46 protein-coding genes and 15 pseudogenes are annotated in these 54,893 nt (G+C 57.9%); 39 read left to right on the plus strand and 22 right to left on the minus strand.

Annotated features, from left to right (window positions below; translation table 11 throughout):
* From LC343_RS23085 to LC343_RS23110, 6 genes are all read right to left on the minus strand, one after another.
* Window positions 1-289: DUF411 domain-containing protein (locus LC343_RS23085; protein ID WP_274385137.1), on the minus strand; the 289-nt coding region annotated here is incomplete at its 3' end.
* 72 nt (window positions 290-361) lie between these two features.
* Window positions 362-946 (minus strand): SCO family protein, encoded by a 585-nt coding sequence (locus LC343_RS23090; protein WP_223479530.1) that lies wholly within the window; start codon window positions 944-946, stop codon window positions 362-364.
* 44 nt (window positions 947-990) lie between these two features.
* The gene (locus LC343_RS23095; protein WP_223479531.1) at window positions 991-1,458 is read right to left on the minus strand and encodes a copper chaperone PCu(A)C; all 468 of its coding nucleotides are present in this window, start codon (window positions 1,456-1,458) and stop codon (window positions 991-993) included.
* Window positions 1,459-1,481: 23 nt separating this feature from the next.
* Entirely contained in the window at window positions 1,482-2,141 is a 660-nt protein-coding gene (locus LC343_RS23100) for a DsbA family protein (protein WP_223479532.1), read from the minus strand.
* The gene (locus LC343_RS23105) at window positions 2,138-2,560 is read right to left on the minus strand and encodes a disulfide bond formation protein B (RefSeq protein ID WP_223479533.1); all 423 of its coding nucleotides are present in this window, start codon (window positions 2,558-2,560) and stop codon (window positions 2,138-2,140) included. Before LC343_RS23105 ends, LC343_RS23100 begins: the two co-directional genes overlap by 4 nt.
* A gap of 5 nt (window positions 2,561-2,565) precedes the next feature.
* Complete coding sequence (locus tag LC343_RS23110; RefSeq protein WP_223479534.1) at window positions 2,566-3,168, minus strand: SCO family protein; 603 nt, start codon at window positions 3,166-3,168, stop codon at window positions 2,566-2,568.
* Between the two features lie 292 nt (window positions 3,169-3,460).
* Here LC343_RS23110 and LC343_RS23115 point away from each other — a divergent pair, with 292 nt between their 5' ends.
* The 4 genes and pseudogenes from LC343_RS23115 to LC343_RS23130 all read left to right on the plus strand — a co-directional run bounded on the left by LC343_RS23115 (window position 3,461) and on the right by LC343_RS23130 (window position 5,319).
* Complete coding sequence (locus LC343_RS23115; protein ID WP_223479535.1) at window positions 3,461-3,673, plus strand: MerR family DNA-binding protein; 213 nt, start codon at window positions 3,461-3,463, stop codon at window positions 3,671-3,673.
* A pseudogene (locus tag LC343_RS23120) lies at window positions 3,595-3,774 on the plus strand (IS630 family transposase); the annotation flags it as partial. The gene LC343_RS23115 and the pseudogene LC343_RS23120, both read left to right, overlap by 79 nt.
* Window positions 3,775-4,019: 245 nt before the next feature.
* A complete protein-coding gene (locus tag LC343_RS23125) occupies window positions 4,020-4,976 on the plus strand; it encodes a cation diffusion facilitator family transporter (protein ID WP_223479536.1) in 957 nt (318 codons plus the stop codon).
* Complete coding sequence (locus LC343_RS23130) at window positions 4,957-5,319, plus strand: SpoIIAA family protein (RefSeq protein ID WP_223479537.1); 363 nt, start codon at window positions 4,957-4,959, stop codon at window positions 5,317-5,319. The genes LC343_RS23125 and LC343_RS23130 overlap by 20 nt, the downstream gene beginning before the upstream one ends.
* Before the next feature lie 289 nt (window positions 5,320-5,608).
* On the opposite strand, the gene LC343_RS23135 is transcribed toward LC343_RS23130, so the two are convergent.
* On the minus strand, window positions 5,609-6,370 hold the full coding sequence (locus LC343_RS23135; protein ID WP_223479538.1) for a cell wall hydrolase: 762 nt from the start codon (window positions 6,368-6,370) through the stop codon (window positions 5,609-5,611).
* 564 nt (window positions 6,371-6,934) lie between these two features.
* Here LC343_RS23135 and LC343_RS23140 point away from each other — a divergent pair.
* The 3 pseudogenes from LC343_RS23140 to LC343_RS23150 form a co-directional block, all read left to right on the plus strand.
* Window positions 6,935-7,546, plus strand: a pseudogene (locus LC343_RS23140) (transglutaminase-like cysteine peptidase).
* 109 nt (window positions 7,547-7,655) lie between these two features.
* Window positions 7,656-7,918 (plus strand): annotated as a pseudogene (locus tag LC343_RS23145) (transposase); the annotation flags it as partial.
* 304 nt (window positions 7,919-8,222) lie between these two features.
* Window positions 8,223-8,438 (plus strand): annotated as a pseudogene (locus LC343_RS23150) (IS3 family transposase); the annotation flags it as partial.
* 62 nt (window positions 8,439-8,500) lie between these two features.
* Here the strand turns inward: LC343_RS23150 and LC343_RS23155 are convergent.
* Window positions 8,501-8,757, minus strand: a pseudogene (locus tag LC343_RS23155) (Mu transposase domain-containing protein); the annotation flags it as partial.
* Window positions 8,758-9,241: 484 nt separating this feature from the next.
* Here LC343_RS23155 and LC343_RS23165 point away from each other — a divergent pair.
* Entirely contained in the window at window positions 9,242-9,655 is a 414-nt protein-coding gene (locus tag LC343_RS23165; RefSeq protein WP_223479569.1) for a MerR family transcriptional regulator, read from the plus strand.
* A gap of 271 nt (window positions 9,656-9,926) precedes the next feature.
* Here the strand turns inward: LC343_RS23165 and LC343_RS23170 are convergent.
* A pseudogene (locus LC343_RS23170) lies at window positions 9,927-10,139 on the minus strand (integrase core domain-containing protein); the annotation flags it as partial.
* 244 nt (window positions 10,140-10,383) lie between these two features.
* On the opposite strand from LC343_RS23170, the pseudogene LC343_RS23175 reads away from it, so the two are divergent.
* Window positions 10,384-10,724, plus strand: a pseudogene (locus tag LC343_RS23175) (IS110 family transposase); the annotation flags it as partial.
* A 146-nt stretch (window positions 10,725-10,870) separates the two neighbouring features.
* Here LC343_RS23175 and LC343_RS23180 read toward each other — a convergent pair.
* Window positions 10,871-11,221: pseudogene (locus tag LC343_RS23180) on the minus strand (IS3 family transposase); the annotation flags it as partial.
* 257 nt (window positions 11,222-11,478) lie between these two features.
* Here LC343_RS23180 and LC343_RS23185 point away from each other — a divergent pair.
* The 13 genes and pseudogenes from LC343_RS23185 to tnpC form a co-directional block, all read left to right on the plus strand.
* The gene (locus tag LC343_RS23185; protein ID WP_223479539.1) at window positions 11,479-12,207 is read left to right on the plus strand and encodes a response regulator; all 729 of its coding nucleotides are present in this window, start codon (window positions 11,479-11,481) and stop codon (window positions 12,205-12,207) included.
* Complete coding sequence (locus tag LC343_RS23190) at window positions 12,204-13,661, plus strand: ATP-binding protein (RefSeq protein ID WP_223479540.1); 1,458 nt, start codon at window positions 12,204-12,206, stop codon at window positions 13,659-13,661. The genes LC343_RS23185 and LC343_RS23190 overlap by 4 nt, the downstream gene beginning before the upstream one ends.
* Window positions 13,662-13,990: 329 nt before the next feature.
* The gene (gene hflK / locus LC343_RS23195; RefSeq protein WP_223479541.1) at window positions 13,991-15,538 is read left to right on the plus strand and encodes an FtsH protease activity modulator HflK; all 1,548 of its coding nucleotides are present in this window, start codon (window positions 13,991-13,993) and stop codon (window positions 15,536-15,538) included.
* Window positions 15,539-15,561: 23 nt separating this feature from the next.
* On the plus strand, window positions 15,562-16,512 hold the full coding sequence (gene hflC / locus LC343_RS23200) for a protease modulator HflC (protein WP_223479542.1): 951 nt from the start codon (window positions 15,562-15,564) through the stop codon (window positions 16,510-16,512).
* A complete protein-coding gene (hflK, locus tag LC343_RS23205; protein ID WP_223479543.1) occupies window positions 16,509-17,636 on the plus strand; it encodes an FtsH protease activity modulator HflK in 1,128 nt (375 codons plus the stop codon). The genes hflC and hflK (LC343_RS23205) overlap by 4 nt, the downstream gene beginning before the upstream one ends.
* Window positions 17,637-17,638: 2 nt before the next feature.
* Window positions 17,639-19,810: a peptidylprolyl isomerase gene (locus LC343_RS23210; protein WP_223479544.1), complete on the plus strand. Its 2,172-nt coding sequence runs from the start codon at window positions 17,639-17,641 to the stop codon at window positions 19,808-19,810.
* Between the two features lie 87 nt (window positions 19,811-19,897).
* Entirely contained in the window at window positions 19,898-22,675 is a 2,778-nt protein-coding gene (locus LC343_RS23215; RefSeq protein ID WP_223479545.1) for a heavy metal translocating P-type ATPase, read from the plus strand.
* Window positions 22,676-22,764: 89 nt separating this feature from the next.
* Entirely contained in the window at window positions 22,765-23,271 is a 507-nt protein-coding gene (locus tag LC343_RS23220) for a copper chaperone PCu(A)C (protein WP_223479546.1), read from the plus strand.
* Entirely contained in the window at window positions 23,268-23,888 is a 621-nt protein-coding gene (locus tag LC343_RS23225) for an SCO family protein (RefSeq protein ID WP_223479547.1), read from the plus strand. The genes LC343_RS23220 and LC343_RS23225 overlap by 4 nt, the downstream gene beginning before the upstream one ends.
* A gap of 15 nt (window positions 23,889-23,903) precedes the next feature.
* Window positions 23,904-24,341: a disulfide bond formation protein B gene (locus LC343_RS23230; protein WP_223479548.1), complete on the plus strand. Its 438-nt coding sequence runs from the start codon at window positions 23,904-23,906 to the stop codon at window positions 24,339-24,341.
* On the plus strand, window positions 24,338-24,994 hold the full coding sequence (locus tag LC343_RS23235; RefSeq protein WP_223479549.1) for a DsbA family protein: 657 nt from the start codon (window positions 24,338-24,340) through the stop codon (window positions 24,992-24,994). The genes LC343_RS23230 and LC343_RS23235 overlap by 4 nt, the downstream gene beginning before the upstream one ends.
* 67 nt (window positions 24,995-25,061) lie before the next feature.
* Window positions 25,062-25,796 (plus strand): heparan-alpha-glucosaminide N-acetyltransferase, encoded by a 735-nt coding sequence (locus tag LC343_RS23240; RefSeq protein WP_223479550.1) that lies wholly within the window; start codon window positions 25,062-25,064, stop codon window positions 25,794-25,796.
* Window positions 25,797-26,482: 686 nt separating this feature from the next.
* A pseudogene (gene tnpC / locus LC343_RS23245) lies at window positions 26,483-27,280 on the plus strand (IS66 family transposase); the annotation flags it as partial.
* A gap of 445 nt (window positions 27,281-27,725) precedes the next feature.
* Here the strand turns inward: tnpC and LC343_RS23250 are convergent.
* Window positions 27,726-28,388, minus strand: a complete 663-nt coding sequence (locus tag LC343_RS23250; RefSeq protein WP_223479551.1) for a transglutaminase-like cysteine peptidase — start codon at window positions 28,386-28,388, stop codon at window positions 27,726-27,728.
* A 1,335-nt stretch (window positions 28,389-29,723) separates the two neighbouring features.
* Here LC343_RS23250 and LC343_RS23255 point away from each other — a divergent pair.
* The 8 genes from LC343_RS23255 (at window position 29,724) to LC343_RS23290 (ending at window position 36,523) form a co-directional block, all read left to right on the plus strand.
* Entirely contained in the window at window positions 29,724-30,374 is a 651-nt protein-coding gene (locus LC343_RS23255; protein ID WP_223479552.1) for a cytochrome c oxidase assembly protein, read from the plus strand.
* Window positions 30,375-30,378: 4 nt separating this feature from the next.
* Entirely contained in the window at window positions 30,379-30,891 is a 513-nt protein-coding gene (locus LC343_RS23260; RefSeq protein ID WP_223479553.1) for a copper chaperone PCu(A)C, read from the plus strand.
* A gap of 215 nt (window positions 30,892-31,106) precedes the next feature.
* Window positions 31,107-32,114, plus strand: a complete 1,008-nt coding sequence (locus LC343_RS23265; RefSeq protein ID WP_223479570.1) for a L,D-transpeptidase family protein — start codon at window positions 31,107-31,109, stop codon at window positions 32,112-32,114.
* Between the two features lie 451 nt (window positions 32,115-32,565).
* The gene (locus LC343_RS23270) at window positions 32,566-33,282 is read left to right on the plus strand and encodes a L,D-transpeptidase (protein ID WP_223479554.1); all 717 of its coding nucleotides are present in this window, start codon (window positions 32,566-32,568) and stop codon (window positions 33,280-33,282) included.
* A gap of 66 nt (window positions 33,283-33,348) precedes the next feature.
* Window positions 33,349-33,999: a DsbA family protein gene (locus LC343_RS23275; RefSeq protein ID WP_223479555.1), complete on the plus strand. Its 651-nt coding sequence runs from the start codon at window positions 33,349-33,351 to the stop codon at window positions 33,997-33,999.
* 49 nt (window positions 34,000-34,048) lie between these two features.
* Window positions 34,049-34,870, plus strand: a complete 822-nt coding sequence (locus LC343_RS23280) for a peptidylprolyl isomerase (RefSeq protein ID WP_223479556.1) — start codon at window positions 34,049-34,051, stop codon at window positions 34,868-34,870.
* A gap of 46 nt (window positions 34,871-34,916) precedes the next feature.
* Complete coding sequence (locus tag LC343_RS23285) at window positions 34,917-35,465, plus strand: L,D-transpeptidase (RefSeq protein ID WP_223479571.1); 549 nt, start codon at window positions 34,917-34,919, stop codon at window positions 35,463-35,465.
* Window positions 35,465-36,523 carry a flavin-containing monooxygenase gene (locus tag LC343_RS23290; protein ID WP_223479557.1) on the plus strand — a complete coding sequence of 353 codons (1,059 nt, stop codon included), beginning with the start codon at window positions 35,465-35,467 and terminating at the stop codon, window positions 36,521-36,523. The genes LC343_RS23285 and LC343_RS23290 overlap by 1 nt, the downstream gene beginning before the upstream one ends.
* 99 nt (window positions 36,524-36,622) lie before the next feature.
* On the opposite strand, the gene LC343_RS23295 is transcribed toward LC343_RS23290, so the two are convergent.
* The 5 genes and pseudogenes from LC343_RS23295 to LC343_RS23315 all read right to left on the minus strand — a co-directional run.
* Complete coding sequence (locus LC343_RS23295; RefSeq protein ID WP_223479558.1) at window positions 36,623-36,982, minus strand: pseudoazurin; 360 nt, start codon at window positions 36,980-36,982, stop codon at window positions 36,623-36,625.
* Window positions 36,983-37,986: 1,004 nt separating this feature from the next.
* On the minus strand, window positions 37,987-38,730 hold the full coding sequence (locus tag LC343_RS23300; protein ID WP_223479559.1) for a DsbA family protein: 744 nt from the start codon (window positions 38,728-38,730) through the stop codon (window positions 37,987-37,989).
* A gap of 21 nt (window positions 38,731-38,751) precedes the next feature.
* On the minus strand, window positions 38,752-39,111 hold the full coding sequence (locus tag LC343_RS23305; protein WP_223479560.1) for a TFIIB-type zinc ribbon-containing protein: 360 nt from the start codon (window positions 39,109-39,111) through the stop codon (window positions 38,752-38,754).
* Window positions 39,112-39,264: 153 nt separating this feature from the next.
* On the minus strand, window positions 39,265-39,624 hold the full coding sequence (locus LC343_RS23310) for a manganese efflux pump (RefSeq protein ID WP_223479572.1): 360 nt from the start codon (window positions 39,622-39,624) through the stop codon (window positions 39,265-39,267).
* A gap of 58 nt (window positions 39,625-39,682) precedes the next feature.
* A pseudogene (locus LC343_RS23315) lies at window positions 39,683-39,883 on the minus strand (integrase core domain-containing protein); the annotation flags it as partial.
* Between the two features lie 244 nt (window positions 39,884-40,127).
* On the opposite strand from LC343_RS23315, the gene LC343_RS23320 reads away from it, so the two are divergent.
* The 3 genes and pseudogenes from LC343_RS23320 to LC343_RS23330 form a co-directional block, all read left to right on the plus strand.
* Complete coding sequence (locus LC343_RS23320) at window positions 40,128-40,451, plus strand: hypothetical protein (RefSeq protein WP_428982656.1); 324 nt, start codon at window positions 40,128-40,130, stop codon at window positions 40,449-40,451.
* A complete protein-coding gene (locus LC343_RS23325) occupies window positions 40,420-41,640 on the plus strand; it encodes an IS256 family transposase (RefSeq protein WP_223479561.1) in 1,221 nt (406 codons plus the stop codon). The genes LC343_RS23320 and LC343_RS23325 overlap by 32 nt, the downstream gene beginning before the upstream one ends.
* Before the next feature lie 37 nt (window positions 41,641-41,677).
* Window positions 41,678-42,679 (plus strand): annotated as a pseudogene (locus tag LC343_RS23330) (IS110 family RNA-guided transposase); the annotation flags it as partial.
* Between the two features lie 13 nt (window positions 42,680-42,692).
* Here LC343_RS23330 and LC343_RS23335 read toward each other — a convergent pair.
* Both LC343_RS23335 and LC343_RS23340 read right to left on the minus strand, forming a co-directional pair.
* Window positions 42,693-43,577: pseudogene (locus tag LC343_RS23335) on the minus strand (IS3 family transposase); the annotation flags it as partial.
* Window positions 43,578-43,875: 298 nt separating this feature from the next.
* On the minus strand, window positions 43,876-45,027 hold the full coding sequence (locus LC343_RS23340; protein ID WP_223479562.1) for a cell wall hydrolase: 1,152 nt from the start codon (window positions 45,025-45,027) through the stop codon (window positions 43,876-43,878).
* 202 nt (window positions 45,028-45,229) lie between these two features.
* On the opposite strand from LC343_RS23340, the gene LC343_RS23345 reads away from it, so the two are divergent.
* Both LC343_RS23345 and lnt read left to right on the plus strand, forming a co-directional pair.
* A complete protein-coding gene (locus tag LC343_RS23345; protein ID WP_223479563.1) occupies window positions 45,230-45,958 on the plus strand; it encodes a cytochrome c biogenesis CcdA family protein in 729 nt (242 codons plus the stop codon).
* 91 nt (window positions 45,959-46,049) lie between these two features.
* On the plus strand, window positions 46,050-47,564 hold the full coding sequence (gene lnt, locus LC343_RS23350) for an apolipoprotein N-acyltransferase (RefSeq protein ID WP_223479564.1): 1,515 nt from the start codon (window positions 46,050-46,052) through the stop codon (window positions 47,562-47,564).
* Here lnt and LC343_RS23355 read toward each other — a convergent pair.
* Window positions 47,548-48,150 (minus strand): transglutaminase-like cysteine peptidase, encoded by a 603-nt coding sequence (locus LC343_RS23355; RefSeq protein ID WP_428982657.1) that lies wholly within the window; start codon window positions 48,148-48,150, stop codon window positions 47,548-47,550. The genes lnt and LC343_RS23355 overlap by 17 nt on opposite strands.
* A gap of 196 nt (window positions 48,151-48,346) precedes the next feature.
* On the opposite strand from LC343_RS23355, the gene lspA reads away from it, so the two are divergent.
* Window positions 48,347-48,850 (plus strand): signal peptidase II, encoded by a 504-nt coding sequence (gene lspA, locus LC343_RS23360; protein WP_223479565.1) that lies wholly within the window; start codon window positions 48,347-48,349, stop codon window positions 48,848-48,850.
* Window positions 48,851-48,942: 92 nt separating this feature from the next.
* Here lspA and LC343_RS23365 read toward each other — a convergent pair whose 3' ends face one another.
* Together LC343_RS23365 and LC343_RS23370 are read right to left on the minus strand one after the other, a co-directional pair.
* Window positions 48,943-49,557 carry a universal stress protein gene (locus tag LC343_RS23365; RefSeq protein WP_223479566.1) on the minus strand — a complete coding sequence of 205 codons (615 nt, stop codon included), beginning with the start codon at window positions 49,555-49,557 and terminating at the stop codon, window positions 48,943-48,945.
* A gap of 226 nt (window positions 49,558-49,783) precedes the next feature.
* Window positions 49,784-51,088, minus strand: coding sequence for a cytochrome b (locus tag LC343_RS23370; protein WP_223479567.1), 1,305 nt, complete (start codon window positions 51,086-51,088; stop codon window positions 49,784-49,786).
* 263 nt (window positions 51,089-51,351) lie between these two features.
* Here LC343_RS23370 and LC343_RS23375 point away from each other — a divergent pair.
* From LC343_RS23375 to LC343_RS23385, 3 genes and pseudogenes are all read left to right on the plus strand, one after another.
* Window positions 51,352-51,524 (plus strand): annotated as a pseudogene (locus LC343_RS23375) (transposase); the annotation flags it as partial.
* 858 nt (window positions 51,525-52,382) lie between these two features.
* Window positions 52,383-54,362 carry a M23 family metallopeptidase gene (locus tag LC343_RS23380; RefSeq protein ID WP_223479568.1) on the plus strand — a complete coding sequence of 660 codons (1,980 nt, stop codon included), beginning with the start codon at window positions 52,383-52,385 and terminating at the stop codon, window positions 54,360-54,362.
* Window positions 54,363-54,440: 78 nt separating this feature from the next.
* Window positions 54,441-54,700: pseudogene (locus LC343_RS23385) on the plus strand (transposase); the annotation flags it as partial.
* Here LC343_RS23385 and LC343_RS25400 read toward each other — a convergent pair.
* Window positions 54,611-54,814: pseudogene (locus tag LC343_RS25400) on the minus strand (hypothetical protein); the annotation flags it as partial. The pseudogenes LC343_RS23385 and LC343_RS25400 overlap by 90 nt on opposite strands.
* Between the last annotated feature and the right edge of the window lie 79 nt (window positions 54,815-54,893).

Here is a 54,893-nt window from a genome sequence, read left to right on the forward strand (position 1 = left end):
GGCGGATGTCGGCAGCCGGCACGTGGCCTTCGATCACGTAGCCATCGACGAGCGCGGTGTGACAAGAGACCATGCGCCGCGGCACGTCGTTATCGAGCTTAAACTGCGCTAGAGAGCCCATGAACATGTCTTCGCTTGTTGGTGTGAAGCCATTCTCTTCGAGGTGTTCCATCCAAAAGAGACAGCAGCCACAGCCGTTCGTCTTGTAGACCCCGATAGATGTTGTCTGTGCGTAGGCCTGCATCGCTGGAATTGCAGTGAGGGCCAGAACAGGGAGTAGCAATTTCATGGATTAGGACCTTTCGGTTGTCGTTCAAGCAATCTCGCTGCGATTTCGGTCTGCGAGAGTATGTACGCAGTGCTAGGACGTTTCAGGTTTTGCAATCTCCTTCAACGCCCGCTTTATCTTTGGCACGGCGAATTCACGCGGCTCGTGATAGTCGATCGTGGTGACGAACCGCCCCACAGCGTCAAACAAGAATACGCTGGCGGTGTGGTTCATCGTGTAATTGCCACCCTCGGTCGGCACCCGCTCGTAGCTCGCGCGAAAGCTGCGCGCGGCCGCCTCGATTTCCTCATCTTCGCCGGTCCAGCCCCGGATCGCCGAATGGAAATGGCCGACATACTCCGCCATCGCTTCAACGGTGTCGCGCTCCGGGTCGACGGTGATGAAGACCACGTTCATAACCTCGGCCTCTTCCCCTAGATCGTCCAGCCAGCCGGAGATGTCAGAAAGCGTGGTCGGGCAGACGTCGGGGCAGTAGGTGAAGCCGAAGAATACCATGGAGGGGCGCCCGACTAGGGTTCCCGGCCCGACCTCCTTTCCTTCGTGATCCGTCAGGCTGAAATCCATGGCGGAGAGGGCAATAGGCATTTGGCCTGCCGGTTCGGGCGAACCAGGTCCGTCTACCTGCCACCAGCCGATGAACAGCGCGAAGACAAGCACTCCGGCACCTGCGGCGCCGAATCCTAGAATCTTCCGTCGCCACATCAGTCGCCCGGACCGCGCGCGGCGATGCTGAGGATCGGCACTTCGACGGTCATCTCGCCTCCGTCGTCAAAAAGCAACGTCAGCGGAAAGGCCTGGCCTTCCATCATCGGCGTCTGCAACTGCATCAGCATCACGTGCAGACCGCCCGGTTCCAGCGCCACGCTCCCGCCCGGCGCGATGATGATCTCGCCGGCCGGGGTCATAGCAGTCACGCCCACGGCATTGGTGCTCGTCTCGTGGATCTCGGACATCATGGCGAGCGGCGTCGCGATACCGGTCAGCGCTACCGGCGCGTCGCCGGTGTTACGGATCGTCATGTAGGCCGCACCCGGGCGGGTTGTGCCGATGGACGCGCGGGACCACGCGCCTTCGACGACCACATCCTCTGATCCAGCCAGCGCAGGCGTCGAAGCCGCCGCCAATGACAAAAGCGCTGTCAGGCCGCCGGTGACAATCAAGGCTCTCATTCTGTTCTTACCTTTTTCTCGATTCATCTCTGCGCCGCTGCGACTTCCGCCGCCACCAGGCTCCGCAATTCGGACTCGCCGAACGGGTCGAGCGGCTTGCCATTCACGAAGAACGTCGGCGTGCGGCGAACGCCGACAGCCTCGACGTCGGCGCGGTCCTGATTCAGGATCGCCATTACTCCCGGCGCAAGCATCTGTGTGCGGGCTGCCTCCGCATCGAGGCCCGCTGTTGCTGCAATCTCCAGGATCAGGCCCGGCTCGGGTGCCCCGTGCGACGCCCATCTCGGTTGTTCCCGCAGGACAGCCTCTAGAACCGGCTCGAAGACGCCCTGCATGCGTGCGGCCTCGAGGACACGGATCGCTTCCTCCGACGCCTGGCCGTGGAAGGGCGTATAACGGATGATCACGCGAACGGCATCCCCATGCTCTGCCATGATGTCATCCACGACCGGAAAGAAGGCACGGCAGGCCTCGCAGGCGGGGTCAAAGAACTCGACGATGGTGACGGCTGCATCCTCGGGGCCGAGAACGGGCGAGTAGGGCCGGATCAGCGCATCCGACTGTTCCGGGGAGACACGCGCGGCCTCCGCCTCTGGACCGGGGCGTGTCACATACCAGGTCGCGCCGCCGAAACCGGCGACGCCAAATGCAAGAACGGAGAGGATCAGGCCGCGTCGGTTCATGAATGCATATCCTTCAGGGAGAGGGCCGAAAGCACGCCGATCAGGGTAAAGGCGGCGAGCGCCATCAGCGGGATCGGAATACCGAAGACCAACTGGTTGTCATTGGTGCAGGACGGACCGGTGGCCGCGCAGGGCTGGATGCGCTCGGGGATCAACCCTGCGTAGAGGCCCAGGTGCCAGAGCGCGACCGCGCCCCCGCCGAGCGCAAGCGCGATGCCATATCGCCCCACGCGACCGTCGTGCCACCAGAGGCCGAGCCCTAGGATGACGGGAAGCGGGAACATGAAGGCACGTTGGAACCAGCAGAGCATACAGGGTGTCTGCCCCAGCACCTCGCCGATGAAGAGCACGGTGAGCGAGGCCGTGAGAGCGATCACCCACGCCAGCCCGAGAGCCGTTTCTCCGGATATGCGGGTCATGTCGGTCAGATCCTTTCTCCCAGGTCGGCGAGGATCTCTTCTGCAGGCGTGCCGTACGCCCAGGAGTCGGCGAATCCTGCCTCGGTGTCGAAGAGGAACAGATGCGACGTGTGGCTCATTGTGTAGCCGTCGGGGGCCCCGGCCTCTTCAATGCGTTCGAAAAAGATCGGGAAGGTTTCTGAGGTCTTGGCGATTTGCTCAGGCGTGCCGGTCAACCCGATGATGCTGGCATCGAACAGAGGAACGTATTCTGCAAGAGCCTTCGGAGTGTCCCGTTCGGGATCAATCGAGATAAAGATCGGTTGGACTCTTTCGGCATCCTCGCCCAGGCCATCCATGACGGCCGACACCTCCGCAAGTGTCATAGGGCAGACATCGGGACAGTTGGTAAAGCCGAAGAAAACTAGCATCCAGCGGCCCGCAAAATCGTCTTCCGTGCGTACAATACCCTGATGATCGGTCAGTTCGAACTCCGCGACGAACGCTGGATCGGTCTCTGTTTGCGCTCTGTCGGCGCGATAGTCGGACCAGAGCAGTAGCCATCCGAACACGAGAGCTGCAATGGCCACCAGGACCCAGAGAATTTTTCTTGCCGATGCGAGGGACAATTTGGTCTGCCTAACATTAATTCTCGATTGTTCCGGCGCTTACATCCTCTAGCTGCTGTAGATTCAAGCTTGATTGTCGGGCTGCGGCAGGAGGTCACACGATCGTGACTACAATCCTTGTAATGCCGCGCCGTCAGTTCTACAGGGCTGTACGTTTCGGGGAGAGCAAATATCCTGCCGACCGAAAGTCTGGCGAAGACCGGCACGAAGATGCAAACAATCCGGTCTTGCTAGTAGATCGGGCTCACGCCGTAGCCGGACCTTATGGAGGGCGGGCAACGCCGCTCAGGGGATGGCCAACTTTACTGGCTGTCATTCATTCGCCATCGCGGCAACTTTCTCGCTCGATGCGATCCGAGAACTCCTAGATCTCCGCGACCATCCGGAACAGTCCCGCGACGAGGCCGATGCGATTGCCCGCCGTCGGGGGAGACGCTGCCCCGGCCACAGGGTTGGCGCCGTGCCTCGCGGCTTGATGCCCATAAAGCCTTCATCGTCGGGCTGATCGGTGAGCGCAAGGACATCACGCTGAAGGAGATGGTTGAGCGGCTATGGGTCGAGCGTTCGGTGCAGATCTGCCGCAGCGCCCTTGCACGAGCGCTGCGACGCTCCAGTGGACCGGGTGCGATACCTGCAATCAGAAGACCGGCATCGCCCGCGACTTCGGAACTTCTATGCGCCCGACGACTTCTAACTAAAGCATCTTGATGATTTCGAAATTCTGCACGACTGGCTCTATCGTCGCATCATCCGCCACTGGATGAACAGACGCGTCGACAGGATCTAGAACGGCCAATTGCCGCGCGTTCCGGGTCTCGCTCTAACGAAACGCAGTCATGGGGAAACAAACCATGCCACATGATCACGGCCACGCCCATATCGACCCCGCATCCGGCGATCGACGCGTCTCGATCGCTATTTGGGCGAACGGGCTTCTGACCGTTGTGCAGATCGCAGGCGGCATCCTAGCAGGCAGTCTCGCCCTGATCGCCGACGCTCTGCACAATTTCTCGGACATGGCGTCGCTGGTCATCGCCTTCGTCGCGCGCAAGATAGCAAGGCGGCCGCCGGATGAGCGCATGACTTTCGGCTACGGGCGGATCGAGATCGTTGCGGCACTGATCAATTACACGACGCTGATCCTCGTAGGCGTCTACCTGATCTACGAGGGCGGCATGCGGATGATCGATCCTCCCGAAGTCCAGGGCTGGACCGTGGTGATCCTCGGTGGTGTGGCACTCCTCGTGGACACGTTGACCGCGCTCCTGACGTACTCGATGCAGAAAGGCAGCGTGAACATCCGTGCGCTCTTCTTACACAACTTGTCAGACGCGCTTGCCTCCGTCGCGGTCATCGTCGGCGGCTCGCTGATCATCCTCTACGACATGCGGTGGGTCGATCCTGCTATCACCATCGGCATTGCGCTCTACATTCTCTACCTCGCCGTGACCGAGATCGGCGGACCAGCGCGAACCCTGATGCTGGGGAGCCCGCCAGACATCGACAACGCGGCCGTCATTGAGGCGATGCGAAGCGCCGAAGGGGTGTCCGACGTTCACCACGTGCATCTCTGGCAAATGCAGGAGCACGAAGCGGCGCTCGACTGCCACGTGGTCCTCACGGCCGACGGATGGATGCAGATCGAAGCGGTCAAGAGCGCCATGAAGAAGCGGCTAGGAGATAGTTTCGGCATCGCCCATTCCAGCCTCGAATTCGAACGCGAGGATAACGCGCACCAGAATGCCGACCTTTACGGCCATGGCGGAGCGGCACAAAAGGAGGAAAGACATGTACACCGAGACACTTAAGGATAATGACGACGTGATCGGCATCGCATGCGACGGTAAGCTTACCGAAAGAGACATGAAGTGCATTCATGCGCTATTGCACGGACGCCTTGCCGAATCGGAGAGGCTTGGCCTCGTTGTTGATCTAACGAATTTCGACGGTTATGCGGGGCTGTTCGCGGCGCTAGAGGATTTCCGAATGGACACGTCGCATAGAAATGATTTCTCCCGCATAGCCGTGATTGGTGATGAGGCGTGGATGGATTGGGGCACAAAGTTAGCTAGTACCTTAACCCGCTCCGAGATCCGCTGGTTTAGCGCCCGCGAACACGAAAATGCGGGCAACTGGGCGCGCGGTGAATAATTTGCTGATGAACTGATTTCTTCTGACGGCTCCATTTCCCCCTAAATATGCTGCTGATTGTCGTCTTCCAAGTGGTGGCGCCGACATCAGCGGTAATAAAACGACTTCGGAGACCGTTGTGGAACAAGTGCCTCGCCAAAGGTATACTCTCTGATACCACCACAAAACGGGACGGCTAGGATGAAATCAGCGGTGGGATGCACCGTAGCTGCAGCTTGGTGATTTGTTGCCGAAAGTCCTTAGAGGACCGCATTTGGTGGACCTATCGATCCTTGTCGAGCCAACGTTTCTAGCTCCATCCGCCGCCGTAGGTTCGATAGAAACGATGGGCTCCGATGTTTGCTACATTCTCCATAGCATCGGCCCAGCTGGGTCTTACATAATCCGCAAAATAGTGGGTTGCTGACGCGACGTCGGAAATGAATATTTTTCCGGCAGTGACCGCCATCGCGATTTGCTCGGCGAGTTCATACGCTGATCTATTTGCAACTTGTTCAGGAAGTCCATCGCATGCGAACGAAAACTGGCAGCGGTTCAAGACCTCGGCGTTCTGATACACAACATCACAAACCGTGTTCGGAAAGGTGGGGTTTCGGACGCGGTTCAAGATGACTTGTGCGACCGCCGCTTGACCCTTTGGAGACTCTCCTCGCGCTTCGAAGTAGATTCCGTCGGTGAGACATTTTTGCTCATCCGCCGCGAACGTCTTGGCAGGGAGAGGTTTTTGAAGCCACTCATGATCCCCCTCGATTGCCGGCGGTATGAATCTGTCCTCCTTATTTTTTGTCTTGGCGAACAGACTGTCGAATGCCGAAAGAACATAATGTTCCGGCTCGGCAGGAGCGTAAGCGGTCGCCAAAGAATCAGCGCGATCATTGGTGACCAAGTTCTTGAGGACATCCGGAACTCCGTCGTATCGATCGTGGTCGGGGGAATGAAATGCACGCGCGATTGCAATTTGGGGATCCGATGGCTCAGATTTTTCGAACTGTTGGAGCATTGGATCAGAGGGACGAAAGAAGTTCTGGTCCCGGGGTGCGAGATCGGTCAACGACCCTCTTAGTTGCAATCCGATGGGACTCGGACGTGACGTCTTTTCCATTCGGTTGATCCGCGACGCGGTGTCGGGAAACCTTCCTCCGGGTCGTAGGGGCGATGCGATTGATGCCAGGTTTAGTGCTGCGGTAGTGTGCAGAGGGCGAGCTGCCCGTGTGGGTATGGCGAGGGTCACCGTGCCCCCTATTAAAAGCAATACAGTTACATGCCCCGCGAGCTTTCGTGCCACGCTCGCTAACCGGCTCCTTGTATTGAACACGCTACCTCCGTGTGTTCGCGAGCCTCGACAATCCATCGTTAACCTTAACGAATCACTAAGAGAAGAGGCGTTCACCAGTGTGGAGTCGGTTGCAATGCCATTCCGGCAAATCCGTGACGACGATGCGGGACCTTTGGTCACTCCGCCGCAATGGAGCTGTTTCACGCTTGAGTGCGCCGTAGCGTTCAGCTGGTACATTCGTGATGAAGGAGACAACGGCAAGCTGGTGCTTCGTCGATCCATTGACACGCGAACTCACCGAAAATTAATATTTCCTTAGTATGAGGAATCGGGTGAGGAATGGACCTAAATTGTACACTACTAACTTCATTCGGAAACGTCCTGATTCTAGTGGCTGGACAAGCCGTGTCTCATGCGGCGGAATCGCAAGACTTTATGGAGGTCGGCGACCTCACGTCTCAGCCGATCGGACATTATGAACTCTGTAGGCGAATACCGGAAGAATGCGCTGCTTAGCCCTCGCACGTCCTTCCAGCGAATCTTTCTCAATGGCTCATAGACAAGCTCACGGTCACAACCGTCGAGGTCAATTGGGCCGTGAAGCCGGTTAGTGATTTGGACAATTACGGTAGCGAGGAGGTCTGGGCCTATCCGGAGGGGAGCGGCGACTGCGAAGATTACGCCCTCGAGAAAAGGAAACGTCTGAGCGGTGCGGGCCTGCCCCCCGGGAATCTACTCCTCACAGTTGTTCGGAAGCCGGACGGTGAGGGACACGCCGTCCTCACGGTACGCACCGACAATGGAGACTTCGTACTCGACAATCTGGACGACCGCGTGCGCCTGTGGCGATCTACAGATTACAAATACCTGAAGCGCCAAGACACGAAACACGCGGGACGATGGGTTACTATTCGCGTAGGACAGGAACCACTTGTAGGGGCGGTGGATTAACCTTTGCGGAAATTTCGAATTTAACCCGCGCTATAAGATCTCTCGAACTGGCCTGCTGCCGGTTTCGTGGACACCGAGATAAGGTGTTTGACGGAACTGGAGAGTTGGAATGCAGAGAAGGAAGTTCAGCCACGAGTTCAAGCTTGAGGCGGTGAGGCTGGTGAAGGACCGGGCGTTGCGGTGGCGCAGGCGGCCCGCGACCTTGATGTCTACGAGAATGTGCTGCGCAAATGGGTGCGCGAGCTATCGGGCGATCCGCAGCACGCCTATCCAGGCCATGGGCAGATGAAGCCGGACCAGCAAGAGATCGATCGGCTGCGCAAGGAAGTGGCGAAGCTGAAGGCGGAGCGCGACATCCTAAAAACGTCGCAGGGCCGTGGCCCGCCTGTGCGCGGTAGAAACACCTGCTACTCTTGGACGTGGAGGGGAGTTGCCGATGGCTTATTGGAGGCATTCGACCCCGTTAAAAAACGTGGACATGGGCCGATGCGCACTTGAGAATGGTGACGCCGCTTCGACGGTGATCCCGGTTAGGAAGATGACGGACTTGCACGACCCAGCCCCTCCTGGATGAACGGAGGAGATGCCATGATGAAGACTACCAGCGGTGACCAGCCAGCTTTGAAGATGGTCAATCCCCGGCGCTGCGGCAATCTACATTGGTTCGACCATGCATAGCCGGTCGGTCAACGTTTGGGACAATGCTGCGATGGAGAGCTTCTTCTGGTCACTGAAAACCGAGCGGACAGCCCGCAAGGTCTACAGGACGAGGGATGACGCCAGGGCCGACGTGTTCGATTACATCGAGCGCTTCTACAATCCCCGGCGACGGCACTCGACATTGGGCTATATGCCCCCCGTCGAGTTCGAGGAGAAAGCTATGTTAGCTTAACTTGGTGTCCGAAAAACCGGCAGCAGGCCACTGTCGTTTCCGGTCTAAAGGATGTAGCAGTGATGCTGCTTTGATGTCCTGAAGGCATCAGGAAGCTCGACAAAGGGGCGCCGTTGCGAACAGCACCCGGCCCGCGTTGAACGACGGCCAGATAATGCCGCCAGTAGTAAATGGTCTGTCCGGGCCGGGCATGAGAACGGTCGATGACGCGGCTGTGCTCGCAAATGATCTGACCTTCCGTGGCGACGACAATCCTCTCGGGGTAAACACGCAGGCTCACCGGCCGGTTGGTGAAGGATGCCGAAACGCTGTAGCGGCTGATCTGCACCGAACGCTCGACCCAAAGCCGCTCAACCATCTCCTTCAGCGTGATGTCCTTGCGCTCACCGATCAGCCCGACGATGAAGGCTTCATGGGCATCAAGCCGCGAGGCACGGCGCCAACCCTGTGGCCGGGGCGTCGTCTCCCCGTTCTTTGCCCTGCGATCCAGCGGATCGCGCTCGATACGCCCACTCGGAACCGTGTCGCCGCCTGCCTCGTCGATATGCCGTTGGCCGAGGCCTTCGAGACCCACGACCGAAGATCCTCGCTGAGTGCTATTCCCATCGTACACCTCCGTTGAGATGGACCTTGAATCAGAACACAATGCAGCAGTCGCCTCACAATCGATTCATCGATCGCGGCACGCGCTCTAGCCTTTTGAAGCGTGTCATTGCTTTCTGGGAACCGCAATGAATGCGGCAATTGTGCACATTGCAGAGAAAAGCCATGCGGCATATTATGTGAAGAAGCTGGAGTTAGAGATGCTTACGATTGGACAACTTGCGCGTGCGGCAGGCGTCAAGATCCCGACAATTCGATACTACGAGCAGATGGGCCTTATGGCTGTTGCCGAACGCTCGGCAGGCAACCAGAGGAGGTATGAATCGCATGATCGGGAACGCTTATCCTTCATCAAGCACGCTCGCGATCTCGGGTTCACGATCGAGGCCATCCGGGAATTGTTGGAGTTGAGCGCGCACCCCAACCAGCCATGCGTTAGCGCCGATGCGATTGCCATTCGACAACTAGCGTCTGTTCGAGGCAAGCTTGCTAGGCTGCGTCTCTTGGAGACGGAACTGGATCGCATGACGTCGCGGAGTCATGATGACCAAGTCAAAGATTGTTACGTTCTGCAGTCTCTGGCCAACCACGACCTGTGTGTGGGCGAACACTAACACATCCATCGACACCGAAGATGTTCCTCATCTAAATGGTTGTGCTATCTTCAAAGGTCGGCCACGAAGGCCTCCTGAAGAAAACATTCCTCGCGATGAATAGCGATTGGGTCGAAACTGTAAAAATTGAGTCCAAATATCACTTTCGACATCGCGCATGCTTAGCGGCTTCAGCGCCCAAAATGTCCTTTGTCCATCGGTCGGTTCACGTTCATTGAATGGCGCCGCCGCGCTGGCGCATTCATTGATCTGCTCCCCTGAATCTACCCATTCATAGGCAAGCCTTGTTCACGTTGTGGTCCATTGCGGATCGGGTTGCAAACTCGTTCGGCGTGAGCCCGTCGAGGCTCGTGCGGGGCTGGTGCAGGTTGTTGTCGATCCTCCAGTCTTCGATGATCTCGCGAGCGAGGCGGTAGCTGCGGAGCAGATGCTCGTTCAAGCATTCGTCCCTCAGGCGCCTGTTGAAGCTTTCGACAAAGCAATTGTCCGGCATGTTGTTCTCGGTGCCAGCGTTTGTTCGGTCGCCGGGTCAGGTAGGCTTGGTACATCCGGACCACGGGGCACCGGGAGCACGCAAGTGCGGGCAGGCCGTCGTATGCAGATGAACTGAGAGTTCGAGCACGTTATCTGGCCGCCCCTACGACTCGCCCGGATGCGCTGCGAGCGCGGATCCGTATTTGTCGTGTTGCCCGCTGGCTCCCTATTCGTGACCAACGATGAAGGGAACCATGCGCTTTATCGGCATGGACATACACCGCGTAGCCGCCGAAGTCGTGTCGTTGCTTGATGGCGAGATCATCAAGCTCGGTCGCGTTCAGATGCTGCGCAATAAACTTGAGGAGTTCGCCAGAAGGGAACTCACCCACGACGATCATGTTGTGATCGAGGCAACTGGGAATGCCGTGCCGTCGCCGAAGTGCTGTCGCCTTACGTCGATCGCATCGTGATCGCCAATCCCAAACAGGTGCACATGATCGCCCATACGAAGGTGAAGACCGACACGATCGACGCAACGGTCCTGGCCAAGCGCTATGCCTCGGGCTTCCTGCCGGAGGTCTGGGTCCCAGAAGGCCGAAGCGGCGTACGTCGATCTCACCTCGCGATGGCGAACTCGGCCGAAAAGTAAAAAGGCGGCGGAAAAGCCCGTTCTGTGAACAGAAGGGACTATTCAACAACATCCGTCTGCATGGGCTTTCCGGGCGCGATGTAATGCTACTGAACGCTGCGGTTCTGTTGCCAGGCAAGCATGGCGTTTGACGTCAACTCCGTGCCATCGTCGCTGACCGCCATGCAGCTGTAGCCGCGCCGTTCGGCGATCGCGTCCAGTTCGCGAGTGACTCGTTCTCCCGAGATCGAGTTGTCGACCAACGCGTCCGACACTAAGTCGAGTGACCATCTCTGGTTTGGATCCTGCGGAATGGCCATCGGCGCTCTCGTGCCCAAAGCCCGTTTGCGCTCGCCACGTTTTCGGGCCGTCAGCCGCTCTTCCTTATGAATCCGGTAGAGCCTCTTCCAGTTCACCGTGACGCCCTCCCGCTTCAAAAGTAGATGCAGGCGGCGATGCCCGCCCTATGTGTAGACTACTTTGTGATAGCGTATCGAGCATTCTGCAGCCGCAAGACGGTCGGGATGCATGAACGAATAGTCCCTCGTCCTCGCTCTTGCCAGTGAGTCAAACTAACGCGGCGACCTACGTCAGAACCCTCTTGAATCTCTAGCAGCTTGAGATTGTACGTTAGGTTGGAGTGAGACTTATCGATCGGCTGAGACGGGTAGCCCGCAAACGTCGCTCACCCTGTGCTAGCGATCAGGGAGTGACCTGTGTGTCAGTGGATGTTTTGAACGGTCATATCCTAGTGGTTGATGACCATCAGGATATTCGAGATCTGGTCGCCGGGCTGCTCGCCAAAGAAGGATATCGCGTCAGCGCAGCAGCGGATGGACGACAGATGCGTCGGCAGCTCATCGAAAGCAGCGTCGACCTTGTCGTTCTCGATCTCATGTTGCCAGGAGAGGACGGGCTCACCCTTTGTCGCGATCTCAGAGCCACGACTAATATACCAGTTGTCATGCTCACCGCGAAAGGCGACGAATTTGATCGTGTCCTCGGTCTCGAGATGGGCGCTGACGACTATCTGACAAAGCCTTTCGGCGGCAGGGAACTCGTGGCCCGAATCCGCGCGGTTCTTAGAAGGACGCGATCCGTTCACGCAGGAACGCGAAGCCAAACTGCGTGCGTGTGGCGGTTCGACCGATGGACATTCGACACAGCGACACGCTCTCTGAAGTCGACAGATGATGCGTTGCTTTCCTTGAGCACTGCCGAATTTAGCCTGCTGAAAGTATTCGTTGAGCGGCCTCAGATTGTGCTCACGCGAGATCAACTCCTCGATTTGACCCGGGGCCGTGAGTCCGAATTCATTGATCGCAGCATCGACACCCGGATCAGCAGGTTGCGGCGGAAGATCGAAGAGGATCCCCAAAACCCACAAATCCTCAAGACCGTGTGGGGCGACGGCTATGTATTTGCAGCCGACGTGTCGCGTGGATGATCGTTCTGCTCCCGAAAAGCCTGAGCGGCCGGACAGTTGCCATTCTTGTGACGGGCCTTATTGCGACACATATCGTCACCCTGCTCGTACTGTCGGAAGATCGAGTTGAGTCGCTGACGCGCACAGAAGAGCAACACATCGCCCAGCATATTGCGTCTATTGCGAATATTGTTTCAGACGTTCCAAGCGAATGGAGGGATCGGATCGTTCGTTCCTCCGATGGCCACCTGTTCAACGTCCGAATAACACAGGACAACACCAGCGATAGGCTTCAACCTATTGGCACCAGGAACAGCACGCTAGCCGACCTGTTGTTGCGACAGGTTCGACCGGGCACGGGCGAACCGATATCGGTGGACATAACCGACGCTAACCCCGGCAATACGCCGCTTGCGCCAGATGGCTGGCGCCGCTGGCTGGTTTCGCGGCTCAGTCGCCTCGCCTATGGACATGACCGCGACCAAGCTGTCCTGGTCTCGGTTCCGCTGTCAGAAGGGCAAAGGCTCAATTTCTCGACGTCGATGCCGCTGGCGTCGGCGCCTGGGTGGGAGCGACAGCTGGCGGTTACCGGTACCTTCTTGGTTATCGTACTGACGCTTTCCCTGTGGGCCATCAGGAAGATGTCGAGCCCACTGGCACTGTTTGCACACGCCGCCACCGCTTTCGCTCGGAATGTCTATGCGCCGTCCTTGCCCGAGACAGGTCCGAGTGAAGTCCGGGAAGCCGCCCGGGCGTTCAACAACATGCAGAAGCGGGTCCTTCAGACGATCGAAGGGCGGGCCCAAATGCTCGGGGCCATCTCTCACGATTTGCGTACACCGCTGACGACAATTCGACTTCGGGCGGAGAGTTTGGGCGATTCCGAGGTCCGGCATCGGATCCTCGCGGCGATCGAGGAGATGGACGCGATGCTTGCCTCCACGCTGGCTTTTGCCAGGGAGGGCACCGCGCAGGAGGAACCGCAGGCAACGGATATCGGATCCCTATTGGAGGCGATCTGCAGCGATTTTTCGGACATCGGGCACGACGTCAGCTTTGTACCTTGCGGCACAATCGTCGCTGCATGCCGCCCACTGGCTTTGAAGCGAGCGTTGTCCAATCTCATCGACAACGCGGTCAAATATGGGGAGCGCGCTCATGTGGTTGCCAAGGCCAAGGAAGGGATGATCGACATCAGCATCACCGATCAAGGTCCCGGAGTCCCGGATGAAGAGTTGGAGCGCATATTCCAACCGTTCTACCGCATTGAAAGCTCAAGGAACCGCAACACCGGCGGCGCGGGCCTTGGACTGGCCATCGCCCAGATGGCTCTGGACATGCACGGCGGATCTATCCAACTGGAAAACCGCGGCGAAGCTGGCGGTCTTTGCGTACGGGTCCTGATGCCAGTAGGGACCAACGTCGCCAATCGCGGGGCCGCCCCAAGGCATCGATCTCGCCAGCCACGCAAGTAGCCGGCTTCAATGCGCCGGTGACTGACGGATTGGAATGATCGCTTCCGCGTCAGCTGAGGGGCGACGCTTTAGAAAAGTGTTGCAGAATGTGTCAGAAGTCCTGTGCTGACAAAATCCGCCATGTCCGGGCCAGGTTGCGACGAACTCCTGTAAATTCTGTCGTGTATGTGCAGGGCAGCACCGTGGCTCTCCGTTCGGTTGTGAACAAAGGGAGATGTCGTCAGCCGTTCTCCGACGCTGTTGACCCAGCCCCCCTTTGTCTCGCCCTTTCCCCCGAAGGAGCGTCGTGGCCGCCGAAGCTGGTTCCATTTCGCGAGAGTCGACAGACGATGGATCGTAAAGAGCGCACCGTATTCGTTACGATTCTCATCAACGGACTTCTGATCCTTTTCAAGTTCTGGTTATCAGCAGCTTCCGGAAGCCTGGCCCTCCGGTCCAGCGCCATCCATTCCCTCGCGGATCTCGCGATCGGCGTATTCGTTCTGATAGGTCTGTTCCTGAGCCGTACGAAGCTGGCGGCAGCCGCGCAAAACGGGGCTCGTGCCGTGGAAAATTGGGTGGCGCTCCTTGTTTCGGCGGCGATCTTCTATGTCGGGCTGGACATTGTCGGGGAGGTCCTTGCAGGCGAACCTCCCGACTTGAGGAACCTTGGGCCTATCACCCTCGCCTCTCTCGTTACCGTCGTGGTCGCCTACGTCATAGCCCGGTACAAGCTCTATGTGGGCCGCCAGACAGATTCCCCGGCATTGATTGCCAGCGGCTACCACTCTCGAGTAGACATTTATGCGTCGATTGTCGTTGTCGCAGGCTTGGGAGGTGCCGCTCTCGGCCTGGAGAACCTGGACACGGCTGCAGCGGCCATCGTCGTCGTCATGATTTTTCTCTCTGGATTTGAGATCGCCGCTGCTGCGATCACTGCGCTGCGGCATCGTGAGCAGCTGCAAGTGGAAGCCGAGGACGCACACGGTCACCTCCCTAGCCGCGGCTGGTTTCGCATTTATGTTCCTATCGCATCGCTCGCCTTGATAGCTCTCTATTTCTTGACCGGCATCTACACGATCCAGCCTGGGGAAGTAGCGGTGGTGAGGCGCTTCGGAAAGGTGATCGAAGAGGCGGGGCCTGGAATGCACTATCGCTGGCCAAGCCCGATCGAGACCGTCGACGTGGTTGCGCTCGATCTGGTGAGACGAATCGAGACCGGCCCTCTGCAGATGCTGACGGGCGACGAGAACCTCATCTCTGTCCGGGCGAGCATTCAGTTCTCAGTCGGCGACGCTTCGGCATTCGTTCTCAGTGTATCCGCGCCGGACGACCTCGTCCTCCAGGCCGGCGTGGGAGCCCTGCGTCAGAGCGTTGGTGAGGACGCGGTTGACGCTATCCTCACGGTCGACAAGACCGCCATACAGGAAAAAGCCGTGAAGGCTGCCCAGGCGTCGCTCGACCGGAGTGCTGCGGGGATCCGGATCGTCGGCGTGCAATTGCTCGAGAGCGCGCCGCCTCCCGAAGTGGCTGATGCATTTCGCGACGTCGCGAGCGCGCGGGAAGATCGCAACACCTTCGTCAACGAGGCGCTCGCCTACCGTAACGAGGTTTTTCCGACCGCGCGCGGCGACGCCGACACTGCGCGGCAAGCTGCGCGAGCCTATGCCGCTGAAAAGCTCGCCTCATCCGCTGGAGATGCCGCGAATTTCGAATCCCGGCGACAAGCCTACGCGGCGGCGCCGGATATCACCCGCCAGCGCCTCTACCTCGAGGCCGTGGAGAAATCGCTGGCTGGCGCCAAGAAATTCGTGATGGACCCGACGATCATACCGCAATCGACGGATCTTTGGATAACACAACCGGATAAGGCTCAACTGCTGCCCCCAATGCAATAGGGACGGGCGAGGACGATTACGACATGAAACCAGTTCGAATTGCCGCTCTTGGCGTCTTGGGCCTTGCCTTCCTGGGAGCAACATTGACCCTCTATCAGGTCGACACCACCGAGTACGCGATCGTGACGCAGTTTGGGCGGCCCGTCCGCGTGCTCGGTGACCCTGGTCTCTACATCAAAGCGCCCGACCCCATTCAAAGTGTTCTCAAAATCAGCAAGCAAATTCAAGTCTACAACCTACCGAAAACGGAATTCCTGAGTAGTGACAAGAAGAACATCATGGTGGAGGCCTATGCCACCTGGCAAGTAACGGACGCGCTGGCGTTTCTGAAGAACGTCAACAGCCTGCGCGGCGCCAGCACACAGCTCAACGATATTATCAAAGCTGAGCTCGGAGCGGCATTGGGACAGGTCGAGCTCGGAAATCTCGTCACAGTCGATACCTCACAGGCGAGCCTTCCAGACACCTTGAATGCCGTGAAGGAGAGGGCTGCAGCCCGCACGGGTGCTTATGGCTTCACGGTCACAGATATCCAGCTCAAGGAGCTCACGTTCCCGGAGGCCAACCTCACAAGTGTCTTCCAGCGCATGCGCTCGGAGCGCGAGGCGATCGCGCGCCAGTTTCGCTCGGAAGGCGCAGAAGAAGCAGCCCGCATACGAGCGGAAGCCGATACAGAGAAGGCGAAGATTCTCGCCGCCGCAAGCCGCGAATCCGCCGAGATCCGTGGGGCAGCCGATGCGGAAGCGATTGCGATCTATGCGGGCTCCTTCGGCAGGGACAAGGATTTTTACCGCTTCTCCAGAACGCTCGAAGCCTACGACAAGTTCATTGATGAAGGCACGACGTTGATTTTGCCTGCCGATTCCGAACTCCTTCAGTATTTGGATCCACGAAACGCTCTGAAACTTCCTCAATCGTCGACCACGACTGCCGGATCGCCCAAGGTGACCGCGGATTCGGAGCGCGACAGATGACGGACGAGGATGTGGCAGAATCACCAAAGTCCCCTCCGGCGGCGGACGATGACAGCGGAAAAAATGTCCGCGACGTCGCGATCAAATCGAAGCTCCTTGTTCGCGCCATTGCGGAGGGTGGGCGGTTCGCATTTGCAGACTTCAAGGTCGCTCTTGGCCACCTAAGGCCCGGCCCTCTGCTTGCGGGTGCGGTGATGCTGATAGCTATCGGCTATGCTTTGACCGGCGTCTATTCGGTCGCGCCTGGAGAAGCTGCGGTTGTGCGCCGCTTTGGTGCGATTGTCCAACCCAGTGTTGAACCGGGACTCCACTATCGGCTACCGTGGCCGATCGATCGCGTGGATATCGTCGATGTTACCAGTGTCCGACGTGAGCAAGTAGGCATAAGCGCTCCCGAGGAAGAGCACATACATCCTGAACCTCCGGCGAAACTTCAGGCGCTCTCCGGCGATACCAATGTTGTCGATGTAGAAGTCATCGTGCAGTATCAGGTGCGCGAGCCAGCCAACTACATACTGAGCGTCGAATACGCTCCGTATCGCATCGTCCGAGACGCACTCCGGGCATCAGTCACCAGGCTGGTAACGCGTCTGCCGGTTGATGCATTGCTAACCAGCGGACGGCAGTCCTTGCAACAAGCCATCCGCGAGGAGACGCAATCGCGTCTGGATCAGTATCGGACCGGCCTCGTTATCGTCGGCGTTGATCTGCAGAAAGCGTTCCCTCCTGCCAACGTCGCGGATGCCTTCACAGCCGTCAATACCGCGCGCGAGGAAAAGGCCCGTCTGATCAATGAGGCACGAGGATATGCGAACAGCCTCGTCCCAGAGGCCAGAGGCCAGGCACAGCAGCTGAAGGCACAGGCTGCCGCTTACCGATCCGCCGTTCTGGCGCAGGCAAGCGGAACGGCACGCGCTTTCGATCTTCTTTGGGACGAGTATCGAAAGAACGCAGAAGCATACGGCGAAGATGTGACCCGATATCGGATGTATCTTGAGACCATCGAGAAGATCATGCCTCGAGTGCAGGTTTATGCTCTGGATACCGCGAAAGGCGGCAGCTTCAACCTGAGACTTTATGGCGCTCAGAATGGCGCACCAACAAACGGTGAGGCAGCGCGCTAGCCATGGCGGATGGTTGGCGTCAGATTTGGTCCGATTTTCGCGATAGCCTCAGAGGAAAGCCATCGAAACCGGACAGCGATCGCACGGTCGAACCTCCAGAATCGGCTGACAGCCGGGCTACGATCGCACCCGGTCCACCAATTGCCACTGCCTCGCCAAAACCTCCTGCGTCCGATCCGGCCGCAGCGAATTCGAGTCCCGATGACTCGGAGCAGCTCACCCGCCAATTGACGGAAAGCGCACCGTCGGAGACAGAATCGACGGCAGACTCAGATCAGGCTCAGCCGGCGCCAGCACGGCGACCGACACTGGGTCAGTATGTGGCGAGCATTTTCGCGATCACGACCATTCCCGCCGCGCTCGTCTTCTTCTCGTCGGACTATTTCGCCGACATGACACTCCCATCTCCTCCGGCCCCCAACGTCGTCGCGACATTCGAGGGGGGGCAGATAACCCTTGAAGACATCGAAGCTCACCTGAATGTGCTCTCGTCGTCCACCAGCAGCCCTGGTCCCATGTCGCAGGAGGCGGTTCTTGAGACGGTTGAAGATCTCGTATCCGATCAACTTATTCTCCGATGGGCAGCTAGTCGAAAGCCGGAAGCCGACGAGAGCTTCCAACATGCGATCAAACACATAAATGAAAATCTCAATCTCGAATCCTTCGCGGACCAGCTTCATACCGAGCGCATCTCAATCTCCGAGAGCAGCATCCGCGAATATTACGATAAGAACAAAGCGCGCTATGAAGGACGTAGCTTTACCGAGGTGCGCGATGAGATACGGCGGACCCTGGTTGCCGAGCAGGAACCCGCTTTTGTCGAAGACTATTTAGAGAAGCTGCGAACGAACGCATCGATCACTCGCAGTTTCGATCTCCTGGATGTACCAGCTCCGAGCCAGGAGGAGCTTGAGACCTACTACCGACAGAACATCGACCAATTCAAATTGCCACGCCGCGCCATCGTTGATGAACTGGAGTTTAGTGCATCACAATTCGGCCCGAAGGCCCAACAAGAGGCGGCCAGCGCCTTACTGGGCATCCAAGGCGGTGCAACATTCCAGGCGACAGCAGGGCGATTCTCGACGGCGCGTTTTTCATCCCGGGCGGAGGTGCCCGAAGGCAGCAAGAACCCCGATTGGGACAAAAACGTCTTCGCACTGGTTCCCGGGGAACTGGCGAGCGTGTTTCAGGCAGGCGGATCGTATTACGTCGTCCGCCTTCAGGAGGTCATGCCTGCAGGCGCAAAGAGCTTCGCCGAAGTCCGTCCGACAATCATGACAACCGTGCGCACGCAAAAGGAACAGCAATGGTTCGCGGACAACGGCGAAAAGACGCTCTTCACGATCAAGGGACAGCGCTACAGCCTTCGCGATTTCTACAAGGAATACGAGGAAGCCTCACTTCGCGACCAGTTCGAAGGGGCAGAGGGCCTCAAACGTTTGGCAAACGCGCTGATTGATCGCATGCTCCTGGTATCGGACACCTATGACAGGTTGCTCGACGTCGCAAACAAACCCCTTGCCGACGAAACGCGACTCCGTCTGCTGCGGCAAATGATGGAGCAGGAGGAGGTGGACGACCGGATCGAAGTCAGCGACGAGCAAATTCAAGCATTCTACTCCGACAATCGCGATCGCCTTGTGAGTCCTCCGAAGTCGAGAATCCGTTATGTCCGTATCGGTCTTGGCTCAAGCGAGGCGGACGTGAGTCGTGCACGCGAACGTTCAGACGAAGCCTATATGAAGCTGACCGGAGCTGTCCCGGGGCCGGACTTCGCCTCGGTGGCGCAAGAGTATTCCGAGGATGTCGAAACAGCTTCAAAGGGTGGCGAGTTCCCTGGTTGGATCGGCGAAAGCGGGGATCCCCTAAGCGAACTGATGAGCCACCCATTCCATGAAGCGATTCAAGACATGGAGCCGGGAAAAGTAGGCAAACCATTCGAGTTGGGAGGCAGCATCTACATCGTGGAAGTGACGGAACGAACTTCGCCGCAGCAGTTAACACTTGACGAGGCAAAGCCCTTTATCGAGGAGTACCTGACCAACCAACAGCATCGCTCTATGGCCGAGGAATTGCAGAGGCGGCAACTCCAAGAAGGCAAGGTGCAATTGTATCCGCAGGTTCTGGAAGAATATCTCACGCGCGCGGCCTCTCGGGACCAACCGACATAGCAGTAGCGAAGAATCTCTCAAAGCCGCTTGACCCTCTAGCTGCTATAGGTCCTATGACTTAGTCCCTGCGAGACAGGAGACATCGAGATGACCGCTGCAGCACGCCGCACCCGCTTTCGGGTTGAAGGCATGGATTGCGCAAGTTGCGCCGCCAAGATCGACAAAGCGGTCCGACGAATACCGGATGTCACAGATGTGAACGTATCGGTTGTTGCTGGCACCATGAGCGTTGAACACGGAGACAAGCTCGATCTCGACACACTGGCCCAAAAGGTCAACCGGCTAGGCTATAAGGCCACACGCCTTGGTGCGGTGAAGAAGTCGAAGGCTGCGGAGCCCGCCCAAGGTCAAGACCGAATGTCCGACCATTCGGACCATGACCACGACCACGCCGATCACGATCATTCGGACCATGACCATGCCGGCCATGCGCACGGGCCGGACGGCAAGCACGATCATGCCGACCATGACCACGATCACGCCGGACACGACCATTCCGGCCATGACCATGCAGGACATGTTCACGGGACGGATTACAAGCACGATCATGCTGATCGCGATCACGCGGGGCACAGTCATTCAGGCCAAGATCGCGCCGCGCCTGGTTACATCGAGGAGACTGCGTCGGCAGGCGCGCATCAGACCCGCTTTCGCGTCGCCGGCATGGATTGCGCGAGCTGTGCGGCAAAGATCGACACGGCAGTGCGCCGTATGCCGGATGTCACTGATGTGAAGGTATCAGTTGTTGCTGGCACCATGACCGTCACGCACGGGAGCAAGGCTGACCTCGACGAACTTGCCCGCAAGGTCACCAGCCTTGGCTACAAAGCCGCGCCGATAGGCCCTGCGGGACAAAAGCCGGCCACCGCCCCCTCAAACCATGTCCATGGGCCGGATGGTAGGCATGACCAGACACTGACAGGAAGCGGGATCACTACCGAGGCGCCTGATGCCCTGGAAGGCATGCACGGCCACGATCACGGGCCGCAGGACGGACCCTGGTGGAAAACATCTAAAGCGCAATTGACGATCATCTGCGGCATCGCGCTGGCCGTCGCCTTTGGGCTTTCGCAGGTTCTTCCGCAGACCCAGCCGTGGGGCTTCATCGTTGCAATGGCCGTCGGGCTCATACCAATTGCGCGACGCGCCTTGCTCGGTGCTGCAAACGGCAGCCCGTTCACAATCGAGACGTTGATGACGGTCGCGGCTGTGGGAGCCGTCATCATCAATGCGGCCGAAGAGGCCGCCGTCGTCGTCTTCCTGTTTCTTGTCGGTGAACTCCTTGAAGGGATAGCGACAGGCCGGGCTCGTGCGTCGATACGGGCGCTCGCAACACTGATGCCCAAGACTGCGCTCCTCGAGCGCGACGGTGCCACGCAGACGGTTCCCGCTGAAAGCCTGACGGTAGATGCTGTGGTGCTCGTTCGGCCCGGCGACCGTGTGCCCGCCGACGGCGTCGTGCTCTCCGGCGAAAGCGCGGTCGACGAGGCGCCGGTGACCGGCGAGTCGGTACCGAAGCGCAAGGAGCAGGGCGACAATGTCTTCGCCGGCACTGTGAACCAGGAAGGCGTGCTCAGGGTGCGTGTAACGGCAGCAGCGGCCGACAACACCATTTCCCGCATCATCGCATTGGTCGAGGAGGCCCAGGAGTCCAAGGCGCCGACCGAACGTTTTATCGATCGCTTCTCGAAATATTATACCCCGGGCGTAATGGTGGTGGCTGCACTGATAGCGATTTTGCCGCCGCTGCTGGCCGGCGCGGAATGGAACACCTGGATCTATCGTGGACTCGCAGTTCTCCTGATCGGATGCCCCTGCGCGCTGGTCATCTCCACGCCTGCGGCGATCGCCGCGGCGCTATCCGCCGGCGCGCGCCGTGGTCTCCTGATGAAGGGCGGAGCGGTGCTGGAGAATCTGGGCAAAGTCAACTATGTCGCGCTCGACAAAACGGGGACGCTTACCGAAGGCAAGCCGAAGGTCACCGACATCATCGGTGTGGCACGCGACGAGCGCGAGGTATTGAGGCTCGCAGCGGCCCTTGAGGCCGGATCGAGCCATCCGCTGGCGGTGGCCATCCTGGCAAGGGCGGAGGCTGACAAGGTTCCTGTCGTCGCCGCCACCGATGCCGGCGCTGTTGGCGGCAAGGGTGTGGTAGGGACAGTGGATGCGGTTAAGCTCTTTCTCGCTTCACCGCGCGCCGCGGCCGAAAAGGTCAAATTGGACCAAGGGCTGCTATCGCAAATCGCCGCGCTGAACGACGAAGGCAAGACTGTTTCGGTGCTGCTTGCCGGAACGGAGGTGGCGGGCCTCTTCGCAATACGCGACGAACCGCGAGAGGACGCCAAGACCGGTATAGCCGCATTACACGATCTTGGAGCCGAAACCGTCATGCTGACGGGCGACAATGAGCGGACGGCGAAAGCCATAGCCTCGTCGCTCGGCATGGAAGCACGCGCAGAACTGATGCCGCAGGACAAACAGAAGATCGTCGGCGAGATGCGCGCGAAGGGCAAGTTCGTGGCCAAGGTCGGTGACGGGATCAATGACGCTCCGGCGCTCGCAGCTGCTGACATTGGCATTGCCATGGGCAGCGGCACGGACGTTGCTCTGGAAACAGCCGATGCGGCCGTCTTGCATGGCCGTGTCAAGGACGTCGCCAATATGGTGGTGTTGTCGCGCCTCACCATGCGTAACATCCTCCAGAATATCACTCTCTCGCTTGGCCTGAAGGCCGTGTTCCTCGTAACCACGGTTCTCGGCGTGACCGGGCTGTGGCCCGCCATTCTTGCCGATACCGGCGCGACGGTATTGGTCACCGCCAATGCCATGCGCCTGCTCGCCTGGAAGGGGCTTCGTGAAACATGATGGCAGGCCTATGCGGCGAAGTGCGTAGTGGTCCCTATGACACGAAAGGGCGATAAAGCCGCGAAAGAAAAATAGTTGGAGGAAACCCATTGTCTTCCGGGTTCAAACTGACAGTGAAGCTCATTTGCATGTTGGCCGCGATGCTGCTTTCTACATCAGCTTTTGCACACCAATTCTCGCAAGGTGATATCAAGATTGGCCATCCGTGGTCACGGGTCACGCCGTCCGCTGCCCCGGTCGCCGGAGCCTATCTGACGGTGACAAATTCAGGGTCACAGCCCGACAGACTGACCGGCGGTTCGACTCCGATAGCTGATCGGATCGAAGTCCATCAGATGACCATGGATGACGGCATAGCCCGCATGCGTCCACTTCCCGATGGAGTCGAGATCGCTGCAGGAGCCTCGGTCGAGTTGGCGCCAGGCGGCATCCACCTTATGCTCATCAAACCCAACCAGCAGCTGATCGAAGGGAGCAGCTTCAAGGCGACATTGGAGTTCGCCCGGGCCGGGACCGTAGAGATCGAGTTTGTCGTGCAGAGAAACCCCACGGTGGAAACGGGCAGCGGCAATGAGCACGGCGGTCATACGCCGTGAGCGGACTGCGGGCCTTCCGGCTCATGGTGTGGGCCGCCATCGTGGTGCTCGGCATGTTCGTGATCGTGTCGACGCAACTATCCGGTGGCAGTCCGACCGGCGAGACTTCAAGTGGCACCGCGAAAGTCGGTGGGCCTTTCTCCTTGGTGTCGCATACCGGCGAACGCGTCGACAATCAGGCGCTGGCCGGTCGACCCTATCTGGTCTTCTTCGGATTCACCTACTGTCCCGACATTTGTCCGACGACGCTGTTCGAGCTAACGGACCTGATGACGGAGCTGGGACCTGTAGCCGACGGTTTCGAGGTTCTATTCATCACGGTCGATCCGGAGCGCGATACCCAAGAAGCCCTGGCAAGTTACATGACATCGTTCGACAGCCGGATCCTGGCGCTTCGCGGTACGGCTGCCGAGACAGATTCCGCGCTCAAGGCTTTTTCCGCCTACGCGAAAAAGGTCCCTTTGGAGGCCGGCGAGTACACGATGGATCACACCGCCGGCGTGTTCCTCATGAAATCTGATGGCAGCTTTGGCGGTATGATGGATATGCACGAGCCACGCGAGACGCGGTTGGAAAAGCTTCGTCGCATAGCAAGAGATCAAGTCACGGGTTCTTGATGGATGTTGAACAAATTGTCCAACGACGTGGTGGAGGAGCGCAATGGCTTATGGCTATTGTTCGCTTGGATGATCGCGGTAGCAGCAACGCTCACCGCCTTGTTCATTGGAGAGATCGTTGGGCAGACACCATGCAATCTCTGCTGGTTCCAGAGGATATTTATGTTTCCTCTCGCGATTATCTTGGGAATCGCGGCATTTCGGTCTGATTCCAGCATCAAATTCTATGCATTGCCACTCGTTGGATTGGGCGCGGCGATCGCATTTTTTCACACATTGATTTACTTCGGCCTTATAGAAGAAGCGATAATCCCGTGCACGCGCGCCGGACCATCTTGCGCTGGAGAAGCTATGACCATTCTCGGCAGCGTGCCCTTGCCGCTCGCTTCGTTGATTGCCTTTGCGGCAATCGGCGGGCTCCTTTTCCTGTGCCGCCCCGGAGTTTATCGATGAACCGTCGCCAGGTGATCGTCGTCTCCGCTGCCGTCGCCTCCACCATCCTCTTCGCGGGATCTGTGTTCTACTATGACCGTGTCGGTGGAAGTAGTGTCGAGGCGATCTCCGACGATGCCGGCCTCATCAGAGACTACTCGCCAGTCATCGGACCGGCCAGCGCCCCTGTCACCATCGTGGAGTTCTTCGATCCGTCATGCGAAGCCTGCCGCGCCTTCCATCCCATCGTAAAGAGCATCCTTGCACAATATCCTCAGGATGTCCGACTCGTCCTACGATACGCCGCATTCCACGATGGGTCGGACCAGGCATTAGGAATCCTTGAAGCCGCACGAAAGCAAAATCTCTTCGAACCAGTCTTGGAAGCTCTCCTGGCCGCACAGTCGGAATGGGCGCCCCATAGCGGGCCAGTCATTGACCAGGCATGGCAGGCTGCGGCCGCCGCCGGGTTGAACCTTGAACACGCGCGGCAAAAAGCCTCCTCGGACGAGGTCACCGCGGTGCTCATTCAGGAATCGAAGGACATCGATACGTGGCGCGTTGACCAGCCCCCAACGTTCTTCGTCAACGGCAGGGGCATGCAAACCTTCGGGTCACAGCAGCTCGTCGATCTTTTCGAGGGTGAAGTCAAGCTCGCTCAAGGGGCTCAATGACTCGCACGGTCCGGAGCGCCGCGTGCGAGGGTCTGCAAATCCACGGCGCACAAGAGAGGCAAAGACATTGACCCACGGCCGGCGCGTTGTAGCGATTGACGTCGCACGAGGACTGGCCATCGCAGGCGTCGTCCTGTTTCATATTGTGTGGGATCTGGAATTCACCGGCATCATCAGCGGTGTAGCACGACATCCCATCTGGCTTACTTTCGGACGAAGTCTTGCCGGAACATTCATGTTTCTTGTGGGTGTGAGTCTCGTGCTCGCACATCGCGATTCCTTTCACGTGAGAGCGTTTTACCGCCGTCTTTTCATCATCACCGCTTACGCGGTGGTCATCACGCTGGTCACCTGGTTGATTTTCCCGGAGAGCTTCATCTTTTTCGGGATTCTCCACGCAATCGCAGCCGCCACTGTTCTGGGCGTGCCGTTTCTACGCGCTAGCGTTTCGGCTTGTTTGGGCGCGGCCGGATTTGTACTGATTCTGCCGTTCGTTATGGATGCGCCGGCATTCAACACGCGGTGGCTGGCTTGGATCGGATTTGCAGAACGCTCTCCACCCAGCAACGATTTCGTCCCCATTTTCCCATGGGTCGGCGTCACGCTTCTGGGTATGGCAAGTGCAAAGCTGTTCGCAACTCGAACAAATCGAAGTTCTTTAGTCTACCACACGACGCAAGGATGGCTTACAAGGATTTTCGTCTGGATGGGGAATCGGAGCTTATTGATCTATATTATACATCAGCCGATACTACTTGGGGCAATCATCCTGCTCTCCTGGGCACTCTCTACTCAACACTGAGTGCATGATCTGTTTTGGCTAGAGGTTAGCCATCATAGGCCTAGGCTGACTTTCGGCGGTGTCGCTTTACGCTTAACCGTCAGAATGCGCTCTTTTCGGTGTCGCTTTCCATTTAATCATGAGAATTTGCTTGATAGGATTCTCAAATAAGGTGCCTTTGCGAGGCGTACCGATGTCTGCCGGCCTGTGCGGTGAGCTTCTCGGCTGCTTCGGTGAAACGGGTTATGTTGCCGCCAATCGTGTGACGGCGAAGCATGCGGAACATCCCGGGTCCGGCACTTCTACCATGGCGATGCCCGCGAGAGAGGCGCTCTCAGGCGGAGTGGCAGGATTGGTCGTGCAGGCGTGGGGAGATTCGTTCGATCCGCGACGAGGACGCGATCGAGATCGGGATTGATGGCGCCAAGGACGCGGAAGAGATAGAGCTCCTACTCGGGCGAAACGGGGGAGAATATCCGCCGCATGAGCACAAGACGGGCAATCTCGATCGATGAAGTCCAACGTAGGACACCGTGCTCGATCTCATTGTCGAGCAGCTTCTCGCCCCGAATGACCGCGCTGTGATACTGCCGGATAGGGGAGGGGACTGAGCGCCCCTCCCTGTCTTGAAGGAAGTTCCCGCAGCGAAAGCTTCTGATCCGCCAACCCATCAGTTGGTTTCGCAGCACGGGCAGGGCGCGGCTTAGCCGACGCTGGCGCCCGGATCGGGCAAGGTGAAGACCGCCTCGCTGTGGGCCTATGCCCGCTACGATACCCCTTCGGCGGCAGCGCGCCGCCAATGGTCACCTACAGGTTCGAGGACAGCCGGGGTGGCGACTGCTTCGCACGACATCTGGCAGGCTATTGCGGCATCCTACAGGCGGATGGCTATACCGCCTACAATCGGCTCGCCAAGGCCGAGAACGCCACTGACGCCGTCATACCCGCGGGTTGCTGGGGTCATGTCAGCAGGAAATTCTTCGAGCTTCATGTCGATGAGAGTTCGCCCTTCGCCACGCGCACGGTAGAGGCCATGGCGCCGCTCTGGCAGATCGAGGAGCATATCCGCGGACAAGGGCTCGACCAGCGCCACACGGTGCGCCAGGAGCGTTCGGTCGCTATCGTCCATGAATCTCTTTGAAGCCTGGGAACGCGAACTGCCGTGCCTGTCGGGCAAGTCGAAGCTCGCCGAGGCAATCCGCTATGTCATCAGCCGGCGAACGGCGCTGAAGCGCTTCCTCGCCGATGGTCGTATCGAGATCGACTCCAACATCGTCGAACGAACCATCCGACCGCATTCCATCACCAGAAAGAATGCGCTTTTCGCTGGCTCCGACGGAGGCGGCAGAACCTAGGCTACCATCACGACACTGCTGACAACAGCGAAGCTCAACGTCGTCGACCCTCATGCCTAGCTGAAGCTCACACTCGAACGTCTCGCCGCCGGCTGGCCCAATCGCAAACTTGACGCCCTCATGCCATGGAACTACGCGGCCACCCGCTGAACGGCCCGGGCTTCGCGCTTACCCTGTTCAGGGTGAACTGCTCGAACCGACGGGCAAGCTGGACGACGTCGTTGAGCACCTAACTCGCCTCGTTGACGCCGAAGCAGATATCCGCCCATAGTGGCCAGCACTACCGAACCGGTCGCTCGATAGCGCTGGCGGCATTCGACGACTGATGAAACGGTTAAGGCGATCGCTGGCCTCGACTCTCGATCCGTTGGCCCATCCCGCCGCGAAGCTGCCGCAGCGCGAGGCCACCGAGCGTGTCGACTCCCGCAAAAAACCGCCGCAACTACGCGGTCCCGAAGGCAATTGGGCAAGGCTTTGTCATGCTCGCCGGCCTCCGTCCGGCCAGCCGCTTGAACTAAATCGGGTATGCAATAGGAATAGTAATCGTTCCCGATAGCAGAGGAATGCTCAAGCCTCTTATCCCAATAGTGACAACCTATTTTCTGAGTTTCCTGGCCGCGATCGAGTTCGCTTGGTTGGAGGCGTAGCTGCCGAAATCGCGAGCTCTGCCCTCGCGTATGAGGCTGACCCAGACATTTGGATCTGTTGATGACTGGCGTTTCAGAAACTGGATTTCAGCCTCCTGCCACGGAAGGACTCTTGGTTCGACATTGTCAAGGATGAAGTCCCCCATGTCGGTAATCACGGTGAGCACGGCATGCCCCCCACCGTTTGCATCTCTTCCAACTGTCATTGAAAGAGCGCCGAGCGGAATGCCAGCTTGTTCGTTGAGGATCTTCCGCTTAAGCAGGGCGTAGTCTTCGCAGTCGCCCACGCCGTCAGGATATACCCACCGTTCTTCTACGCCAAATATCTCGGGATCGGTTCTTGGGATTATTGATGTGTTGACTTCTGAATTGACACTGACGAGCTGCTTCCAGCGATTTGGCGTCAGATTGACGCTGCTACCTTGCGCGGTTCTCTCACACCGTTCCGCATATCGTTGACAGTACTCATAGTAGCCTATCGGAATCGTCGTCGATCCGAATGTAGCCATACTCGTGGTTGCCCGTTGATCCGGATTCAGGTGAAACGCATTTGCATTAGCGGACATCGCCGAGACGCCAAGCATAAAAACAACGACTGAGAACTTCAACATAGACCATCTCCCCGTGGTTTTGGTACACGAGTAGCCTAGGAAAATTCTTCCAAGATACGTCCAATTTTCGAATGTGCATTTGAACCAAAAGCTTCATTTCGCGTAGATGAAATGTAAACTGCTTTCAGCCAAAGGTCAGCGCTTCGACTTCCATGCGCCGTTCGGCTCACGGAAAACACAGACCTTCATCGCCGGCTTGCGCAGTCACGGCCGAACCGCGCCATGGATCGTGAACGTGCCGATGAACGGCCTCATCTTCGAGACCTAGGTCGACACCCAACTGGCTCCGACGCTATCGCCAGGCGACATCGTCATTCTCGATAATGTCAGCTTTCACAAAAGCAAGAAAGCCGAGCAAATGGTCAGGTAGAAGATTCCTGGATCCTCCTCCTGCCGCCCTATAGCTCCGACCTCAAGCCCATCGAGATGGTCTTTTCCAAGCTGAAGGCGCTGCTGCGAAAGCACGCAGCCTCGATGCCATCAGCAAGGCTCTCGGAGAAATCGTGAATTTCTTCTCCGCCACCGAATGCCGAAACTTCTTCAAGGCCGCAGGCTATGAGGCCCAATAAATGGGACACGCTTCAGTATCTGAAGCGTCAGTCTTGAGAAGATCTGAATCGATGGGTAAGCCTCGTGAATGTGGGCGACGAACTTCTGATGTCCTCCGCCAGGAAACACGCGCCCTCCACGGCGGACGCCAGCGTAAGCAGATAGATCGCGGTGCCGCCGTAAAGCATCTCAAGGTTGTTATGACCAAGCCCGAGGCACACCAATCGAAACGCCGACGACAACGCCAGGTAGGCAATCGGTACGATCAAAATAAAGTACGTCAGGCGCAAGATCATAGAAAACGGGCTAGTCCAATCAGGGTCGCCTCATCATCCCACTGCCGCGCACAAGACGCCACTCAAGAGTGAGTGATTGGGTGGTGATCAATGTCGACGGAAGTTACGGACTGGTTAGCTTCTGTGCGAACATGCCTGAAACTTATCCAGTAGACGGTAACAACGAAGGTTACCAGAACACCACATATCACCCAGTTCCTACAACGTCTACTTCGGGAAAGGATCTGGGATTCTTGGGGGGTAAGGCATTCCGATGCTTCAGGCATGGCGATGGCAAAAAACTTTCCCTGTGAACGAATTAAGTCTCCCCGATGCCTAGAAAATATTCAATAGGCCGGGGAGCTTCGGTGGCTGCGGTTGTTTGACGCTTAGCGATGCCAATATAGCCGGAACCACTGCGTCAAGAGTCCGCGCGGCTCGATGTCGCGTTGCCAGATCGTTAGTCATCAAACAACCTCCTTGGTCGAGACGATCAGAGGAGCTCATTACCATGAGACATCGCTCGCAAAAAGTTTGGCCTGTGATCGCCAGTGCTGGGATATTAGTTGCTATGACAGGACTCGTAGCGTATTCACCTACTCTATACCGAATGTTTTGCGACCTGACAGGTTATGGCGGGACGGTTCAACGATCGGTCGATGGATCGATGCCGACCGCGACAAGCAACGAGACGGTCCAAGTGTTTTTCGATGCAAATGTCGCGCCGGACCTTCCCTGGGAGTTTCGCCCTGAGCAACGAAGCGTAGAGACAAAATTCGGTGTACCCACCAAGGTCTATTATTACGCAAAAAACGTTTCTAACGAGACTGTCGTCGCACGGGCGACGTTTAACGTCACACCGTATCAGACAGCTCCTTTTTTCTTCAAGATCGAATGCTTCTGTTTTACGGAAGAGAAGTTGGGGCCCGGTCAGAGTGCACGGATGCCTCTGGTTCTGTATCTCGATGAGCAGATGCTGAAAGATGAAGACGCGCGTATTTTCCGTGAAGTGACGCTGTCTTACACCTTCTTTCGACAGAAGAATCTGTCATATCAGGAAATCGAAGCGGCACGGGATCTTTCGAAAGGGTCTGACGAGACGGACCAGCGCCTGACGACGTCATCAACTCAGGAGTTTGATAATGATGCACCGAGAAGATAGCCCGATGAGCATACGGCAATCGCAATACTGGAACGGAGTTCGGTCGGATGCGACATCGGCATTCAAAACCTGGTCATGGTTCAGTCGGTCGCTATTCTTGGGCATCCTTCTGGCAGTTCTTGTCGCAGGCGGCGCGTCTGCTCACAGCTACAAACTGGGCCAAATCTCAATCGGCCACGTTTGGTCACCGCCGCCGTTGGGAGGAGTTGTCAGCATACCGGTATATGGAGCCATTCTAAATCAAGGGACGGAAAAAGCACATTTGATAGGGGCGGAAACATCCGTCGCCGAGACTGTGAGGTTCCGTGTCGATGCAGGCGGCACGGAACTTTGGCCCACCCGTATCACGCTCAGCCCAGGCAAGCCGCTGGGACTTGCCGCGTGGCGCGAGCATATCTGGATTTCAGGACTGAGGAAGCCGCTAAAGCCTGGCGACACATTTGATCTGACGCTCGATTTCGGAGAAAAGGGCAAAGTTAATACGATGGTTATCGTCGAAGAGGAGGCTGGTCACTAGACTAGTTGACGAGTTGGGTATGGCCAACTGGCGGCCCTATCGCGATTAGCATTTAGTGCGACATTCAGTAATGTTCTGTCTCTTGCAGGCAACCTCTCATTTCTGTGCTTCTTTGCTGCGAGGAAATTCGTTGGCGGAAACTTTTTTTTAACTATGATGGTTGGACTCTGCCAAGCGTTGCCGAAAAGGGCCCGCGTAGATAAATATGGTTGTCGATGATGTTCACCGCTGTCAGAATAGGGGGAGTCACGCTGGTTGCGCTCCTTTTGAGCGCGTGCGTTTCGACTGTCCTCGATGTTGACGGTAAGGCAGCCCGTGCAATCCCCGCAATGCTCGTGGCAGAAATGTCGCGCAAATCCATGTCGCCTTCCGCGCCGATCCTCGTACGGATTTTCAAGCAGGAGAGCGAACTTGAGATATGGAAACGGGATCGCAGCGGCAGATACGCCCTTCTCAAGACCTACCCGATGTGTCGCTGGTCCGGAAAGCTCGGCCCGAAAAAGCGGGACGGGGACCGCCAGGCTCCTGAAGGGTTCTATGATGTGGCCGCGGGAATGCTGAACCCGAACTCCCAGTACTATCTGTCGTTCAATCTTGGTTATCCGAACAGGCTCGAAGCAGCACTCGGCTATACAGGGGAATCGCTTATGGTGCACGGAGCGTGTTCTTCATCGGGGTGTTATGCGCTCACCGACGAAGGGGTTGCCGAAATCTACGCGGTTGCTCGTGAGGCGCTGAAAGGTGGCCAAGGGTCGTTCCAAGTCCAAGCGTTTCCGTTTCGGATGACGCCGCAGAACATGGCCAAACATAAGAACGATTCGAACTTTCCGTTCTGGACCAACCTGAAGCAAGGCTACGACATATTTGAGGTAACACGCCGGCAACCTAAGGTTTTCTATTGCGAAGGACGCTACGTCTTCGACAGGGAGCTCGAAGGTGGAGATCCACAGGACCCTTTGGCGTCATGTCCGCCAGCACTGATCGCTGCTGATCCGTTGGTCGCTGGACGGCAGCAATCCGATCGCATCGCTATGGACGATCTTCTTTCGACTGGCAATGTGCTTTCCGCACATGCCTATGCCGACGGAGGCATGCATCCGAGCTTTCGCAAAATGCTGGAACGCGGCGGGCAGTCCGCTCTCGCCAAGCGAACCTCGCTGACATCAGTGCCGATCAGCCGTCCCGATGCTGCATTGGCCGACCCTCACTCGCCGGATGAGTGATGCGATGGGACGGACACTACTCGCCTTCCTGATGCTTTGTTTCGTCGGTCTCCACGTGGCGCTGCCGACGGCTACGACCAGCGAGCAGTCCGTCACGATCGTGTCGCTAGTCGCGGGGGATGCGGTGGGCGGCAGCAATGACAACGCCGCACCTGTTTCACCCGACGCGGCAGCGAAGTGCCATGACGGGTGCAACTGGCTTGCGGAATGGCATGTACCTGACGTCGGTGGAGTACCTCGATCGCTTCCCGAGAGGCTTACGCGAGCGATCCGTCCCGGCCTCATTTCTCTGGATTTCCCACCGCCCCGATAATTTCTCGAAGCGAGAGCGCGCGAGCGTTGCGCCGATCTGGCCACGCGCCGGATCCCGCAGCGTGATGCGTGTTCCTTCCTTTCGGCTTCGCTTGCCCGGCAAGCACCGGACTTTCGATGATTTATTGCGAGTGGAACAGTGACCTCAAAAGACTTTCGTACGACTCCTTCCCGCCGACAATTTCTAGGCTTGGCTGCGGCGGCCGCTGGCGGACTGACCTTGCCCGCTTGCTCGACCACGGGAGGCTCTGGCGGGGCGCCGGCGCCCGAGAAACCCGCCATCGACCCATCCCATGTCTCCATGTATCGCGCCATGCCGGAAGAGGATTTCCCGATCCCAGCCGTTGACCTGTCAAAGCTCAAAAAGCGCTTCTACAGGCAGTTGGTCGACGACCCGACCGGTGAGCGCCCCGGTACGATCGTCGTGGATACAAGAAATTTCTTTCTCTATCTCGTCCGGCCCGGTGGCAAGGCCATGCGTTACGGCGTCGGTCTTGGCCGGCAGGGGTTCGAATGGTCGGGTGAAGGCGTGATCCAGTGGAAGCAGCGGTGGCCGAAATGGACGCCTCCAGCCGAGATGATCGCACGCCAGCCGGAGCTGGAAAAGTGGAGCGCGGAAAACGGCGGCCAGCCGCCTGGCCTCAAAAATCCGCTTGGCGCGCGAGCGCTGTACATATTCCAAAATGGCGAAGACACACTTTATCGTCTTCACGGGACACCCGAATTTTGGACCATTGGCAAGGCGGTTTCGAGCGGCTGCGTCCGGTTGGTGAATCAGGACATCATCGACTTGTACGACCGCGTCGCAACGCCGACCCCCATCATCGTTCGAACCGGAACAAATGCACTTTTCTAGCGAGAGGCCCCTTGCATCTCAAGGGGCTAGAGCTTGCACAAGATCGTCCTCAGGAAAGGATCTAAAATGAAACGCCGCAATCTGATTTTTGGCATGGCTGCGACCGGGATGGTCGCGACTTATCCCACCCACCTGTTGGCGCAACCGTCAACCGACGCGCTGCTGGCCCCGGGGCCGCTGCCGGAAAAGAGCTTCGGGCCTGAGGACGCGCCGGTTAAGATCATCGAATACGCGTCTCTGACCTGCCCCCATTGCCGCACCTTTCATGTAAATGTGTGGCCCGAGCTCAAGAAAAAATATGTCGATACGGGTCAGGTCCGCTTCATCATGCGGGAGTTTCCGTTCGATCCGCGGTCTTCGGCCGGATTCATGCTGGCGCGGTGCATGGGCGATGACAAGTGGTATCCCACCATCGATCTGCTTTACCGCACGCAGGACAATTGGGCGCGAGTTGCCGACGGGACCGAGGCGCTCAAGTCAGTGATGGGCATGACGGGGATGAGCTCCGCCGATTTCGAGAAATGCCTCACAGACCAAGAGTTGCTGGATCAGGTCTCTGCCGTTGCCGAGGCAGGCAAGTCGTTTGGAGTGGACTCGACGCCGACCTTCTTCATCAATGGCCAGATGCAAAAAGGCACACTGAGCATCGAGCGGTTCAGTGAGATTATCGATCCGCTCGTCACCGCCGCGAAACAGCAAGGAGGCGCCGATGAATAGTACGATCGGGAACCGGAGACGGAAGAATGCCGGCCTTCTTGTCCGCGCGATGATCCTGACCCTGTCCTTTCCGCTTGGATCTGCGGCTTTGGCTCAGGACACGAATATCGTCGGCCGTGTGAATGGCCAGGATATCACGGCGGACGATCTTGCCCTCGCCGAGCAGATGTACGGGCCGCAGCTCGCCCAGATGCCGCCTGATGCGAGGCGTTCCATCCTGGTCGACGCACTGATCGACATGAAGATCGTCTCAGCCGCTGCCCGTGCGGCAAACGTTACCGGGCAGGACGCCTACAAGAGGCAGCTGGCGTTTCTTGAAGATCAGACGCTGCGCGCCCTTTTCCTGGAGCAACGGGTTGAAAGAGCGGTGACCGACAGCATCGTCAGGGCTACCTATGACGAACAGGCGGCAAGGATTCCGCCGGTGACCGAGCGTCGGCTTCGCCATATCTTGCTTGACAGCGAGGGCGATGCCGTTGAGGTCATTGAGGCGCTGAAGGAGGGAAAGGCGTTCGTGGAGCTGGCGCGGGAGCACTCAGCCGACGAAGTCTCCAGGGTCAAGGGCGGAGACCTCGGCTTTGTGGCGGAAGGCCAGGTCTTGCCGGAGATCGATGCGGCGGCCGCCAATCTACAGCCTGGTGAATACACGCAGACGCCGGTTGCAAGCGCCTTCGGATTTCACGTCGTTCTGCTCGAGGAAACCCGAAATCGTCCTGCCCCGTCGTTTGAGTCCGTGGCGCCGCAGATACGACAAGCTCTGAAAGCCGCCGAGGAGAGGCGCATCATTGCTGAACTCAAGGAAGGTGCGAAGATAGAAAAGCTCGTTCCCGACGTCGCTCCTCCCCAGGGTGAGGACGGTCATGAACACTGAGCCGAAAAGAATTGATAATGGTTCCTTGGGACGGATCGACAGGCGAATGCTCGTCCTCGGAATGTTCGTGCTGCTCGCGGTGCCCGGTCAGGCCCTTGCACACACCGCAAGGCGCAAGTTCGTGCTGGAAGAACGCTTCCTGCCACAGAACGTAAGATCGCCATATGACTACCCGGCAGGAACGATCGTGGTGGTTCCACGCGAGAAGTACCTGTACCTTGTCGGTGGTGCAGGCTCTGCCCGACGATACGGGATCGGTGTCGGCAAGGCGGGACTTGCCTTTACCGGCTCCGCCGTGATCGGCAGGAAGGCAAAATGGCCGTCCTGGCGCCCGACGGACAACATGATCCGCCGCGATCCGGGGAAATATGCCCGCTATGCCGGCGGCGTGCCAGGGGGCCCTAACAACCCATTGGGATCACGGGCTCTCTACCTTTATCGTAACGGCCGCGATACGCTCTACCGAATTCACGGAACGACCGAGCCTTGGACCATCGGCAAGGCTGTTTCCAACGGCTGCATCAGGATGGTGAACGAGCATGTTGAGGATCTTTACGAGCGTGTGCCCGTAGGAGCCCAAGTCGTCGTTGTCTGATGGAAAGACCTGTCTTAGTGATCGGAGCCGGACAGGCGGGGCTCGCTGCCGGGTATCACCTGAAGAATGCCCGCGTGCCGTTTGTCATCGTCGACGGTCATCGTAGGGTCGGGGATAGCTGGCGGGAGCGATATGACTCGCTGTCGTTGTTCACATCACGCCAGTTCAGCGCCCTACCGGGACTGGACCTGGCGGGCAACCGGGAACTTTATGCGAGCCGCGACGAGTTCGCCGACTATCTTGAAGCATACGTGACACGTTTCCGACTGCCGATCCAGCTTGGTCGACGTCTGATCCGCCTCTCGAAGGCTGGAGACGGTGGATTTGAAGCTGCGTTTGACGATGGATCGCGTATCAGTGCCAGCGAGGTGATCGTCGCGACCGGAGCGTTCCAGGTCGCGCTTGTGCCAAAGGTCGCGGCGCAGTTCGGACACGAGGCGCTCCAGCTGACCACCGAAACCTACCGCAATCCGAACCAGTTGCCCGACGGTCCGGTCTTGGTGGTCGGTGATGGAGCAAGCGGGCGGGATATCGCTGTGGAAGTGCGACAAAGGCAGCCCGTCCTGCTGGCGATGGGCAAGCCTCGCAAGCTCTTTCCCGAGCGAGTGCTTGGCAAGTCCATCTGGTGGTGGCTCAACCTGTTTGGCTTGCTAAGAGCCCCCGCGGAGTCGCGGATTGGCAGAAAGCTCAGACAATCCGATGCGTTCCCTGACCGTGACCGGAGCATTGAGAGCCTAGCGAAGCGAGGCATCCGGGTGCTGCCACGTCTCATTGAAGCAAGCGGTCACGCGGCCCGGTTTGCCGACGGCACGTCGGCGGTCATCCGGACTGTCATATGGGCAGTCGGCTATCGGGACGACGCAACCTGGCTCGATATCGAAGACGCGAAAGGGCCTGACGGAGCACTCCTGCACGAAGCCGGTATCTCACCGGTGAAAGGCATCTACTTTGTTGGCCGGCCATGGCAACGCAACCGAGCATCGGCGCTGATCATGGGAGCAGGGCCGGACGGCGAGACTATTGTCGAACGATTGTTGTCGGACAGAGCGAAGCCATAGTCGTCAAGCATCGAAACATCGTCTTGAAGGTGTTACGACGCTTTTCTTCCCGTAGATGGTAGCAGTGCAATTCGTTACCGGATGATCTTCTGCTTCCATCTACGGTTGCTTGGCGCCCACTCGGAATGGATCAAGCTGCGGGAATTTCAGCAAACAGCTCGTCGAACAGCTTTTCTGCTTTGGCGGATGCTCAACCGTCCTGGCTTCATCCAGGTTGCTTGGCGCGCCTACGGCGATAAGCATGACCGTCCCTATTCCGTAGTGCGGGACACATTTTACGCAATAGACGCCTTCTTTCTCGATGGTGATGGTGCTCTGTTCATTCAGCTTGCCTTTGATCGGGAGCGCGTTTTCGGGCAGCATCCCATTTATGCTCTCGGCATTGTGGGACTTGTCAGTTGGAATGAAGGTTATGGTATCACCGGGTGAAGCAGCTACGAAGTCCGGCTCGTACACCATTGCGCCCTTCTTCCCCCTAGTTTAGCATCTGGACCTCATGATTGACACCAGTCTGTGCTCGCGCAGGTAGTGCCGCCAAGGCTGTAAAAGCCGTTGTGCCGGCCAGCATCTCGCGTATCGTGAACATATTGAGCTCCTTTATCTTTCTATTGACGTGAAATCCGTTCCCCTTCCCAACACATCGCGGTCGGGTTTTGCTTAGGTATGAGAGATGTATGGGCGTCTGCCGCCACATTCGGTTCGGAAGTCGATGTCACCTTCGGATCAACCCGAGTATGTGAAATCCGATAGACCGACGCCGGGGGCAGGTTCCACATGACGGTCCCGAGCAAACTCGCCTCCAAGCCCAGCCTCTGAAGTATGGCGTGCGCAATCGGGCACCGAGCGCCATAGGTGAATTGATAGAGATTGCCGCTCGGCCCGAGCCTGCGCGCCACGCCCTCGACGATGCGAAATATCGTACGGGTGGGCATCGAAAGGAGTGGCAACCCGCTGATAGCCGCACTGTATGTGCATCTCTCCCGACGCCCGCCGCGGACAAGCGCGCCGCATCGCCCTGGACGATGCGAGCGCCAGGAAATCGGCGTGAGAGCAAGTTGGCAAAAACTCGCGTCCAGTCCGACCAGCGTCAGTTGTTCCGGCACCAAACCACGTTTGAGGAGAGCCTCGGTGAAGACGCCGGTGCCGGGTCCGAGTTCGAGAACTGACCTCGTGTTCTGGTCGATTGCCTGTGTCATCAAGCGGGCCTGAGACGTCCCTGAAGGGAGCACCGCCCCTACCATCAGGGGGTTGGCGAGCCACTGGCGCAGGAATGTCAAACGCTGCGGTATCTGATGCATCCAGCGCCAACCTTTCTTGCCAAGCGACATGGCATGGTGTGTCGGTTGCTGCTGATCGTCGGGTGAGACAGTGAGGCCGCGTTTGCGAGGTGCCTCAATCCACGGTACCGAAATTGTATAGCAGGGTTGACGCCAAAATAGGCAGAGGATTGGTCTTCAGAGACCTCATTTCTGGCGGACCGCTTCGATCGCACCGGCTAGCGGTTCCTTACCGACGGCTCCCTCGATGATCTGATCTCCTACGACGAACGAAGGCGTCCCTGTCAGGCCGAGCCGCTGAGCCAGCGCGAGGTTTGTCGCAATGATAGCCTCGATCGCTGGTGTAGCCATTTCTTCAGACAGCTTCTTGCGATCGAGTCCCATCTCTTCGGTCAGGTCCAAGGCCCGGCTAGCGTTTATCTGTCCTTGCATTTCCATCAATCTGACATGGAAATCACGCGCGGCGGCGTCCCCAGCAACGCGCTTCACGGACAAGGCCACTTTCGCGGCCTCCACCGAGCCCGGCCCAAGAATGGGAAACTCCTTCAAGACGATCCGCAGCTTGGGATCCTCGGCGACAAGGGCCTTGACGTCAGGTGCCGCCCGCTTGCAATAGCCGCAGTTGAAGTCGAAGAATTCGACGAGTGTAGCATCCCCGTCTGGATTTCCCAGGATCACATCGTCGCTCGATCGGAACAGTGCATCAGTCTGGGCCACTATCGCTTGTGACCTGGCCTCGGCCTCAGCTGCTTGAGTCCGCTTCTCAAGCTCCGTAAGTGCTTCCTCGATGATCTCCGGGTTCTGGATGATGTATTCGCGGACGATCTTCTCGACCTCTGCTCGCTCAATCGATTGGGCATAAACCGGCGAGGCCGTTGTAAACACGGCAATGGCGTACCACCCTAGCTGACCAATGCGCGCAGCCTTCATGATTCCGTTCCTGATGGGGTGTCAGTCGAATAGTCGGCCGAGGAACGAACCGTGCCTTCGACCATGGTGTCCGCCATGACGATCGTGGTCGCTATAGTCGCGGCGGTGATCTCCGCGGCAGTCATTCGATGTATTGCGTGAGGAAGCCTGCGCACGGCCGCGACCTGCTTGCCCCTGGGCGTACTGGGCCTCTTCCGCCGCGCTCCGTTCGATTATCTTGTCGAGTTCGCCTCGGTCCAGCCACACGCCGCGGCATTTCGGGCAGTAGTCGATTTCGATACCCTGACGCTCGCTCATAACGAGGTCGACCCTGCAATGTGGACAAAGAGCCCCGGCAGCTTTGTCGGCTGGCCCATGCGAGTTAAGTAGCGTTCCTGACATCCTAATATCCACCTATTCGAGTGCACCACTGCACCCCACTAGTGGAAAGGTAGGACCTCGAGCGGGTTGAGGTTCAAGTGTTCAAATGTCGCAGCTGGTTGTTGGAAGGCGACGCCGCTAAACTGTTGCACGGTCACGATTTCACGTGTCTTTTTACATCGGCGATAGGTGTTCGAACAAGATCATCGTCCCCAAACCGAAAAGTGCAAGACCTGCAATAAGTTCGGCTAACCTGCCGAGGCGATTGCCAATCAGCCTCCCGACAAGCATGCCTCCCGAGGACATCGCGAAGGTGGCAAGCCCAATTGCTATCGCGACGATGACGATGTTGACCTGAAGGAGCGCGAGAGAGATACCCACCGCCATGGCGTCGATGCTGGTTCCGACCGCCGTCGCCATCAGGGCGGCGAGCGATCTTCCCTTGGGTGGGTTGTCCGTTGAACCCCATATTGCCGCGTAGAGCATATGAATGCCGACGCACGCGAAGAGGGCGAAGGCGATCCAATGATCGATGACGTGAGACCCGAGTTCCCTCCAGTTTTCGGGAGAGTATTGGGTTTCTAATCTGGCCTCATGCGGCCTGTTTTTCCATAGCCATCTTCATTGCGAACTCGTTGGGCGTGATGTTGCCTAGCGATGAGTGGGGTCTGTTGCGGTTGTAGTCCTCCTTCCATGCGTTGATTGCATCCCGTGCTTGGAGAAGCGACGAGAACAGGGTTTCGTTGAGGCACTCGTCACGGAAACTGCCGTTGAAACTTTCGACGAAGCCATTATCCGGCATGTTGTCCTTGGTGCCCGCGTTTGTTCGGTCGCCATGTCGGTTAGACTTGGCGCATCCGGGCCATGGGGCACCGGGAGCACGCAAGTGCGGGCAGGCCGTCGTATGCAGATGAACTGAGAGTTCGAGCACGTTATCTAGCCGCCCCTACGACTCGCCCGGATGCGCTGCGAGCGCGGATCCGTATTTGTCGTGTTGCCCGCTGGCTCCCTGTTCGTGACCAACGATGGAGGGAACCATGCGTATTATCGGCATGGATATACACCGCGTAGCCGCCGAGGTCGTGTCGTTGCTTGATGGCGAGATCGTCAAGCTCGGCCGTGTTCAGATGTTGCGCAACAAGCTGGAGGAGTTCGCTAGAAGGGAGCTCACCCATGACGATCATGTTGTGATCGAGGCAACTGGGAATGCCGCGGCCGTTGCGGAAGTGCTGTCACCCTACGTCAATCGTATCGTGATCGCCAATCCGAAGCGGGAGTGTCAGGAATTTCGTGTTTGGGCGGCCATAATGGATCCGATGGAGGTTCCTCATGGCACGACGCAAAACACCCCGCATTCCTGACGCGTTGCTGGATCAGTTGCTGGCCGGCGCCGATCCCAAGACGGCTTTCGATTCCGACGGATTGCTCGACGATCTGAAGAAGGCGCTTGCCGAGCGGGCGCTGAACGCGGAGATGGATCATCACCTGGCGGATGACGAGGCCGGCAACAGCCGCAACGGCTACGGCCGCAAAACGGTGACGACTGAGACCGGCCGAATTGAGCTGGATATCCCGCGCGACCGCCAGGCAACGTTCGATCCGCAGCTGATCGCCAAGTACCAGCGTCGCTTTCCCGGCTTCGATGAGAAGATCGTTTCGATGTACGCCCGCGGCATGAGCGCCCGCGAGATCGTCGGGCATCTTCGTGATCTCTACGGCATCGACGTCTCGCCCGATCTCGTCAGCGCTGTCACCGACGCGGTGCTGGAAGAGATCGCCGCCTGGCAGGCGCGGCCGCTCGAGCCGGTCTATCCGCTGGTGTTCTTCGATGCCTTGCGCGTGAAGGTCCGCGACGAGGGCATCGTCCGCAACAAGGCGGTCCACATTGCGCTGGGGGTTCGCGCCGACGGCGCCAAGGAGATTCTCGGCCTTTGGCTGGAGCAGAACGAAGGCGCCAAGTTCTGGCTGCGCGTCATGAACGAACTGAAGAACCGTGGAGTCGAGGATGTTCTGCTCGCCGTCGTCGATGGACTGAAAGGCTTTCCCGACGCGATCCGCGCCGTCTTTCCGGAGGCCGTGGTTCAAACCTGCATTGTCCATTTGCTGCGCCACAGCCTGGACTTCGTCTCATACAAGGACCGTAAGCCAGTCGCGGCCGCGCTGAAGGGCATCTATCGCGCCGTCGACGCTGCCGCCGGCGAGGCTGTCCTCAACGCCTTTGAAGAAGGCATCTGGGGCCGTCGATACCCGGCCATCGGCCAGAGTTGGCGGCGCGCCTGGAGCGAGGTCGTGCCGTTCTATGCCTTTCATTTCGACGTTCGCCGCATCTTGTACACGACCAACGCCATCGAGGCCCTCAACGCCAAGCTGCGGCGCGCCGTCCGCGCCAGAGGTCACTTTCCGACCGACGACGCCGCGATGAAGCTCCTTTTTCTGGTCTTGAACAGATCCGAGAAGGAGTGGAAAATGGCCCCTCGTGAATGGGTCATGGCAAAGGCTCAATTCGCCGTCTTATTCGGCGAGCGCTTCACAAAGGCCATGGCGGCCTGATGTTCAAACCGCCGCCCAAACACGAAATTCCTGACACTCCCATCCGAAGCAGGTGCACATGATAGCCCATGCGAAGGTGAAGACCGACACGATCGACGCATCCGTCCTGGCCAAGCTCTATGCCTCGGGCTTCCTGCCGGAGGTCTGGGTCCCTGACCCGGAGACACTCGCTCTGCGAAGACAAGTCACGCGACGGACACAACTGGTGCGGCAACGGTCCCGGCTGAAGAATCTGATCCAGTCCATACTTCATGCACACCTGATCCCGCCATGTCCGCACGGCAATCTCGTGGGTATCAGTGGGCGCAAATGGCTCGCCAAGCAAACACTGCCTGAAGACGAGAGGGTCGCCATTGATCGCCACCTGGCTCTGATTGGCCAGATCACCGAGGCATTGACTGTCGTCGAGGCGGATATCGCCGCGCAGGCCCTTCACGACCCCACAATCCGTCGCCTGATGACGTTGCCCGGCATCGACGTCACCGTCGCCGCAAGCGTTGCCGCAGCAATCGGCGACATCCGGCGGTTCAGCGATCCGCAGAAGCTCGTGGCCTATCTGGGCCTCAACCCGAGCGTGAGGCAGTCTGGTGAGGGGCCCGCTTATCATGGCCGCATCACAAAGCAGGGTCGTGGCCATACGCGGGGGATGCTAGTCGAAGCGGCATGGGCGGCGGCGCGCTCGCCGGGACCACTGCGCGCCTTTTACAGGCGGATCGCATCGCGTCGCGGGAAGTACATCGCGGCAGTCGCTACCGCGCGCAAGCTCGCTATGATTATCTGGCACATGCTGAGCAAGGATGCCGATTACATCTGGGCCCGGCCGGCCTTGCTCGCCCGCAAGTTCAGGACGGCCGAGCTGCGCGCCGGCCTGCCGACGAGGCACGCACGTCGAGGCACGGCTTACGACTACAACATCCCCGCCAAGCGAGCCGAGGAGAGATCCAGGGTGGAGAGGGCCGAAGCAGCGTACACCGACCTCACCTCGCGATGGCGACCCCGACCGAAGGGGAGAAAGGCGGTGGAAAAGCCCGCTCCGTGAGCAGAAGGGGCTATTCAACAACATCCGTTTGCATCGGCTTGCCGGGGGCGATGTAGTGCCATTCGACTTGAGTTTCCTGGCACCATTTGAGGATGGCCATACTGGTCATCTCCGTGCCGTTGTCCGAGACAGTTGTCCTCGGCTTCCCCCGTTTGGTGATGAGGCTTTCCTGCTCGCGGGCAAGCCTTGCGCCTGACAGGGATGTGTCTGCGACCAGGCAAAGGCATTCACGGGTGAAGTCGTCGACGACAGCCAGCACCCGAAAGCGGCGGCCATCGGTGAAGGCATCGCTGACGAAGTCTAGGCTCCAGCGCTCGTTAGGACGCGACGGCAGAGCCAGAGGGCGTCTCGTCCCCAAGGCTCGTTTGCGGCCGCTCCGCTTGCGAACCGTCAACTCTCCTCCCGATAGAGACGTCGTAGCTTCTTCAGGTTCATGACGATCCCCTGCCGGCCGAACATGACGTGGATGCGGCGATAGCCGAAACGGCGGCGCTCGGAAGCCAGCTTCTTCATCGCCTCCCGAATGGCCGCACGCTGCGATATCGCATGCTCGACCGGTCCACCGACAGAACCTCGCCCGCCCGACGCTGGCTCACCCCGTGCTGTGCACAGACATGAGTCACCGCATCCCGCTTCACATCGGGCGTCACCATTTTTTTGAAGCGACATCCTTCAGGATCGCATTGTCCAGCATGCTCTCGGCGAGAAGCTTCTTGAGTTTTGCGTTCTCATCTTCCAGGGCCTTCGGCTTGCGCGCGTCGGACACCTCCATGCCGCCATACTTTGCCTTGTATTTGTAGAAGGCTGCATCCGAGATGCCGTGCTTGCGGCAGACATCGGCTGTCTTCGCGCCCGCCTCCTGCTCCTTCAATATCCCGATAATCTGTTCTTCCGTGAACGCTTAATTCGTCCGCCTCCGTGTCGTGGCAGACTCTACCAAAATCTGGAGGAAGTTTGGGGGGCTCAGGTCAAGATCTTTCCGACCTCCAATATATAGAGTGCACCAGAGCCTTCCGAGAACGGCAGCAAACACTAGGAAGAATCCGAGAAACTCGATCAGGCTGTAGCCCAGCGTTTCAAAGCCTTCCGGCTGCGTTGCGATAAGTATCGTCAGCCAGGCTGGTGCCAACAGCCACATTACAAAAGTTCTCTTACGCTCGACTGGGGATTTCGTACCAATAGTCCCTAACAATGATCTAACTCCACCCCCCGCCAAATGTGCGTAAAAAAATATGAGAACCGATTTGGGTCATGCGCTCCATGGAGCGAGCCCAACGCGGGCTGACGTAGGTGGCGTAGTAATGGGTCGATGACGCCACCTCGGGTAAGAATATCTTCCCGCCCGTGACTGCCATGGCCACGTCCTTAGCTAGACGATACGCCCGTCGATCTGTAATGACATCCGGAATGCCGTCGCAGGCAAAGGAAAACTGGCATTTGTTGATCCAGCTGTCATTTTGATAAACTACGTCGCAGGCGCTTGCTGGATATGCAGGGTTGCGCACCCGATTGAGAATGACTTGCGCGACAGCGGCCTGCCCCCTCACCTCTTCGCCCCGAGCCTCGAAAAAAATTGCGGTGGCAAGGCACTTTTGCTCGGCTGTCGAGAAGACGGATTCCGGTAAAGGCTGCTTCATCCAATCGTGGTCACCTTCCATAGTGGGCGGAACGAAGCGACCGGCTGTCTCGTCGGTGCCGAGTAAAGCCGCGAAGGCATTGGAAGACGCATGGAATTCATCCTTTGGGGCGTAGGCCGTGGCCAGGATGTCGGCGCCATCGTTGTTGACCAGGTCGGCGAGCGCCGCCGGCACACCGGCCAGACGGTCGTCTGCTGGGCTATGAAACGTAGACAGGCCCGCCACCATTTCGGGATCTGCCTGTTTTGAAAAGCCCCGCAGAAAGTATGACGCGTCGGTCCCCGACGAAAGTAGCCGCGAAGCCAACGCCTGTTCTCCAACGGCGGTCTCCAGGTTTTTCCGATACGCTACGCTGACCAGACGTGGTTTCTTCGCTTCTTCAACCACCCGCTGGGACGTGGAAGAAACCTCTCGATCCGCCCGCAAATTGACCCGTTGACCGCCGAGCACCAGATCCAGGTTTTCGTCATCGCCAGGAATAGCGGCACTGGGCAGCCGGAGATCCTTCACATGAGAGCAGGTGTCGGCCTGCTCGACATATACCGCCCAGCGATCCGGCATGGGAGCGATTCCCAACTCGGATTTGGTGCCCTGGATCCCCGTGGGCGATGCGAAGCCGAACACGAACCAACTTGCGCCGAGAATCGCGAGCACACGCCGATGGCCGTTCGATGATCGTCGCTCGAAAGCGGCTTTCGGTTTGGACCGCAATATCTCATTCTCCGGATGCCCCACGCAGAAGGAGAATCGATTGTTAACCTTGATGTAAAGTTAACTCTACTGCGACTGCGCGTCGCAATGTCACGGCAGGCTTATCCAGGCTCCCATTGAACCTCATGTCGCTTGAGCATTTATACCGACACACAAATGGGGTGAATCGGGGATTGCAGTCGACAGAGGAAGGACGACAGCCTTGGCGATCGATGTCTCAGCCGTCGGACTTCTCACGGCCATTTTGGCGGGTGCCATATCATTCGTTTCACCATGCGTTCTCCCGCTCGTGCCGGGCTATCTTTCGTTCGTATCCAGCGGCGTCGATCCTGCGTCCAAGCGGCTCGCCGATCGCATCAAGGTTGTCTGGTCAGCGCTATTTTTCATAGCCGGGTTCTCCACCGTCTTCGTGATGCTTGGGCTTGGCGCACAGGCGTTCGGCGGCATTCTCCTGCGGTATAGTGTCGAGGCAAATCTCCTTGGTGGGGCGCTGCTCATCTGTTTCGGCCTTGTGATGACAGGACTGATCAAGATACCGGCGCTCCTTAGAGATTTCAGACTGCCGGGGCCGCAGACGATATCGGGCCCAGTCGGGGCCTATACGCTTGGACTTACATTCGCGTTTGGATGGACGCCGTGCATTGGCCCGGTGCTCGGCTCGATCCTTACCCTTGCGGCGGTATCTGCCGGAAGCGGTGCAGTTCTCCTCGCAGCCTATAGCGTCGGGCTAGGAATCCCCTTTTTGATAGTTGCGGTCGCCTTCAGCAGCGTCGCGGCCGGGTTCAAGCGCATGCGATATGCCGGCCATATCCTCAACGTGCTTGCCGGCGGCATCATGATCGCTATGGGAATATTGATGATGACAGGCCGTCTCTCGCTGATCGCATTCTGGCTGCTCGAGCGCTTTCCGGGCCTGGGCTACATCGGTTAGCCCGGTGCGGCACCATCCACGACGAACTGGAACCGATCCGATTTCGCGGATCAAGTGGCGCTATCGTTACTGCGTCACCATTGCAGTCACGATGGGCGGCCTGAGCGGTCTGGGGTTCGCACCCTATTTCGTCTTTCCTCTCGCATATTTGGGTCTTGCCGCGTTCGCCTTTCTGACACGCCACAGCCCAAGCGTCCTGGCTGCATTCGTCGCAGGATGGGCCTTCGGCCTGTGTCAATTCATCGTTGGCCTGAGCTGGATCACCGAGAGCTTCGCGGTCGAAGCCGAACAATTTGGAATGCTGGCCTGGCCCGCGGTGACAGCTCTTTCGGCGTTGCTGGCTTTGTTTCCGGCATCCGCGGCTATGACTGCTCGCTATCTCGGCGGATCGGGACCAGGTACATTCTTTGTCCTCCCGGCCACGTGGTCCATCGCGGAGATGGCCCGCGGCGCCATACTGACGGGGTTCCCCTGGAATCTCATTGGATACGCATGGGGATTCAGCGATGAAGTTCTTCAGGCCATTTCGGTCACGGGCATCTATGGCCTCGGGCTTCTGACAGTTCTCCTGGCGGTCTTGCCACTCCTGATCACCGAGAAGTGCAAGCTGGGCCGTCGGTCCGCGGCACTCCTTCTGATCCTGGTGCCAACGATCGCTTTCGCCGCTCTATGGACTGGCGGGGCGATGCGCCTGGCCGCGGCCGACATCGGGGAAAATGGACAACGCCTTCGGATCGTCCAGCCGAACATCCCGCAAAACCAGAAATGGGAGGCTGGCCAAGCGAACGCAATCCTCGACAAACTTCTGGCGCTCAGTACGTCCGGTGAAAGCGATCGGCCACGCTACGTAGTCTGGCCCGAAACGGCGTATCCTGTCCTGTTTGAAGCTGGTCGCAACATCCATCCAGCCCTCACCGCCAGCGTACCGACCGGGGGCCTGCTTCTCTTCGGGGCGGTCAGGGAAGCTCCTGCGCGTCGCGCTGATGATCCTGCCCTGCTGAACAGCGTTCTCGCACTCGATGAGATGGGGGGCGTCGTTGCAGCCTACGACAAGAGGCGATTGGTGCCCTTCGGTGAATTCACCCCTTTCAAGAGGGTTCTCGGCGCCATGAAAATGACTGTCGGCGATATCGACTACATTCCGGGTGAGAGCAGCGCACCGATCCAGCTTGTCGGATTGCCCGCCGCGAGGGTCTTGATCTGCTATGAGGCAATATTTCCACGTTCGGGCGACGACCGAGCAGGGTGGATCCTGAACATCACGAATGACGCGTGGTTTGGCATGTCCGCGGGACCCTACCAGCATTTCCTTGCCGCGCGAGCGAGGACGCTTGAGGCGGGTCTGCCGCTCATCCGGGTGGCCAACAGCGGTGTCAGCGCGATCGTCGACAGCTATGGTCGGGTGAGGGAGATGCTTCCCCTGAACGTCAGCGGGGTTATTAATGGTCCATTACCCGCACCAGCGCCTACTGAGACACTATTCCGCCGCGCCGGAAACATTCCGGTCGTAGTGTCCATAGCGCTGCTCATTGCCGTTGGCGCGGTCACCCGACGACGATCACGGCAAACCGCAGGAGTTGCTGTGGCCCCTAGTGAACGGAGCTGACCAGCGGCGTGTCCCCGTCTCGTATCGAAACCCATCGACCGGTATGATCGATCGCTTGTCGCTTCAGGTAGGTGTATCCGGTTTCATCCCAGTTCAAAACCGTGTCAGTGAGATTGTCGAGAACAATGTCTCCCCCGTCGGTTCGAACGGTCAGCACCGCATGCCCATCGCCGTTCGGGCGTCGCAGCACAGTCAGGAGCAGGTTGGATGCTGAGATGCCGTCTTCCATCAGGACGCGGCGCTTCGCTAGCGCATAGTCCTCGCAGTCCCCCGCATCTACGGGATAGGTCCAGTATTCTTCCTTGCCATACAGCTCGAGGTCGCTTTTCGGCTTAATGGCCTGATTCATGGTGACCGTGAGCTTCTTCAGACGCCCGAGGAGCTCCGTCGACATCTTCAGCGGCGTCACGTCGCGGGTGCGAATTGAGCATTCTGAAGCGTTGCGCTTGCAGAACTCATAGTGTCCGATCGGTTGCGATGTGAGGCTTCCTGTCATCATCGCGGACGGGTGGGCCCATGCACTGCCGGCGCTAAACGTCCAAGCGGCCACCGCACATAAAGCAGCGATCGACTTTCGAGTGGTCACTCCCCGATCCCCCGTCCGATTTTAACCGATATTACCGAACCCTTAACGGCTCGTGCGGCCCGCGTCCATTATGGGCGGGCCACGACTTCGTGAAGTGTCGATCCATGCCCCTAGCTTTCCACAGGAAGCTGCCGGCCGGAAATTGAAGCTCAAGCAGCTAGAGCGACGAAGCTCTCATTCCCTAACGTGACGGAGGATGACCGTGAAGCGATCCGCAAATTCAACTCGAGTGCTCCTCGGTCTCGCTTGCGTGGCGTTCGCGTTCTCGATCGATCAACTGTCCAAGCTTGCAGTCGTCGAGATTATCATGCAACCGCCAAGAGATATTTATATAACTGCATTTCTCAATATTGTGCTTTCTTACAATACGGGGATCAGCTTCGGAATCCTGTCCGGTTATTTTTCCAGCTCTCCCTCTTCGCTGTCATTCCTGACATCGCTCGTAGTCGGGTTTCTATTTGTTTGGATGCTTTATGCAAAGACCAACGGCCATACCATGGCGCTGGGACTAATAACGGGAGGTGCGAGCGGGAATATCTACGACCGAATGCGGCAAGGCGCTGTTACTGATTTCATCGATCTTCATTTAGGTGCCTGGCATTGGCCGACATTCAATACTGCTGATATCGCGATTGTCGTTGGAGCGGCAATTTTGATTGCTGATTCTTTCCGCTCCGCACCCGGGCGACCTGCGGGATGAGGCTGTTGCGCACTACGATTGGGGTCGAACGCTTGTGCGACAGCTCACGCCGCCCTGATGGTCAGTGATGAGATGCAAACCTGAATCCAAAGTCAGTGCGCTATGAACCAGCAGATTTCGTTGCTCTTCAGCATTTCTGTGGTTACGCCCCCAAAGACGCGTTCGGCGAGTGAGTTGCGTCCGAAAACGCCAGTCACAATCAGGTCGGATCCCTCCCTACCGGCCTGATCAAGCAAGCTTGAGCACGCGTCTCCTGCGGTGTTGGAAACGTGCAAATATTGCGCCTTTGCGCCATGGGAACGCAGGTGCGTCGCAACAGCATCGAGCCGTTCGCTCGAAACCTCATCGCCGACCCCGACGACGGAAACACTTTCGGCGCGGACAAGCAGAGGGAGGGCATCATGAGCCGCGCGTCGGGCTTGCGCGGTGTCCTTCCAAGCGACCAGAATGCGGGGGAAGCGAGCGTTCGCAACCGAGCGCCCCAGGCGCAGCACGGGCACGCCGGAACCAAGGGCGACGTGAGCCGGGTTCGGCAACACGCTTTCGTCTTCATCGGATGAATCCGTGATCAGTAAGTCTGCGGTCAGGAGGTGCGCTTTCATTGCAGCGGTAGGTTCGCCAATTCCCGAACACCAGTGGACCTGCTCAGATTCGGCGCCTAACACCTTGTCGACGATGTTCCGACTGGTTACCAACATGCGTTCCATCAATCTGGTCTGCTCTTCGGCCTAGAATACGTTCGGAGCCAAGACATCCTTCATCGACGTTTTCGGCCATGCGTAGGAAGCGACGAAAACTCTGGCGTCGAATGCCTTGGCCATCTCGCGTACGAATTTGAGTGTCCTGGTTAGGTTGCTCCGCGGACATGCATCGACAACGATTTCGCGGAAGTCCGTCACGGTAGAGCTCCTATGGCCTGTTCACCAAACATGCTCATTGGTCTGCTGGCTTGCGTTCCCCACCCTGTCTAGAAGCGCCGCCAGGTTTCCGCGCAGTTGCGGACAGCACCGCTTCGGTGATCGAGTTGGGCAACCTTCGAGGTGTCTCGATTAACCCCAGCACCGGCATCGCCACCAAAAAAAAGCCGAAATAGATGCCCGTCGATAGCTGCATCAACACGACATATATGCCATCTGCCGGTTTGGCTCCGAGCCATCCCAAAAAAAGGGCATTCGCAGCAAACATCCACAGAGATACCTTATACCATGGGCGATACACTGCGGATCGAACTTTCGATGTGTCAAGCCATGGCACGAAGAAGAGCACCGCGATTGCTCCAAACATTGCCAGGACACCCCCCAGCTTAGAGTCGATCGGTCCGATGTTGAACGTCACGGCGCGGAGGATCGCATAGAATGGAAGAAAGTACCATTCCGGGACGATCTTCGCCGGCGTCTTGAGAGAGTCGGCCTCAACGTAGTTGTCTGGGTGCCCTAAGTAGTTTGGTATGTAAAAGACGAAATACGCGAACACTATTAGAAACACTATGGCTCCAAATGCATCCTTCACGGTTGCGTATGGCGTAAATGGCAGGGTATCTGTCTCGTGCTTGACTTCGATGCCTGTCGGATTGGTTTGACCCGTAACGTGCAACGCCCAGACATGGAGCACCACAACACCTGCAATCATGAACGGAAGCAGATAATGCAGTGCGAAAAATCGGTTCAGTGTGGGATTATCGACAGCGAAACCGCCGAGAAGCAGTTGCTGTATCCACTCTCCCACAAGGGGTATCGCCGTGAAGAAGCCGGTGATGACGGTAGCGCCCCAGAAACTCATCTGGCCCCACGGAAGCACGTACCCCATGAACGCCGCCGCCATCATCAGCAGGTATATGATGCAGCCCAATATCCAGAGAAGCTCGCGAGGTGCTTTGTATGACCCGTAGTATAGCCCTCGGAATATGTGGATGTAGACTGCGATAAAGAAGAACGATGCGCCATTTGAATGGAGATACCGGAGCAGCCACCCCGAATTGACGTCGCGCATGATATTCTCAACGGAGTTGAATGCGGTCGCCGTGTTCGCGCTGTAGTGCATGGCGAGGACAACACCCGTGAGGATCTGAAGGCCGAGCATCAGAGTCAGTATACCACCAAGCGTGTAAAGATAATTGAGATTGCGAGGGACTGGATAGGAGATAAAGGAGCCGTGGATCAACCGGGGAAGCGGCATTCGCGCATCGATCCATCGCCCAAGCCCTGTTTTAGGGATATACACTGATGGCGCTCGCGGCATCTACTTCGCTCTCGGCTGTCGATTGAATCATAGTGCTCCTCCATAACATCTCAGGTTGATTGAGGTTCAACCTCGGTTGCCGCCGTTTACATGCGACAAAATGGCTGCCTGATGACAGATATCCGGGAGTCGCAGTATCGCGCGACCGCAACTATCAAAGGAACCTAGCCGGATTACTAGCGCGGCAGATCGCTAGGCCACACACTCATGAACGGGTAGCGATGCGCGGCGAAGAGTGATCCAAGCTTCGAGAGGAGTTAGCGATGTCTCAATGCCGCTACGAGCTGACCAATTTCGAATGGTCGATCATTGAACCGTTGCTTCCAGACAATCCCCGTGGCCGCGGGTCGATGATCGTAAAATGCTGAACGGCATTTACTGGCGGTTGCGGACAGGCTCGCCCTTGGCCGATATCCCCGAGCGCTGCAATCCGCCTATGGATCGGAAATGATGAGTCTGCGTCATGGACAAATGGGGCGATTCCGAGGTTTTTCCCCGGTAGCTATTGACCCTCTAGGAGCCTCAGGTTTCAGATTGGGCACCATCGTCGTGCAGAGGAATTATTGATGGGTATGGCTAGCATTCTTGAGTTCAGGATCAAGGGAAGAAATAACGCCCTTTGCGCCGGTACAATCAAGAGGGTGTTGCGGATGCTGCGCAGCGTTGAGCGAGTAAAGGGCTCCTTAGTGGACAACACCGCTCACTGAAAGTCGACATAAAGCGATGAGCCCGGCAGTATCTGTCGACGGAATTGGTCGTTTCGCCGGGGAGCGCGATCTGCGCGCCCGGGCCATAGCTTCGTCAAGCACCTAAGGAGCGAACCGGATGATGATATCGTGCTTCGCCTGTGGCCTGTCGATTGATTGCAGCTCTGGTTATGCAAACAGCACCGCGAATACAACGTCGAGGTCAAGATGGTGTTTTTCGCTGGCCTTTTTGCTTGCCGTTATACAGCAAGCTGGTGCGTAGTTCGGCGATTCCGGATAAAGAGTTGTCGCAACTGCTGGCAATGGCGTCATTTGCAGGTCTAATAACGCCTAAGTTCCGTCGGGCCTCTCGGTGTCGAACGGTAGGTAGAACCCACCCTCCAAAAATTGATGCTTTCAAGATCACGGGCTTATGAAGAAATCACGAACGGACGATGCTAATGAGGGTCTCGATTCTCACTTTCATTGGCAAGTTGATCGCTTTGTTTAGCAGTAATCCACCTGCGACGCTGCGGTCGAACGTGCCTTCGGTGAATGTGATAACTCAGTATGATCTACGACCGATCGTGGAAGACCGGTTCCGACCAGTGAGCGATGAATTTTCTAAAGGGCAGTCTACTGAATGTATTATCGCGCAGATCGGAAACGAACCGCCTCTGTTGGTTGGGGCCAGATCTAAAACTATTGATCGGCGCGACGTATCAGCTCGATGGTTGAGTGGTACATTCCTTACAGGTATTACCTCCAGCATGTTGATGGGAACGGCCTTGTTCGCTGCTTTCGACAACCGCGAACTAGTGGTGGCGGCGCCCGAACTCCTCGGTTCAGAACGATCTGCGACGAATTCCGATGGACCGGTTGCCAAAAAGACAAATCGGCTGAACCCTACACGTGCCCGGAAGAATTCATCGGAGAGGCGCCGGATTGATGTGTCGACGATCACAAAGTTTGGCGATGTCGATGTGATCGCGATGAAGCCTTTCGTGCAGATGAAAATGTCCCTAGCCACAGGCCACGCCGCTGATAACACTTACCCTCCTTTTGATCCTTTGATGATATTTGCCGAGGAGGAGCCAGCGAAGAACACTTCGTTCGGCGGTGCCATTTATGGTGCGAATGTCGATAGCGTTGTCCGGCTGAGAACAGTAGATTTTCCGCTCGAACCCGCTGATTTTGATACTACAAGCGCACCTTCTTCCGAGGACGTCGAAATCGTGGTGCGCGGGCTCTCCAACTCTATCAGTCTCGGCAACGTGGAAATTGCGCCCCTCCACTACACCAGTCCCGAGCGCGTTGTCGTCGGCGGCGACTCGGCAGCCTTCGATGCGAGTGCCAGTGTCCGGATCGTGGAACAGAACGTGTCGATCGCCAAGCAAACTATTAGGGTAGCTCAAAAATCGAGCTATTCGGAAGATATTCTTACTGTTCAGTCAGTCCGCGGAATAGCTGAAGTATTTGAAGAGGGAGGCTATGTCGGGCTTGTCTCAGAAGACTTAATTGAAGCGCTTGTCGAAACGCTCGGCACCGCGACTCTGCAAGCGGGCGATCTCATGAGATTGGGAATCGAGTCGCGGGGCCGGACCGGCCAAGCTGTTCGCGCCAGCGTGTACAGAGGAGGTAAACACGTGGGGACGGTAGCACTTGATGACAGGAGGCAATATGTCCGCGGCTATGAGCCCGAGCCCAACTCCGCCTTGTCTGAGGTATTTCAGGGCCGCAGCAGGCATCTGGCAAAAACGCCGGTTCAGGCGCCAACCCTATATGACGGAATCTACAGCGCCAGCCTCTCCCATGGGTTGACGGATCCGATCACGCGTCAACTTGTACAACTGCTTTCCCCCAATGTCGATTTTCGAGCACCTACCGATCTGGGTGACCAGATTGAAGTCTTATACTCCCAGCCTGATGAGAACGACAGGGCTACGAGCAATTCTCGGCTGTTATATGTCGAAGCGAGGATTGGCGGTAACACTCACCGTTTCTATCGTTTTCAGATGGCTGATGGTACCGTTGAATATTTCGATGAAAAAGGACGCGCTACCCGTCAATTTTTGCTAAGAAATCCTATTCCCTCCGGCCGGTTCACATCAGGTTTCGGCAACCGACGCCATCCTATACTCGGATATGTACGTCCACATACTGGAGTCGACTGGGCTGCACCGAGAGGCACACCAATTATTGCGCCTGGAGACGGAACTGTTGATCGTGCCGGATGGAATGGCGGTTACGGGCGCCAAACCGTTATCCGCCACGCCAATGGCTACCAGACCACTTTCAACCACCAAAGCAAATTTGCAGACGGTGTGGTTCCCGGAGCACGCGTTTACCAAGGTCAGATTATCGGATATGCAGGATCAACCGGTCAATCGACTGGAAATCACCTTCACTATGAACTTATCATAAACGGAAAGAAAGTTGACCCGATGCGCGTCCGCCTTCCATCGCGAAGAGGGCTCACAGGGTCCGAATTGACGGCATTCCTTGTCGAGAGAAGGCGAATTGACAGCTTGCTGGAAGACGAGAAATCGCTCAGCCCCTACACAACGATCGACAGTCAAAATCTCTAGGCTGTAGTGACACTTTGAGCTTTGGGGATTCCCGGAGATCGCCAAATCAGACTCAACAGTGGCTTTTGGTTGTCAGCGATGGATGGCGAGGTTCTTCGCGACGATCAATGGGAAAAGATCAATCTGTTGTCAGGTGGCGGGCGCGGTCGGTTGCGCGCTGGCGTGATTTGCCTGAGGAGCGGTTCAGTCCCTATCAAATGGCCAAACAGCTTTATTACAGGTGGCTTGAGCAGGGCGTGCTCGATCAATTATTCGAGGCAATTGAATCCGATCCCAATCTGGAATGGCGGGTAATTGATGCCACCGTCACGAAGCCCAGGCTCTGGGCCGCTCGCGGGGCGGTTTACCGTCGCTCCGGTATCGGCGAGGATCGCGATCCAGAGACCGGTGACGCCAATCACAGAAGTGATGAGGAACACTGCCTTGAGCCCGAGGGCTGTGGTAATGTTCTGACTAGAGCGTTTTCCGATCATTCTGGGTCATATCCGCACGATCTGAAGTAGTTGTCGCATTCGTCAGGCTGGAAGATGT

Source organism: Oricola indica (assembly GCF_019966595.1).
GTDB lineage: Bacteria > Pseudomonadota > Alphaproteobacteria > Rhizobiales > Rhizobiaceae > Oricola > Oricola indica.

Excerpts from the sequence above, each read along its gene's own strand:
- LC343_RS23275 (WP_223479555.1), top strand. The coding sequence starts at position 33,349 with ATGAAACGCCGCAATCTGATTTTTGGCATGGCTGCGACCGGGATGGTC.
- LC343_RS23125 (WP_223479536.1), top strand. The coding sequence starts at position 4,020 with ATGCCACATGATCACGGCCACGCCCATATCGACCCCGCATCCGGCGAT.
- LC343_RS23320 (WP_428982656.1), top strand. The coding sequence starts at position 40,128 with ATGCGTATTATCGGCATGGATATACACCGCGTAGCCGCCGAGGTCGTG.
- LC343_RS23210 (WP_223479544.1), top strand. The coding sequence starts at position 17,639 with ATGGCGGATGGTTGGCGTCAGATTTGGTCCGATTTTCGCGATAGCCTC.
- LC343_RS23235 (WP_223479549.1), top strand. The coding sequence starts at position 24,338 with ATGAACCGTCGCCAGGTGATCGTCGTCTCCGCTGCCGTCGCCTCCACC.
- hflC (WP_223479542.1), top strand. The coding sequence starts at position 15,562 with ATGAAACCAGTTCGAATTGCCGCTCTTGGCGTCTTGGGCCTTGCCTTC.
- LC343_RS23365 (WP_223479566.1), bottom strand. The coding sequence starts at position 49,557 with ATGGAACGCATGTTGGTAACCAGTCGGAACATCGTCGACAAGGTGTTA.
- LC343_RS23100 (WP_223479532.1), bottom strand. The coding sequence starts at position 2,141 with ATGAACCGACGCGGCCTGATCCTCTCCGTTCTTGCATTTGGCGTCGCC.
- LC343_RS23280 (WP_223479556.1), top strand. The coding sequence starts at position 34,049 with ATGATCCTGACCCTGTCCTTTCCGCTTGGATCTGCGGCTTTGGCTCAG.
- LC343_RS23215 (WP_223479545.1), top strand. The coding sequence starts at position 19,898 with ATGACCGCTGCAGCACGCCGCACCCGCTTTCGGGTTGAAGGCATGGAT.
- LC343_RS23285 (WP_223479571.1), top strand. The coding sequence starts at position 34,917 with ATGCTCGTCCTCGGAATGTTCGTGCTGCTCGCGGTGCCCGGTCAGGCC.
- LC343_RS23260 (WP_223479553.1), top strand. The coding sequence starts at position 30,379 with ATGAGCATACGGCAATCGCAATACTGGAACGGAGTTCGGTCGGATGCG.
- LC343_RS23190 (WP_223479540.1), top strand. The coding sequence starts at position 12,204 with ATGATCGTTCTGCTCCCGAAAAGCCTGAGCGGCCGGACAGTTGCCATT.
- lnt (WP_223479564.1), top strand. The coding sequence starts at position 46,050 with ATGGGCGGCCTGAGCGGTCTGGGGTTCGCACCCTATTTCGTCTTTCCT.
- LC343_RS23305 (WP_223479560.1), bottom strand. The coding sequence starts at position 39,111 with ATGTCAGGAACGCTACTTAACTCGCATGGGCCAGCCGACAAAGCTGCC.
- hflK (WP_223479541.1), top strand. The coding sequence starts at position 13,991 with ATGGATCGTAAAGAGCGCACCGTATTCGTTACGATTCTCATCAACGGA.
- LC343_RS23370 (WP_223479567.1), bottom strand. The coding sequence starts at position 51,088 with ATGCCGCGAGCGCCATCAGTGTATATCCCTAAAACAGGGCTTGGGCGA.
- LC343_RS23130 (WP_223479537.1), top strand. The coding sequence starts at position 4,957 with ATGTACACCGAGACACTTAAGGATAATGACGACGTGATCGGCATCGCA.
- LC343_RS23295 (WP_223479558.1), bottom strand. The coding sequence starts at position 36,982 with ATGGTGTACGAGCCGGACTTCGTAGCTGCTTCACCCGGTGATACCATA.
- LC343_RS23095 (WP_223479531.1), bottom strand. The coding sequence starts at position 1,458 with ATGAGAGCCTTGATTGTCACCGGCGGCCTGACAGCGCTTTTGTCATTG.
- LC343_RS23255 (WP_223479552.1), top strand. The coding sequence starts at position 29,724 with ATGAGACATCGCTCGCAAAAAGTTTGGCCTGTGATCGCCAGTGCTGGG.
- LC343_RS23300 (WP_223479559.1), bottom strand. The coding sequence starts at position 38,730 with ATGAAGGCTGCGCGCATTGGTCAGCTAGGGTGGTACGCCATTGCCGTG.
- LC343_RS23265 (WP_223479570.1), top strand. The coding sequence starts at position 31,107 with ATGATGTTCACCGCTGTCAGAATAGGGGGAGTCACGCTGGTTGCGCTC.
- LC343_RS23115 (WP_223479535.1), top strand. The coding sequence starts at position 3,461 with ATGGCCAACTTTACTGGCTGTCATTCATTCGCCATCGCGGCAACTTTC.
- LC343_RS23105 (WP_223479533.1), bottom strand. The coding sequence starts at position 2,560 with ATGACCCGCATATCCGGAGAAACGGCTCTCGGGCTGGCGTGGGTGATC.
- LC343_RS23325 (WP_223479561.1), top strand. The coding sequence starts at position 40,420 with ATGGCACGACGCAAAACACCCCGCATTCCTGACGCGTTGCTGGATCAG.
- hflK (WP_223479543.1), top strand. The coding sequence starts at position 16,509 with ATGACGGACGAGGATGTGGCAGAATCACCAAAGTCCCCTCCGGCGGCG.
- LC343_RS23250 (WP_223479551.1), bottom strand. The coding sequence starts at position 28,388 with ATGTTGAAGTTCTCAGTCGTTGTTTTTATGCTTGGCGTCTCGGCGATG.
- LC343_RS23165 (WP_223479569.1), top strand. The coding sequence starts at position 9,242 with ATGCTTACGATTGGACAACTTGCGCGTGCGGCAGGCGTCAAGATCCCG.
- LC343_RS23290 (WP_223479557.1), top strand. The coding sequence starts at position 35,465 with ATGGAAAGACCTGTCTTAGTGATCGGAGCCGGACAGGCGGGGCTCGCT.
- lspA (WP_223479565.1), top strand. The coding sequence starts at position 48,347 with ATGACCGTGAAGCGATCCGCAAATTCAACTCGAGTGCTCCTCGGTCTC.